Source organism: Janibacter melonis, assembly GCF_003721155.3.
GTDB lineage: Bacteria > Actinomycetota > Actinomycetes > Actinomycetales > Dermatophilaceae > Marihabitans > Marihabitans melonis.
Genome location: NZ_CP044548.2, coordinates 2,535,056 through 2,590,846 on the forward strand (window position 1 = coordinate 2,535,056; position 55,791 = coordinate 2,590,846).

A 55,791-nucleotide genomic window follows, 5' to 3' on the forward strand; every position below is an offset into this window, starting at 1 on the left:
CCCAGGCTACCTCGTCCGCGCTCAGGCGATAGCGCTGGATGTCCTTGATCGACTCGTCTGCGTCGAGGACCCACTCGGTGCGCCAGTCCGTGGCCTTCCAGCCGTCGACCGGGGCGCGGACCACCGTCGGAGCAGGCTGCTGGCCTGCCTCCAGCTCTTCGCGCACGCGCTCAGGTCCGATGTAGGTGCCGAGGATGAAGACCCGGTCGCGCACCTGCGGCGTGCCACCCATCTCCGGCGGCAGGAAGTGCGGGGAGAAGACCGTCGGCGTCTCGGAGACGCGGTACCCGATCTCGCGCAGCGTGCGGATGATCGTCTCCCACTCGTGCCGGTGACGCGGCCCCGCGATGTTCCGCACGTTCTCCAGCAGCACGACCGCGGGCGTGCGGTCCTGCAGGATGCGAGCGATGTTCCAGAAGAGCGTGCCGCGGGCCTCGTCCATCCCGCGCTGGTAACCGGACTTCGAGAAGGGCTGGCATGGAAACCCGGCGGCGAGAACGTCGTGCTCGGGGACCCCGACCTCTTCGTCCTCCGGGGTGTCCAGCGTGATGTCCGTGTTGACCACGGGCCGGCGGTGCTCGGGCAGCGGGTCGATCCAGTTGCGGGCGTACGTGATCCGAGCCTCGCGGTCGATCTCGGAGACGTAGACGCACTCGCCACCGGCGTGGTCGAGCATCGCGTGGAAGCCCCCGATCCCGGCGAACAGGTCTACGTAGCGAAAGGCCGGAGCAGCGCCCGGGGACGCGAGGTCGCTCGGTCGGTCGTGCCGGTTGACGCTGGTGAGCTCGTTCACGTGTACGAGCTTAGCAGCTGAAGCGTCAGCTATTTGGGAACTCCTTCGGGGTGTCCTCAGGTCGAGGTCGAACGATTGTTGCAGCACGCTACCTCCGCAGGTCGGCACCCCCGCTCGACCCTGCAGATGGTGTGATTGATCGTGAGCCGAGATCTCATCATCGAGCGCCGACAACGAAGGGGGACGGGCCGTGGCGACCTTCAACGTCCCCCGTCATCCCGGGGCTTCATCCCCTTCGCTCTCGGCCCGCATGTCCGTCGCGAGGAGACGCGACACCGCTCCTGAGGTGGCTCTTCGCCGCGAGCTGCACGCCCGCGGTCGACGGTTCCGACTCGTCGTCAAGGTGCCTGGCAACAACCGGCGAACGATCGACATCGCCTTCCCTCGGCAGCGGCTGGCGGTCTTCGTCGACGGCTGCTTCTGGCACGGCTGCCCGGAGCACGGGACCAGGCCGGCGGCGAACTCGGCGTGGTGGGAGCAGAAGCTCGCCGCGAACTACGGCCGCGATCGCGACACCGACGGCCTGCTCGAGGCCGCAGGGTGGCGCGTCCTGCGGATCTGGGAGCACGTCGACCCCGCCGCAGCGGCCGACGAGGTCGAGCGACTCCTCGACGAGACCGAGGGCTGAGCAGTCACCGCTGCTCGAGAAGCCCCAGCACGTACCCGATCTGCCCCTGGTGCTGCGTGATGTCCCCGATGACGGAGACGAGCCGGGCCTGGGCGGTGACGTCCTCGCCGTCGAAGGTGTCGACCACCGTCGTGAGGTCCTCGTCGCTCATCGACCCCAGCACCTCCTGAGTCCGCTCGTGCACGGCCGTGAGGTAGCCGAACAGCAGCTCGGCGTCACCCACCGAGAACTCGCCGACCTCCTCGCTGCTCTGCCCGTACCCGATCGAGTCGGAGTCGTACGGCAGCCCGAAGCGCTCCTCCCACTGAGGCCACGCCTCCTCGACGGGGTGACCCACCCCCTTCGCCACCCCCGCGAGGTGGTCGTCCTGGACCCGCGCGAGGTGCCAGACGAGCCACGCGACGGGGTTCGCGTCGGGCGCGGGGCGCCACAGCAGGTCGTCGGCCGAGCGACCGCGGACCTGGTCGGGCAAGCCGTCGCGCACACGCTCGAAGGCCTCGCGGATGACGTCGAGGGCGGGGGTCGGGCGGGTCTGCTCAGTCATCTGACCAGCGTGCCACCGCGGTCCTACGATCGGCCCATGGCCGACTTCGTCATCTCGCGCTCCACCCACGTCGCCGCGGACCCGGAGGTCGTCCGCGCGTGCGTCGACGACTTCCACGAGTGGGTCGCGTGGTCGCCCTGGGAGGGCAGCGACCCCGATCTGCAGCGCACGTACTCCGGTGCCGAGCGCGGGACGGGCGCTCGCTACGAGTGGCGCGGCAACGCCAAGGCCGGTCAGGGCTCGATGACCGTCACGGGCTCGACCCCGCAGCAGGTCGACGTCGACCTCGCCTTCCTCAAGCCCTTCAAGGCGACGAACCAGGTGACCTTCGCGCTCGTCCCCTCCGCCCAGGGCGGCACCGACGTCACGTGGACGATGCGCGGGACGCGAGGCGTCGCGGGCCAGGCCTTCGCGAAGGTGCTGCGTCTCGACGCCAAGCTCGGCGGCGACTTCGAGCGCGGGCTCGTGCAGCTGAAGGCGCTCGCGGAGGAGCGGGCGAAGGGGTGACCGCTCGGGGTGAGGTGGTGGTCTCGAGGCTCGGGCCTGGCGGCCCTCGCACCTCGACCAGCAACAAGCTCGGGCGCTGAGCGCCCTCGCACCTCAACCACCAATGGCGCTCAGACAGGGACAGCGGTGACGACGACGTTGTCGCGGTAGTGCCGCTCCATCCCGTCGGAGATCACCGGGCCGCCGCACGTGACGAGCGCGAGCTGGCGGGTGCTGTCGGTCGCGAAGATCTCGCGGGGGAGCGCGACCTTCGAGTACTGCTGCAGCGAGGACACGACGAAGTCGCTGCGCCGGCCCTGCTCGTCGGTGACGTAGACGCGCGCGCCGACCGGCATCTGGGCCAGCGGTGACAGCGCGCCGGGGGTGCCGCCGAGGTCGACGTGCCCGGCGAGCAGCGTCGTGCCCTCACCGGCGGACAGGCCCGCCGACTCGGTGTCGATGCCGACCCGCCACGGCTGGTCCGGCACCGTGAGCCGACCTCCGCTGAAGCGCACCGGCGCCAGGCTCGCGTAGATCCGCAGAGCCGGCACGTAGAGCCGGTCCGGCCCCATGTCGTCGGGGTCCATCTGCCCGACCGGGTCTGCCGGCGCGCTCGAGGACGAGTCGTCCGGGATCGGCTCGACCGGCGCCGCGGTCACCGGGTCGGGCGTCGGCTCGGCGACGACGTACGTCTCGCTCGGCCTCAGCGCGGCGACCGGCGGCTCGGTGCGCAGGGACATCCAGATGACGAGCCCGCCGATGCTCACGAGCGCGACGGCGAGGGTGAGCAGGGTGGCCCGCTTCGCGTCCGGGCTCACGCTGGTGCCGTCACGAGCGGTCGAAGGGGGTCAGCGGCGGGTCAGGCGACGCGGCGGATCCGCAGGGCACAGCCGACACCGGCGGCGACGAGGAGGCTGCCGCCGAGCAGACCGAGGAGGTCGGCCTGATCGCCGAAGCCGCTGTCGATGAGCATCGCTCCGCTGCGGTCAGTGGAGCCGTAGTCCCATGTCTCGCACGCGACAGCATCACGGTCCGCGTCGAGACCATCCGGGTCCATGGTCGGGCCGCCCTTGCTGACGTAGTACGCCTGAGCCTCGGCCTGCGAGCTGAAGTCGCGGCAGTCCTTGTCGTTCGGACCGACCGCCGGCACGGCGACCTTCGGTGCTGCGGCGGCGGGCTTGGCGGGCGCAGCCTTGGCCGCGGGGACCGCCTTGGGCGCGGCGGCCCTCGGCGCGACTGCCTTCGGAGCAGCAGCCTCCTTCGGCGCAACCTGGGGAGCGGCCGCCTTCGGGGCTGCCGCCTGCGGTGCCGCGGCGGGAGCCTGCTGCTGCGCGGCCACCGGAGCCTCCGCAGGAACGGCCGCGGGCGCCGCGGCGGGAGCAGCCTGGGGAGCAGCAACAGGCGCCTGCGCCGGCGTCTCGACCGCCGGCACCTCGAGCTCCCCGCACGCCTGCGTGAGCAGCGACTCGGTCGCAGCCCCGCCACCGGCGAGACCGATGGGTGCCCAGTCCGTGCCCTCGACGGCCGCGGCCGGGTCGAGCCCGCCGGCGTGGAGCGCGACGGCCATGACCGAGGGCGACCCCCCGTCGACGACCGCGTCGGCCGGAGCGAGGGTCGCGGTGATTGCGCCTCCCGACGCGGCCGGGGCCAGCCCCCGGGCGACGAGGGCGTCGCGCACGGCGTCGGTCGTCGCGGCGTCGGCGGCGCTGGTGATCGTCACGGTCGTACCGGGCTCGCACAGCGCACCTCCGCCCGCGGCGAGGGCCGGGCTCGCGAGCACGGGCGTGGCGAGCCCGAGCGAGACAGCGGCGATGGCGAGAGCGGTGCGGTGGGCAGCGCGCATCGGGTGGTACCTCCCCTGCAGGCACCGGACGTGGCGTCGCCGGTGCGAGATGGCAGCAGTATGCCCAGGTCACCGCCCCGCCGCCTCACGACACCGCCCGCCCGGCGCGACTGTGCGCCGGGCGGTCGGTCTCACACGCGGGCGACCGACGCCGCCAGGACCCGCGCCTCCGCCCGCTCGAAGGCTTCGCGGTCGAGCACGACGTAGCGGGCGTCCTTGTCGTGCACGCGGATCCGCTCGCCGATGTCTGCCCCGGCCTGCGCCAGCCGGCGCATCATCGCGACATTCCGCTCGTCGGGCTCGGCGACCACCCGCCGCACCCCGTCACGCCCGAAGGCGAGCCGCATCGCGGCGATCATCGCCGTCTCGGTCCGGTCGAGACCGGCGACGCCGACCGCCCCCGGCCCGACGAAGAGGTGGAGGCCGAGGTCCCCTTCGCGCACCTCGACGACCTCGCCGAGGGGGTCCTGCGCCGGGTCGTAGAGCTGCACGAGCGCGCACGGCCGGTCGTCGACGTGCACGAGGTACGCGTCGTGGGCGGGCAGCGACGCCACGTACTCGTAGGTCTGCGCGACCTCCTCGACGCTCTGGTCGCCCATGCCCCAGAAACGTCCTCGCGGCTGCGTCACCCACCGGTGCACGAGCGCGGCGTCAGCGCGCGGGTCGAGCAGCCGGGCGGTCGCCTCGGCACCGCCGGGCAGCGGGATGGTCACGGTCATCGGGTCTCCTGTCGGGACGGGGAGGGTGGTGCCGGCTGCCCACAGCGGCGCCTGGTCGAGGGCGTGGGGCGCGTCGAGCACCCCGTCGGCGCCGAAGGGGACGACCCACCGGCTGCGCGAGCGGTCGCCGAGGTCCCACAGCACCCGAGCGGCGGGTCCGCGGACGACGTCGTACCCGGTGCCGGTGTGGGTGCTCGTCGCGCAGACCGCGTCGTCAGCCCCGCTCACCGGGGTCCGCAGCCGCGGGGTCGCCGAGCCCGGCGGCACGAGCGGGAGCACCCGGTGCAGCTCGCCCCACGTCGCCGGCCGACCCTCCGCGGCCACCGCGTGCAGGGCCGCCCGCGTCGCCGGCTCGAGCGCGAGGCCCAGCCCCTCGCCGCGCTCGACGACCCGCTCCAGGCTCGTCGTCACCCGGGCGAGGGGGTCGGTCCACGGCGCGTAGAGGGCGGGCAGCCCCGTCCCGGGGCGAAGGGGGAGCAGCGCCGGGTCGTCGAGGACGGCCTGCGCGAGGTGCAGGCGGAAGCGGGCGGCGAGCGCCGCCCCTTCGCTCGCCGCGACCATCGCGCCGTCGAAGCCGAGCAGCTCCTCCCGGACCTGCGCCGCCTCCGGGTCGAGGCCGCGCCCGACGACCGGGCGGGCCAGCAGCCCGCGCAGGACGGGCCACGACCCGCTCACCGCGTCCCGCTGGATCTGCGCGCAGTCGTCGAGGGTGACCTGGTCGTGCGGCTCGAGGAGGCTCTCGACCCGTCGCGCCCGGTGGTGGGGTGCGAAGGCCCGCCCCCACGGGGCGGTGAGCGCGCTCGCGTGGTTCGCGTGCACGGCGACCGACCCGTCGGACACGACGCGGGTGGTCCTCGTCGTCGGCCCCGCGGCGGTCAGCCCGGCGACCCGCTCGAGCACCCGCCCCGTGCTGTCGGCGACGAGCACCGCGTTGACCGGCTCGACCCAGTGCTCCAGCGCGGCGTCGACGTCCTCGACGTCGTGGGCGACCAGCAGGTCACGCCAGGCCCGCACGCCGACCCGCGAACCCACCCACGCGGGAGTCCGGAGCCGACGTGCGGGCCGCCCGGCCACGGGGTCGAGCACGACCGGCCCGTCCGTGGCCTCGTCCGCCAGGGGCCCGTCGTCGACGAGCTCCTGGTAGTGCGCCATCGCGTTGGTGATGACCCACGCGACGTCACCCGCGTGCCCGAAGTGGGGCACGCCGGGCACGCCGGGGAAGGCGAGGCCGAGCACGTCGACCCCGTCCTCCTCGGCGACGAGATGCACCTGCTGGTAGATGCCCGGGCACTCCAGCAGCCGGTGCGGGTCGGCCGCGAGCAGCGGCGCCCCGGTCGCGCTGCGCGACGGCGTCACAGCCCACGCGTTGCTGCCCGACAGCGCCGGGTGGCCGTGCGCCGGCGCGAGGACGTCGGCCCACTGCTCGCCGAGCGTGTCCTCGACGTGCTCGCGCCACAGCTCGTGCGGATAGCTGCCGAAGAGCACGTGGTTGACGAGGAAGACCCCGATCGGCGACCACGGCGCCCACCGCCCGGGCTGCACCCGGGCGGCGGCCATCTCGGGGGAGCGGGCGGCGCCGACCTGCATGCCGTCGTTGACGCCGTCGACGTAGGCCTGCAGCCAGGCCGCGACCTCCGGCTTCTCCTCGAGCAGCCGCGCCCAGCACCGCAGCGCGAGCGCGTCGAGCCGGGCCCGAGAAGCCAGCTCGTCGACGCCTCGGCAGGACTCGTCGCCCAGCCAGTCGGCGAGCCCGCCGGTGCTGCGGCGTCGGTCGGTCTCGACCTGCCAGGCCCGGTCGTGCGCGCACGCCCAGCCCTGGGCGTACGCGAGGTCGTCCAGCCCGCGCCCGACGCACCGGGCGACGCCGTGCTCGTCGCGCTCGACCCGCCACCGCGCGCCGGAGGCGACGACCTCAGGCATCGGCGATCGGGTTGACGAGCTCGCCGACGTAGGTGAGCGACGAGGCCTGGTCGGCGAGGTCGACCATCTGCAGGGTGTTGCGCAGCTGGAGCCGGTTGAGGCACGAGTGGGCGAAGGTCGCCCGGTCCAGCGCGAGGTCGGCGGCCACCGGGCCGCCGTCGCGCACCGTCTCGGCGACGCACGCGCGCACGAGCGCCCAGAAGTCCTCGCCGTCGAGCAGCCCGTCGTCGGCGAGGATCTCGGCGACGTAGCGCAGCACGCCGTCCATGACGTCGGTGAAGAAGGACTGCGCGGTGAGCTCGACGTCGTCGGCCATCCGCACGCGCTCGACCTCCTCGGGCAGCGGCCCGGAGCCGAGGTAGGCGACCTCCTCGCCGATGTCCTTCATGATCGCGCGCGCCGGCACGTGGTCCGGCCCGAGGACGAGCACGAGGTTCTCGCTGTGCGGCATGAAGGCCATCCGGTGCACCCGCAGGCAGTGCACGACCGGGCGCACGTACGCGCGCAGCAGCGCCCGCACCCACTGCTCCGGGCCTACCGCGCTCGCGCGGATCCACTCCCCGAGCAGCGACACCCCGTCGCGGTCACGGTGGAGCGTGCCGGCGAGGGTCGCCAGGCGTTCGCCGGGGGCGAGCAGGGGAGCCGGGTGGTCGCGCCACAGCGCGGCCACCATCTTCGTGTGCGCGGTGCGGGTGCCGAGCTGGTGGTAGGCGTCGCCGGTGTAGCCGATCGAGGCCACCTCGGGCAGCACGGTGAAGCCGCACGACGCGAGCACCGGGTCGCCGTCGAGGGTGTCGAGGACCCACTCGTTGATCGCCGGGGTGACGCGCATGTACGCCGGCGAGAGCCCCCGCAAGAAGCCCATGTTCTGGATGGCGCAGGCGGTCTTCACGTACCGGCTCTCGCGCTGCATCGGGTAGAAGGTGCGGATCGACTGCTGCGCCCGGTAGTGCTGCTCGCCGGCCCCGAGGTGCACGAGGTCGCGCCGGGCGAGGTCGGGCGCGAAGGTCACCGCGATCTTGTGCTCCATCTGCCACGGGTGCACCGGCAGCCAGACGTAGTCGTCGGGGTCCTCCCCGAGCGCCGTGAGGTGCACGCGGAAGCCGTCGATCACCCCTTCGCCCAGCTCCTCGCGGTAGAGCCGCTCCTCGGTGAGCTCGCCGCCGAGCGCGAGGTGGGTCAGCGAGCGGCGGGCCGCGAGCCACTCCAGGCGCACGGGCGCACCGGACTCCGGGGCGTAGCGGGCGTGGTCGAGCACGCCGAAGCCGATCCGGCCGTTGTTCGCGACGAAGGCCGGGTGCCCCTCGCTCATCGCCTGCTCGACGTCCTGGAAGTCGGCGTCGACGAGCTCGGTGCTCGTACAGCGCTGGTGGGTCCACTTGTGGCACAAGGAGGCGATCGTCGAGGCGATCTCCTCGAGGTAGACCGAGCGCAGGTGCTCGGGGATGCCGAGGACGGGGGCGAGCTGGCTGAGGAGCAGCTGCGCGTCGACCGGGCCGGAGTCGTGCTCGACCGAGGCCGGGTCGACCCGCCAGTGCTCGAGCGCGTGCCGCGTCGCGGCGAAGCTCCACCGCGCTCCGCTCGGGGTCGTGACGACGTACCGCTGGTCGCTGGTCGAGGTGCGACGGGCGCCCTGCGCCCGAGCCTCGAGACCACCGACCTCCTCGACCACCTCAGGCGTGATGAGGTGCTCGTGCGTCAGCTCGCCCAGCGCCTTCGCGGCGACGTGGCGGTGGGCCCGCTCCGCGACGTCCGGCCGCAGGTGGGCCAGCAGTGTGCGTCGCCCGAGCTCGCTCGTGCGGTACTCGTGCGCGGTGACGACCCCGAGCAGCGCCGTCTTGCCCGCGAGCGGCACCGCCCGCTGCACGCGGATGCCGGCGAGCGCGTTCTTCGCGTGGATCGCGTCGTTGCGCACGTCCGGCTCGACGACGACGCGCAGCGCGCCGAGCGGCCCGACGCACAGCTCCATCACCGCGCGCATCACCTCGGTCGTCGTGCCGGGCACGGGGTGCTCGGCGCGCGCGACGAGGACGTGCATCCCGAGGTCGCCGCGGGCGATCTCGGGCAGGTCGGCGAGCTCGCTGCCCGCCGGGTCGTAGGTCTCGACGAGGAAGGTCGGGCGGCCGTCGACCTCGCCGAGCCAAGCGTCGTGGTCGTCGCGGGCGTCGATCTGGGCGTAGGCCTCGCGCACCTGCTCGGCGCTCCAGCCCTCCATCTGCCAGTAGCGCGCCCGCGGCGTCGTCACCCAGGCGTGCAGCCGGTCGGCGTCGAGCCCGAGGTCGAGCGGGCGGATGGTGATCTCGCCGATCGGCGAGGGCAGGCGCAGGCGGGGCGAAGGGGTGACCGTCGCCCCCTTCGTCGTCGTGGTCTCGAGGGTGGCGGTCATCGGGTCACCTCCAGGTGGCGGGCCGGGCGGGCGGGCGCGGGGGCGCCCGCCCCGGCGGGGACGCCGAAGTCCTGGAAGGCGATCCGGCGCTCGACGGGGTAGATCTCCTCGCCGAGCAGGTCGGCGAGGATGACGGAGTTGCGCCACGCGCCCATGCCGAGGTCGGGGGCGATGAGCGAGTGGACGTGCTCGTCGCCGTTCTGCATGTAGACGCGGCCGTGGGGGGCGTCGGGCTCGGCGAGGTCGACGCGGAAGGCGGCGTCGGTGACGAGACGGCCGCGCTCGTCGCAGCGCAGGTGCCCGAGCACGGGGTCGAGCATCGCGGGGACCCGCGGGGTGTACCCGGTGGAGAGGACGACGGCGTCGGTCGTCAGCGTGTAGCCGCGGTCCTGCTCGAGGTGGTGCAGGTCGAGCACGGTACGCCCGTCCTCGTCGCGCCCGCCGCGCAGCTCGCTCGAGGTGGCGAGCGTCGTCGCGACGCCGCCCTGCTCGACCTCGATCCGGTAGAGGGTGTCGTAGATGGCGTCGACGAGCTCGCTGCTGATGCCCTTGTAGAGGTGGCGCTGGCTGCGGGCCAGCCCCGCGCGGACCGGCTCGGGCAGCTCGCGGTGGTAGCGCGCGTAGTCCGGCGAGGTCATCTCGAGCGTGAGCTTCGTGTACTCCATGGGGAAGAAGCGGGGGCTGCGCGTCACCCAGGCGACGTGCCGGCCCGTGCCCTCGGCCCGCTGGAGGAGGTCGTGGTAGATCTCGGCGGCCGACTGGCCCGAGCCGACGACCGTGACGTGGTCGAGCGCGGCGAGGTCGTCGCGTCGCTGGAGGTAGTGCCCGCTGTGCACGACGGTGCCGGTGATGCCGGCCGCGGCGGCGGGGTAGCTGGGCTCGGTGCCGATGCCCAGCGCCAGGTGCCGGGTGAGCCGCTCGACGGGGGCGCCGCCGTCGCGCTCGCTCGTCACGACGAAGCCCTCGTTGTCGCGCTCGACGGCGACCACCCGCTCGCCGTAGTGGAGGGTCTGCAGCTGGTCGCTCACCCAGCGGCAGTAGCGCTCGTACTCGGCGCGAAGGGGGTTGAGGTCCTCGCGGATGTAGAAGGAGTAGAGCCGCCCGCACGCCTTGAGGTAGGCGAGGAAGGAGTACGGCGAGGTCGGGTCGGCGAGCGTCACGAGATCGGCCATGAAGGGCAGCTGGATCGTCGAGCCCTCGATGAGCATCCCCGGGTGCCAGCGGAAGTCGGCGTCGGCCTCGACGAAGGCCGTGCTCGGGGCGCCGAGCGGCTCGGTGAGGGCGGCCAGCCCGAGGTTGAAGGGGCCGAGCCCCACCCCGAGCAGGTCGACCCGCTCCGGGGTGCGAGAGTCGGTGCGGTCGCGCACGTCAGTCCTCCTACGGTTGGTTAGGTGAGGCAAACCTAAGTCACGTGCAGGACCGGCGCACCTCGACACCGAGACGTGGACCGTCGGTGGGCGGTGCGAAGGTGGTCTCGTGACCCCTCCTCACCACGACGTCGACCGGCTGCTCGCCGACATCCGCACCGGGAGCCTGCGCGTCACCCGGCGCACGAGCGCGATCGCGCTGCTGCTCCACGGCGGTCGCTCGGTGCAGACGCAGCCCGACCGCTTCCGCGACATCTCCTACCTGCGGATGCTCCCCTTCGGGATGGCCGTGATGCGCGCCTCCCGCGGCCGGGTCGCGCCCTACCTCGTGCACAACACCCACGGCGGGTGGATCGCCTCGTCCGGCAGCGGGCTCGTCCAGGCGAGGGCCCTCGTGCGCGGGCTGAGCGAGACCCACGGGCTGCCGGTCGTGCTCCTCGGGCACTCCAGCGGCGGATGGGCGGCCCTGCGCATCGCCGACGAGCCCGGTGTCGCCGGGGCCGTCGCCCTCGCCCCGTGGGTCGACGAGGGCGAAGGGGTCGACCACCTCGTCCGCTCCGACGCCCACGTGCGCGTCATCCATGGCGAGGCCGACACCGTGTGCAGCCCCGTGCGCTCGCGGGCCTACGTCGAACGGGCCGTGCGGGCCGGCGTCGACGCGACCTTCGAGGGCGTGCCGGGCGGCAACCACGCGATGCTCGACCGGCCGTGGCGCTGGCACCGCCGGGCCGGCGAGGCCGTCACCGGTCTCGTCCCCGGCGTCTGACGCCGACCTCCGCGGCGGAGCACACTGGCCTCATGGCCGACGTCGTGACGCTCACCGGCAGCTGCTCCTTCCGCCTCATGCCCGATGACCCCCTCGTCGAGGCGACGTCGAGCGCGACCCTGACGACCCTGCCCGACGGCGCGGTCGTCCTCGGCTACCGCTGGACCCACCCGACCGACGGCGACCAGCACGGAAGCCTGCTCGTCGGACGCGCGGAGGAGGGCGCGGTCGAGGCCGCCTGGTACGACACGTGGCACCAGCACCCGGGCCTGATGACGCTCACCGGGCGCCGCGAGGGCGCGCACCTGCGTCTCGAGGCGACGTACGGGCAGGAGTGGGGCTGGCAGGTCGAGCTCGACCTCGGCGAGGGCTCGACGGCGATGACGATGCGCAACGTCGTCCCCGCCTCGGCGGCGAGCGAGACGACCCCCGCCGGCCCCTACGACGTCATGGTGGCGCGCTGGTCCTAGGCGCACGGGGTCCTTGCCGCACCGGGTCCCAGGCGCACGGCGAAGGGGGCGGGCCCCGTCGTCCTGGACCCGCCCCCTTCGTCGTCCTGCCCGCCCCCGGCTACAAAACCCTGCCAGCAGCCTTTCGACGTGCCAGGACCCTGTCGAGACCCTGCTGGCTCATCAAGACCCAGCCAGCAGGGTTTTGTACGGGGGGTGGCTGGTCCTAGCCCATGGCGAAGGGGGCGGGTCCCGTCGTGCTGGACCCGCCCCCTTCGTCGTCCTGCCCGCCCCCGGCTACAAAACCCTGCCAGCAGCCTTTCGACGTGCCAGGACCCTGTCGAGACCCTGCTGGCTCATCAAGACCCAGCCAGCAGGGTTTTGTACGGGGGGTGGCTGGTCCTAGCCCATGGCGAAGGGGGCCGGCCCAGTCGTGCTGGGCCCGCCCCCTTCGCCGTCGTGGCTCGGTCAGCCGACGATCTCGGCCGTCGTCGCAGAGCTCGTCGCCCAGCGCTCGTAGTGGTCGAGGACGTCGTGACAGATCTCGTCCTGGCTTCGGTCCATGAGGCTGTAGCGACCACCGGTCGGCAGGACGACCTCGAGGACGGTCGTCATGTCGTCGGCCTCGCGCACGCCCGCGCCGTAGCTCGGCGCCGGGGAGCGCCGGACCTCGACGGGGTAGCGGAAGTCGGTGACCTCGCCGGGCACGACGAGCGTGGCGGAGCGCACGAGCCGGCCCTCGCCCTCGACCTCCTCGACGACGGCGTCGAGACCCTCGCCGGACAGGCCGTCACGCACGTCCTGCAGCGCGGGGAGCACGACGCGGTCGAGCCGGCGTGCGGCCTGCTCGGGTGACACCCGGCCGAAGCCCTCGGACAGCCGACGACGCCACGACCCGGCTCCGCGCGAGCGGCCGGCCAGCGAGCTCGCGAGCGAGGTGCGGATCGCGTCGGTCATGACGCGCTCCTCCTCGAGCGCCCGGTGCAGGCCCCACATGACGAGGACCATGACGACGGCGAAGGGCAGCCCCATGATGATCGTCGCGTTCTGCAGCGCCGGGATCCCGCCGACGACGAGCATCGCGATGGTGAGCACCGCCGTCGCGACCGCCCAGAGAATGCGCAGCCACGGGGCGGCGTCGGTGTCGGGGTCCTCGAGCTCGGCCGAGAGGTTGGCCATGACGAGCGCGCCGGAGTCGGCCGAGGTGACGTAGAAGAGCAGCCCGACGAAGGTCGCGAGCGCGACGAGGACGAGCGCGCCCGGGGTGTCCTGGAGCAGGGCGAAGAAGCCGGCCTCGGGCGTGTTGACCGCTGCCTCGCCGAAGCCGGTGTCGCCCTCCATGATCTTCTGCACCGCGCTGTTGCCGAAGACCGTGACCCACATGACGATGTAGCAGAAGGGGATCGTCAGCGTGCCGACGACGAACTGGCCGATGGTGCGCCCCTTGCTGATCCGGGCGAGGAACATCCCGACGAAGGACGCCCAGGCGATCCACCACGCCCAGAAGAAGAGCGTCCAGCCGCCCATCCACTCGGCGTCGTAGTCGAAGGCCATCGTGTCCATCGTCATGCCCGGGAAGAGCGAGACGAAGTCGCCGACGTTCATCACCGCGGCGCGCAGCAGGAAGGCCGTGTCGCGGGTGACGAGCACCCACGCGGCGAGGAGCAGCGCGAGCAGCACGTTGAGCTGCGAGAGCACGCGGATGCCGCGGTCGACGCCGGTGACCGCCGAGACCGTCGCGACGCCGACGGCGAGGACGACGAGCCCGATCTGGGCGGGCACGCCCTGCGGGATGCCGAAGAGGATGTCTAGGCCGACGTTGAGCATGACGACGCCGATGCCCAGCGAGGTCGCGATGCCGAAGATCGTGCCGAGCATCGTCGCGATGTCGACGGCCGCGCCGGCCGCCCCCTTCGTGCGCCGACCGAGGATCGGCGAGAGGGCGGAGCGCACGGCGAGCGGCAGGCCCTTGCGGTGGGCGAAGAAGCCGAGCGCGATGCCCATGAGGGCGTACATGCCCCACCCGGTGATGCCGTAGTGGAAGAGCGTCCACACGGTCGACTCGCGGGCCGCCTCGAGCGTGCCGCCCTCGCCCTGCGGCGGGGCGAGGTACTGGCTCGCGGGCTCGGCGACGGCGAAGAACATCACGTCGGTGCCGATGCCGGCGGCGAAGAGCATCGAGGCCCAGGCGAAGGTGGAGAACTCGGGCCGGTCGTCGTCACGGCCGAGGCGGACCTTGCCGTAGCGCAGCCCGACGTAGACGACGAAGACGAGGATGACGGTGGCCAGGAGGATGTAGAACCACCCGAACCACTCGCTCGTCCACCCGACGACGGAGCCGAGGACCTCCTCGGAGCGCTCGGGGGCGATGAGCGCCCATAGCGCGACGACGGCGGTGACGGCGCCGACGGCGAGGACGACGGGCCACTTCGTGCGGGTGGTGCTCGGACCTGGCGGCGTGCTCGTGGTGGTCGTGCTCATCGGGTCTCCTCCGTCGCGCGGGCCATGGCGGTCAGGGCGCTCGGCTGCTCGGCCGCGGCGTCCCAGGCGTCGTTGCGCGGGTCACCCTGCGGGTAGAGCGGCATGCCCTGGCCGGCGCGGTAGACCGGCACGTCCTGGGGGGCCAGCGGGGTGTTGCCGGCGATGAGGTCGGCGGCCTTCTCGGCGACCATCATCACGGGCGCGTAGATGTTGCCGTTGGTGATGCTCGGGAAGACCGAGGCGTCGACGACGCGCAGCCCCTGCGTGCCGTGGACGCGCATGCTCGTCGGGTCGACGACGGACATCTCGTCGACGCCCATCTTCGCCGAGCAGCTCGGGTGCAGCGCGGTCTCGGCGTCGCGGCGGACCCAGTCGAGGATCTCCTCGTCGCTCTGCACGCCGGGGCCGGGGCTGATCTCGCCGCCGTCGAAGGGGGAGAACGCCGGCTGGGAGAGGATGTGGCGCGCGGCACGCACGACCTCGACCCACTCGCGGCGGTCGCGCTCGGTCGAGAGGTAGTTGAAGAGGATCGACGGGCGCACCGACGGGTCGTCGCTCGTGATGTGCAGCCGACCGCGCACGTCGGAGTTCATCGGTCCGATGTGCACCTGGTAGCCGTGCTTGCCCTCCGCCGCGGTGCCGTCGTAGCGCACGGCGATCGGCAGGAAGTGGAACATGAGGTTGGGGTACTCGACCTCGTCGTTCGTGCGGATGAAGCCGCCCCCTTCGAAGTGGTTGCTCGCCCCGACGCCGCGGTTGCGGAAGAGCCACTCGGCACCGATGTAGGGCGCCTTCCACTTCTTGAGCCACGGCGCGATCGAGACCGGCTGCAGCGAGGTGTGCTGGAGGTAGACCTCGAGGTGGTCCTGGAGGTTCTCGCCGACGCCCGGCAGGGCGACGCGCGTCTGCACGCCGGCCGCCGAGAGGACGTCGGGGTTGCCGACGCCGGAGACCTGGAGCAGGTGCGGCGAGGCGAAGGCGCCGCCGCACAGGATGACCTCGCCGGCGTCGACGCTGTGCTGGGTGCGCATCCGACGGTAGTCGACACCGGTGACACGGGTGCCCTCCCAGCGCAGCCCGGTGGCGGTCGACAGGGTGGAGATGTCGAGGTTCTTGCGGTCGCGGACCGGGCGCAGGTAGGCGCGCGAGGCCGACATCCGGCTGCCCTGGTATACGTTGCGGTCGAAGGGGGCGAAGCCCTCCTGGCGGTAGCCGTTGACGTCGTCGGTCGGCGCGTAGCCCGCCTCGCGGGTGGCCTCGAAGAAGGCCTGGAAGAGCGGGCTCGACGCCGGGCCGCGCTCGAGCTTGAGCGGGCCGGCGGAGCCGCGCCACGCGTCGGCGCCCTCGGTGCACGTCTCCATCCGGCGGAAGTAGGGCAGGCAGTGGGCGAAGTCCCACTGCTCCATGCCCTCGTTGCGGGCCCACGCGTCGTAGTCGCCGGGGTTGCCGCGCTGGAAGATCATGCCGTTGATCGAGGAGCTGCCGCCGAGGACCTTGCCGCGGGCGTGGGGGATGCGCCGGCCGTCCATGTGCGGCTCGGGGTCGGACTCGTAGGCCCAGTCGTAGAGGGGGTTGCCGGCGGGGAACATCAGCGCCGCGGGCATGTGGATGAGCGGGTCGGCCAGGACGTCGGAGCGGCCGGCCTCGAGGACGAGCACGGTCGTGCTCTCGTCGGCGGAGAGCCGGTTGGCCAGGGCGGAGCCGGCGGATCCTCCGCCGACGATGACGTAGTCGTACCGGGTGCGCATAGGTATCTCTCGTTCCGTAGGTGGTCCCGCTACCACGCAGTACTGGTCGTGATCACGACCAGTACTGCGTGGTAGGTCGCGGGGTAGGTGGCGTCGTGCGTCGGTGGTGCGGTGGGTGGGTGGCGTCGTGCGTCGGTGGTGCGGTGGGTGGGTGGTGTGTAGCGGGGGGCGAAGGGGTGGTCAGCCGCGGTCGGCGAACCAGTCGGCCTTCGCGGGACGGGTGTTGTGCCAGACGTGCTTGGTCTCGACGTACTCGTGCAGACCGGCGCGGCCGAGCTCGCGCCCGACACCGGACTGCTTCATGCCGCCCCACTCGGCCTGGGGCACGTAGGGGTGGAAGTCGTTGATCCAGATCGTCCCGTGGCGCAGCCGGCGGGCCACCCGCTCGGCGCGGCCGGCGTCCTGGGTCCACACGGCCCCGGCGAGGCCGTAGATCGTGTCGTTGGCGATGGCGACCGCGGCGTCCTCGGCGGCGTCGCGGTCGGCGCCGGAGAAGGTCTCGACGGTGAGCACCGGGCCGAAGGACTCGTCGTGCACGCAGCCCATCTCCTGAGTGCAGCCGTCGAGGATCGTCGGCGGGTAGTACCAGCCACCGGCGAGGTCGCCACCGGGGATCTCGCCGCCGGTGAGCAGCTGAGCACCCTCGGCGACGGCCGCCTCGACGTAGGCGTGCACCTTCGCGCGGTGCGCCTCGCTGATGAGCGGGCCGGTCTCGGCGTCCTCGTCGAAGGGTCCGCCGAGGCGGATCCCCTTCGCCCGCCGGACGAGCTCGGTGACGACCTCGTCGTGGATGCTCTCCTCGACGACGAGACGGGTGCCGGCCGAGCAGACCTGACCGGAGTCGAGGAAGACGGCGGTGAGGGCGTTGTCGATCGCGGCAGGCAGGTCGGCGTCGGCGAAGACGACGTTGGGGTTCTTGCCGCCGAGCTCGAGGGCGACCCGCTTCACGGTGGGGGCCGCGGCCGCCATGATCGTGCGGCCGGTCTGCAGCCCGCCTGTGAAGGACACGAGGTCGACGTCGGGGTGCTCGCTGAGCACCGCGCCGACCTCGGCGCCCGTGCCGAGGACGAGGTTGGCGACGCCCGCGGGCAGGCCGGCCCGCTCGAGCGCGCCGAGCAGCCAGATCGCGCTCTGCGGGGTGAGCTCGCTGGGCTTGAGGACGAAGGTGTTGCCGGCGGCCAGGGCCGGGGCGACCTTCCACGAGGTCTGCAGGAGGGGGAAGTTCCAGGGCGTGACGAGCGCGCAGACCCCGACCGGCTCGTGGACGACGCGCGACGCGACGTCGGGCATGCCGGTGTCGACGACCCGGCCGGCCTCGCCCTGGACCAGCGCGGCGAAGTGGCGGAAGACGCCGATGACGTCCTGCATGTCGATCCGCGACTCGACGAGCCGCTTGCCGGTGTCGAGCGACTCGAGCCGGGCGACCTCCTCGAGCTCGGCCTCGAGGAGGTCGGCGACGCGGGTGAGCACCCCGGCCCGCTCCGGGGTGGGGGTGGTCGGCCACGGCCCGTGGTCGAAGGCCCGGCGCGCGGCGGCGACGGCGGCCTGCGCGTCCTGCGACCCCCCTTCGCTCACGGTCGCGACGACCTCCTGGTCGGCCGGGCAGCGGATCTCACGGGTGGCTCCGGACGCTGCGGCCTGCCACTGGCCGTCGACGTAGAGGCTTGACATCGCTCTCCTTCTCGGTCGGGGCGGCCGGTCGGTCGAACGGCCGATAACGCACGTTTCAGTAACGCACGTTATAGACTTTCGGCATGGCTCGTCAAAGCACCCCGGTCCGCCAGCGTCTGCTCGACGCCGGTGACGAGGTCCTCTTCGTCGACGGCTCGGTGCACACGCCCGTCGACGTCATCTGCCGCGCTGCGGGCGCCTCGCCGCCGAGCCTGTACGCCCACTTCGGCAACAAGCACGGCTTCCTCGCGGCGGCGCTGCGCCGACGGCTCGACGTGTGGGCAGGCGTGTGGCAGCGGGCGATCGACGCGACCGACGACCCGGTCGAGCGGGTGCTCGCCGTCTTCCCGGCGCTGCGCGCCTACCAGGAGGAGTACCTGCGCGAGCGGTGGTGCGCCTTCTCCGCGACGACCTCCGCGGTCCCCGACCCGAGCCCCGAGCTCGAGGCGGTGCTCGCCGAGGAGCGCGCGATGCTGCACGACCGGATCTCCGCGACGGTCTCCGACCTGCCGCTGACGCAAGAGGCGGCTGCTGCGCTCGTGCGCCAGGTCGGCATCGCCTACGCCGGCACGATCGTGTCGATGCTGCGCGAGCCGGACGCCCCCTCCATCGCCGCCGGCGAGGAGACGGCGCGTGCCCTCGTCGAGGCGGCGCTCGCCCGGTCCTGAGACGAGGGGGTGCGCACGACGACCTCCCTAGGTTAGGGTCGCCTAACTTCACGAAGGGTGGCGTCATGGATGCAGCACGTCGGGCCAAGACCGTCCTCGCGACGGCGACCTCGGTCGAGGTCGGCTGCGCCGGCCGGCGGGTGCGCCTGTGGCGCCACGCCGTCGAGCAGACCGGGGGCCTGCTCTTCCCCTTCGCGCGGCTCGCGCCCGAGTGCGCGGACCGGGTCGTGCCCGGGGCGAAGGGGCCGCTCGTGCACGCCGTCGCCTCCGACGTCACCTCGGTGCCGCTTGCCGACCGCGTGCGCGGCACGGTCCGGCTCTCCGGGGTCCTCGAGACGGTGACCGACCCCTCCGACGACCTCGTCGAGCGCCTCGGCGCCCGACCCGGCGAGCTCGTCGCCCGGGTCGTGCCGCGCTCGGTGACCCTCGAGTGGCACGTCGAGAGCGGCGCGGGGGCGGGCGGGCCGGTGCCGGTCGAGCCGCACCGCCTCGCCGGCGCCCTCGTCGACCCGCTCGGCGGCTGGCAGGACGAGTGGATGGCGCTCCTCGACGCGTGCCACGGCGAGTCGCTGCGCTGCCTCGCCGGGTCGGTCACCTCGCTCGACGCGGCCGCCCGGGTGCGCCCGGTCCTCGCCGACGAGGGCGGGATCGTCCTGCGCGAGGAGCTGCCCGGCTGCCACCGCGACATCCGGGTCGCCTTCGCCGGCCCGGCCCGCTGCGGGTGCGAGGCCTCCGAGCGGCTCGAGGGGCTCATGCGCTCGCTCTGAGCGGTCCGGACGGACCCTGGACAGCCCAGGGTGCTCCGACCCCGTCGGCCCCTCCGCCTGGCCTACCGTCGAGACGAATCCACCCGTCGACCGTCAGGAGCTGACATGGCTGAGCAGGACCCCCACGAGATCGTCGCCGAGATCATGAAAGAGACCCACATCGCGATCCTCACCTACGTGGACGCGCAGGGTCGACTCGTCTCGACGCCCATGGGCACGCAGGACCTCGACGACCCGGGCCGCGTGCACTTCATCACCGAGGCCGACACCGACAAGATGCACGCCATCGCCGCGAACCCGCAGGTCAACGTCGCCTACTCCTCCGACAAGGGCTGGGTGAGCCTGGCCGGCACGGGGGCGCGCAACGACGACCGCGCGCTCCTCGAGCGGCTGTGGGACTCCTCCGCCAGCGCGTGGATGGAGGGTGGCCCCGAGGACCCGAACAGCACGCTGCTCACGGTCACCGCCGACACCGCCTCGTACTGGGAGTCGCCGGGCAAGGTCGCGATCGCGGTCCAGCTGCTCAAGGGCAAGGTCCAGGGCACCGACGCCGACCCCGAGCCGCAGGACGGCCAGAGCGGCACCATCAGCCTCTAGTCACGACCCAGCAGCACCTCGAGGCGCCGGCCGCAGCACGTGCTGCGGCCGGCGCTTCGAGGTGCTGCATGCAGCAGCTTGTTCGGGGGCGAAGGGGGAGTCAGCCCGCGTGGTCGAAGCCGGCCCGCTCGGCGGAGCGGTCGTCGAGGAACCACACGTGCGGGTCGGCCCCGTCGTAGCCCTCCTCGCCGGGGACGAGGTAGGTGCGGGTGTCCTCCCACGCCTTGACGGTGTGGTCGAGGGGGACGGCGCCGTCGTCGAGGGGCGCGGCCGAGCCGACGCCGTAGCCGCCGTCACGGATCTCCTCGACGGAGGAGACGCGCCGTCCGTCGACCCCGCGCTCCTGCTCGCCGTGCTGGGTGTCCTCGTGCTGGGTGCCGTCGTGCGGGGTGTCGTCGTGCTGCGCGCTGCCCTGGGCCTCGGTGCCGGGGTCGTCCTCGCCAGAGGTCACGTCGTCCTCGGTGAGCTTGCCCGTCTCGGCCGTCCAGTCACCGGCCTGACGGAACTCCTCGCCCGCCGCCACGTCGTGGTCGTCGGGGTCGTGCTCGGCGGCGAAGGCCTCCTCGCGCGCCCGGCGGTCCTCGTCGCTCTCGACCCGCGGGTCGTCGCCGGCGTCGTCATCCGCGTCGTCGTCGCCCGAGGCGCGTGAGGTCGGGGGAGCGGCCGCCCCCTCGGGCCCGCTCGCCGCCTCCGCCTCGGCGTCACCGGCGCCAGACGCGGTCGCCGCCTCGTCGTCGGCACCGCGCTCGTCGACACCGCGACCAGTCACACCGGGCTCGTCGGCGCCCTCGTCCTCGCCCCCGCCGTGCCGGGGCTCGTGGTCGCGCTGCTCGTCCTCGATCTGCTGCAGCCGCTCCTCGACCTGCTCCTGCGGGTCCACCGGGCCGTCGTCGTCGGTGCGCACCCCCGCGTCGAGGGCCGGGTCTGCGGGTGCGGGGGTGCTGCCGGTGCTCTGCTCTCGTGCGTCCTGCTCGCTCATCGTCGCCTCCACGGGCGGGTCGGGCTTGGAAGGGATGCCCACGCTATCGACGTCGGTGCGGCCCGGGGCGGGCGAGCGGCCCCCCTTCGTCCCCCGCCCTCCCACCCGGGACGGAGCCCGATCTCATCCGGTGGTGGGATCCGCCCGCGGCGCGGGTGCAGCACCGTGGAGGGACACGCAGACGACAGCAGGGAGAGAGACGATGCACCGCCGCACGAGCCGACGCCCCAGCACCCGCCCGCGCACGACCGCCGCCCTCGGCGCGGGTCTCGTGCTCGCCATGACGGCCGCGCTGCCCGCGACCGCGAGCCCCGCCGAGCCCGGTCCCTCCGACGGGGTCGCCGAGCGCTCTACCCGGGCCCTCGAGCCGGTCGCGCCCCGCAGCTCGGCGCCCACGAGCCCGTCGGCCGCCGAGCGCCGGGGCACGGGGCAGCGGACCTTCGCCAAGCCGGTGCCGCGCAACGGCCCGGCCCGCGACGCGGTCCTCGACGCCAGCCTCGACCGGCTCGTCGACGACGGGGCCGTCGGCGTCGTCGCCCGTGTCGACCGCCCCGGGCGCGACTACGCCGGGGCCGCCGGCGTGCGTGACCGGACGAAGCCCGCCACGGCCCGCGAGGGCGACCGCTTCCGCGTCGCGAGCAACACGAAGTCGATGGTCGCGGTGCTCGTCATGCGCCAGGTCGAGCGGGGCACGTGGTCGCTCGGCACGACCGTCGACGAGGTGCTGCCGGGCGCGCTGCCCGGGCACGGCGACATCACCGTCGAGGAGCTGCTCAGCCACACCTCGGGGCTGCAGACCGGCACCGACGCCTCGCTCCTGCGCCAGATGGACGACCCGAGCTCCTGGGACGACTTCTTCGCGGCGACGGGGGCGGACTACACCGACGAGCAGCTCGTCGCCGACGCGGCTGCGCTGCCGTGGGGCCCGCGGGGCCAGCACCTGTACTCCAACGCCGGCTACGTCCTGCTCGGGATGATGCTGCGCGAGGAGACCGGTCGTGACGTCGGCCAGCTGCTGCGCACGGAGGTCTTCCGCCCCGCCGGCATGACCCGCTCGAGCTTCGCCACCCGGGTCGGCACCCCCGGCCCGATGCTCGTCGGCGCGTCGAGCACCTCGCAGGGCTGGTACTCCGAGGCCGGCTTCAACCCTGACCTCTTCTCCAGCGCCGGCGCGGTCATCTCGACCACCCGCGACCTCGGCCGCTTCACCAAGGCGGTCAACGACGGCACCCTGCTCAAGAGCTCGACGGTGCGCGAGATGCGCGTCCCGCGCGACGAGATCGGCTGGTACGGCCTGGGCATCTACCGCCTGCCCGACCCGTGCACGCCGAAGGGGGCGGCGCAGCGCTACCTCTACGGCCACGACGGCGGGTCGTACGGCACGACGAGCATGGCCCTGTCGAGCCCCGACGGCCGTCGGCAGGTGACCCTGGGCGTCACGGGCCGCTACTTCAGCGAGACCGACCCGACCCAGGCCCAGCCCTTCGACCTCATCGGGCTCTACGACCAGCTGGCCCGCGCGACCTGCTGACCCCCCTTCGCCCGACGGCTGACGTGCCGGTCGGTGGCGTGCTTGGATCGCTGCCATGAGCGAGATGCACGCCGCCGACCGGCACGACGTCATCCGGGTCCGCGGCGCGCGGGTCAACAACCTCCAGGGGGTCGACGTCGACATCCCCAAGCGGCGGCTCACGGTCTTCACCGGGGTGTCCGGCTCGGGCAAGTCGAGCCTCGTCTTCGGCACGATCGCGGCGGAGTCGCAGCGGCTCATCAACGAGACGTACTCGGCCTTCCTCCAGTCCTTCATGGGGACGCCCCCGCGGCCCGAGGTCGACGAGCTGGCAGGCGTCACGCCGGCGATCGTCGTCGACCAGGAGCGGCTGCAGGCCAACAGCCGCTCGACGGTCGGCACGGTCACCGACGCGTACGCGATGCTGCGCGTCCTGTACTCGCGCCGCTCGCAGCCCCACGTCGGCAGCTCGCAGGCCTTCGCCTTCAACATCGCGAGCGCGAGCGGCAGCGGCATGCTCAAGAAGGCCGACGGGTCGGCCGAGCGCAAGACCTTCGAGGTCGTCGGCGGGATGTGCCCGCGGTGCGAGGGCAAGGGCAAGGTCTCGACGATCGACGAGTCCGCGATCGTCGACACCTCGCTGTCGCTCAACGGGGGAGCGGTCCTCGTGCCGGGCATGCCCACCGGCAGCTGGCAGTGGCGCAGCTATGCCGAGTCCGACAAGCTCGACCCGGACAAGGTGCTCGCCGACTACACGCCCGACGAGTGGCACTGGCTCATGCACCAGGAGACGACGAAGGTCCGCTTCGGGGGGATCAACTACTCCTACCTCGGGCTCGTCGAGCGGGTGCGGCGCGGCTTCATCGACCGCGAGACGGAGAGCAAGCAGGCGCACGTGCGCGAGTACGCGGCGAAGGTGGCGACGTACGACACGTGCCCGGAGTGCCACGGCACGCGCCTGGCCGAGGCGTCCCGCACCGCGACCGTCGCCGGTCGGACCATCCCCGAGTGCTCGGCGATGCAGGTGAGCGACCTCCTCGCCTGGGTCGAGGGGCTTGACGAGCCCGGTGTCGGCCCGCTCGTCGCGAGCCTCGCGGCGATGCTGCGCGGCTTCGTCGACATCGGCCTGGGCTACCTCAGCCTCGACCGCGAGTCCGGGACGCTGTCGGGCGGCGAGGCGCAGCGGGTGAAGATGATCCGCCACCTCGGGTCGGCGCTCACCGACGTCACCTACGTCTTCGACGAGCCGACGATCGGGCTGCACCCCCACGACATCCGCAAGATGAACGACCTGCTCCTCCAGCTGCGCGACAAGGGCAACTCGGTGCTCGTCGTCGAGCACAAGCCCGAGGTCATGGAGATCGCCGACCGCGTCGTCGACCTCGGGCCGGGGGCAGGTCGTGATGGCGGCACGATCACCTTCGAGGGCGACGTCGCGGGGCTGCGCGCCTCGGGCACGCTCACCGGGCGCTATCTCGACCACCGGGTCGGGCTGCGCGAGCCGGTGCGCGAGGCCACCGGGCAGCTCGAGATCCGGGGCGCGTCGACGCACAACCTGCGCGACGTCGACGTCGACGTGCCGACCGGGGTCCTGTGCGTCGTCACCGGTGTCGCCGGGTCCGGCAAGTCCTCGCTCATCCACGGCTCGCTCGGCGGGCGCGACGACGTGCTCGTCGTCGACCAGGGCGCGATCAAGGGCTCGCGCCGCTCCAACCCCGCGACGTACACCGGGCTGCTCGACGGCATCCGGACCGCCTTCGCCAAGGAGAACGGCGTCAAGCCCGCCCTCTTCTCCGCCAACTCCGAGGGCGCCTGCGAGATGTGCAACGGGCAGGGCGTCATCTACACCGACCTGGCGATGATGGCCGGGGTCGCGATCCCGTGCGAGGCGTGCGAGGGGCGACGCTTCAAGCCCGAGGTGCTGCAGTACACGCTGCACGGGCTGACCATCGCCGAGGTCCTCGACCTCTCGCTCGACCAGGCCGCCGAGGTCTTCAGCACCGGCAAGTCGAGGACGATCATCGCCAAGCTGCGCGACGTCGGCCTGGGCTACCTGACCCTCGGCCAGCCGCTCATCACCCTCTCCGGGGGCGAGCGCCAGCGGATCAAGCTCGCCGCCCAGCTCGGCAAGGAGCGCGCGATCATCGTCCTCGACGAGCCGACGGCCGGCCTGCACCTCGCCGACACCGAGCGCCTGCTGACGATGCTCCACGGGCTCGTCGACCAGGGGCACTCGCTCGTCGTCATCGAGCACAACCTCGCCGTCATGGCCCAGGCCGACTGGGTCATCGACATCGGCCCCGGTGCCGGGCACGACGGCGGCCAGGTCGTCTTCACCGGCACCCCCGCCGACATGGTCGCGACGGGGTCGGGCGCCACCGCCGAGGTCCTCGCGGAGTACGTCGGGGGCTGACCCCCCTTCGCCCCGGGCTGACAAAACCCTGCCAGCAGCACTTCGACGAGCCAGGACCCTCTCGAAGGGGTGCTGGCTCGTCAAGACCCAGCCAGCAGCCTTTTGTAGCCGGGGGGGGTAGCGAGGCGCAGGGAACGGCGGGAGGACCGGCGAAGGGGTCAGAGGGGCAGCTTCATCCCCACGTGGGTGGCCTCGTAGCCCAGGCGCGCGTAGAAGCGGTGGGCGTCGACACGGTCGGTGTCGGTCGCGAGCTGCGCGAGAGACGCACCCCGCGCCCGGCCGTGGTCGTGGGCCCAGGCGAGCATCGCCGTCCCGATGCCCCGGCCGCGCCATGGCGAGGCGACACGGACCCCTTCGAGCTCGAGGCGGGTGGCCCCCGCCCGCGACAGCCCGGGCACGACGCTCAGCTGCACCGTCGCGACGACGGTGCCCTCGTCGTCGCGGACGACCGCGAGGTACTGCGCCGGGTCGGCGGCGATGACGTCGTAGGCGGCCTCGTAGCGGGCGAGCTCGGGGCTCTCGCGCACGGCCGCGATCGGGTCGTCGGAGAGCAGCCCGACGACGGCCGGCACGTCGGTGCGCCGGGCCCGTTGCACCCGGTAGCGGCGTCCGCCGACCTCGAGCAGACCGCCGACCGCCTCGCTGGCCTCGGCGCGCAGCTCGGTGACGAGCCGGTCGAGCCACCTCCCGACGTGGTGGCGGGCCTCGTCGGTGTCGGGGTAGCGGCAGCGCAGGTGCAGCCCCGACTCGTCGAGGACGAACCACAGCATGACGCCGTCGGTGCGGATCGCGGCCCCGACGTACTGCGCCTGCAGCCCGCGCGAGTCGACGCGCACGGGCAGCCGGCGCAGGTCGAGCCAGGAGATGGCGAACATGCCCGGCGCGGTCGGCATGTCGTCGCCGAGGACGTCGGCGAGCGAGCAGGACCCGAGCCGCACGGCCTCGCGCACGGCTGCGGCGGCGGCGCGGGGAGAGGGGTCGTCGCTCGTGAGCACCGAGTTCGTGATGAACCACCCGGCGGAGTCGTGCCATCGCGGCTCGTAGCGGCTGTGCACGGGGAAGACCGCGCGCAGCGGCCGGTCGGCGAGCTCGCGCGTCACCCGGGTCATCGCGGCGACGACGAGCGAGAGCGTCGAGACGCCCTCCTCGGCGGCGCGCACCCCGAGGGCCGCGCTGGCGTCGACGTCGAGGACGTCGCGCACCTCGACGCGCTCGGGCTGCGGGGAGTCGCCCGGTCCGAGCGGCAGCGGGAAGCACGGCATGACCCCGCCGGCGCCGCGCATCACCTCGGCCCACCGCGCCCGCAGGTCGTCGTCGACCGGCGGCCGCTCGGCGAGGGCAGCCGTGTGCTCGGCGAAGTCGGGCGGCTCGGGCATTCCGGCGAAGGGGGTCCGCCCGCCGCGCACGGCCTCGAGCGCCGCGAGCAGGTCGCGGGCGAGGACGAGCATCGACCACATGTCGACGTGCGAGTGGTCGGCGGCGACGACGACCGTCGGGCCGTCGGCGGTCTCGAGCAGGCACAGGCGGTGCGACGGCAGGGCGAAGGGGGTGCACGTCGCGTCGAGGACGCGGCGCAGGGCGTCCTCGACGGCCTGGCCCGGGGCGACGGGGTGCTCGACCCAGCGCCCGTCCCCGATCTCGACCTCGCGCAGCACCGGACCGTCCGGCCCGGGCTCGGCGACCGTGCGCAGCGTCCCGTGCCGCTGCACGACGGCGCGCCACGCGGCGGCGAGCTCGTCGGCCGGGGGCGACTGGGGCAGGCGGAAGGACAGCGCCATCCACGACCCGGGGCGCTCGCCCTCGCCGACGTGACGGCGCTGGTCGAAGGAGATCGGCCGCAGCCGGTCGGTCGGCACGACGTCGAGGTCGTACCCGCTGAGGTGCCCGAAGGGCAGTCGCAGCTGCGCGATGTTGGTCAGCCGCATGCGCCGTACCCTATGCCTCACCTCACGCCCGAGGACGACGACAGGAGGCACCGTGCCGCGCTTCGCCCTCCCCGGTGCCGAGCTCGACTGGGAGCTGAGCGACGAGGGCGGCGCCCCGGTCGTCCAGCTCCACGGCCTGACGTCGAGCCGCTACCGCGACCGTCTGCTCAGGGTCGACCTCGGCCTCGGGCTGAGCGGCACCCGGCTGCTGCGCTACGACGCCCGTGGTCACGGACGCTCGACCGGCCGGGCCGTGCCCGAGGACTACCGGTGGGACGCGCTCGCGCACGACCTGCTCGCGCTGCTCGACCACGTCTTCCCCGGCGAGGTGGTCCACGGCGTCGGGCCGTCGATGGGCTGCGGCACTCTCCTGCACGCGATCGCCCTCGACCCCGGGCGCTTCCGCGGGCTCACCCTCGTCGTGCCCGCGACGGCGTGGGAGACCCGGGCCGCCCGGGCCGCCGAGTACCGCGCGAGCGCCGACGTCGTCGAGCAGCAGGGCTTCGAGACCTTCGCCGCCCTCGGGGCGCTCGCGCCGCGACCGCCGGCGACCGTCGGCACGCCGATCACCCAGCCGGACGTGCCCAAGGAGCTGCTGCCGACGCTCTTCCGCGGCGCGGCCCTCACCGACCTGCCGCCACGCGAGGTCGTCGCGCGGGTGGCGGTGCCGACGACGGTCATGGCGTGGGTCGACGACCCGGCCCACCCGGTGAGCTCGGCGGAGGCGATCGCGGGCCTCGTGCCGGGCAGCCGGCTGGTCCTCGCGCGCACCCCGCAGGACGTCGCGCAGTGGCCGGCGATGCTCCACGAGCAGGTCCTCGAGACGCGCTGAGCACTCGCCTCGGCGGGGGTCGTCGAGGTGGGATGGTGACCCCATGAGGTCCTACTGCGCGGTCCACGTCGACGTCGGCTACCTGCTCGCCTCGGCGGCGACGTACGTCACCGGCAGCTCGCTGCGCCGCGGGGTCGTCGTCGACTACCCGACCCTCATCGCCCGACTCGTCGAGCAGGCCGAGACCGACTCCGGTCTGCCGCTGCTCCGGGTCAACTGGTACGACTCCGGTGCCCGCCCCGGCGGGATGCCCGACTACCAGCAGGAGGAGATCGGCCTGCTGCCGCGGGTCAAGCTGCGCCTGGGCCGGCTGTCGTACTCCGGCGACCAGAAGGGCGTCGACATCCGGATCGGGCTCGACCTCGCGATCCAGGGGCGCAACCGCGTCGCCGACGCCGTCTACCTCGTCTCCGGCGACGACGACCTCACCGAGGCCGTCGAGGAGGCGCAGAGCCACGGGGTGCAGGTCGTCCTGCTCGCCGTCGCCGATCGCGCCGGCCGCCCCCACGGCGTCTCGAAGCACCTGCGCCGCGCGGTCGACGGGCTGCTGCTCGTCGGGCCCGAGACGATCGAGGCCACCGTGCGCTCCGTCGCGATCCCGGAGGAGCTGCTCCCCGAGGGGGCGAAGGGGGAGGCCCCCGAGGAGGAGTGCGCGGCCGTCGCGCCCGAGGGCGTCGACGAGGTCATGCCCGCGGCGGTGGACGACGAGGCGCTGGGCGAGCCGGCCGCCGACCCCGTCGAGACGGGGACGGCACCCCCTTGGCCTGCTCCCGTGCCGGCGCCCGCGGCCGAGGCGACGCCCTCGCCCGAGACGGACGGGGCGCCGCGGCCGGGTCTGCCGAGCCCGGCGGTCTTCGCCCGGCGGCGGGCGACCGCGCTCGTGCTGCCCGGGGCGGACATGCACATGGAGGTCGCCGTCGACCCCGAGCTCGGGGTCACCGAGGAGGTCGTCGACGGCGTCGCGAAGCGTCTCGTCGCGTCATGGTGCGCGACCTCGACGCCCGAGCAGCTCGCCGAGCTGCGGCGCGCGGCGCCGACCCTGCCCGCCGAGCTCGACCGGGCCCTGCTCGTCGACCTCGCGAGCCGCACCCAGGACCACCACGTCGACGACGAGGCCCGTCAGCACCTGCGCGACCGCTTCTGGGTGCACGTCGGGCGCGTCCGCATGGAGTGACCCGACGTGGGGTCACCCGGCGGACGCGCCCGGGGTGGTGCGGTGAGGCGTGAGCCTTTAGAGGCGGACGAGCATCTTGCCCGTGTTGGCCCCGCCGAGCAGGTCGATGAAGGCCTGCGGAGCGGCGTCGAGGCCGTCGCGGAAGGTCTCGTCGGCCTGCAGCTGCCCGTCGGCGAGCCACTGCGTCGCGCGCTCGCGGTACTCGGCCGCGAGGTGCTCGTAGTGCCCGACGATGAAGCCGCGCAGGGTGAGGTTGCGGCCGATGGCGATCGCGAGGTTGCGCGGGCCGGGGGTCGGCTCGGTGGAGTTGTACTGCGCGATCGCGCCGCACATGGCCACGCGGCCGAAGAGGTTGAGGCTGCCGATCGCGGCCTCGAGGTGGTCGCCGCCGACGTTGTCGAAGTAGACGTCGATGCCGTCGGGCGCGGCCTCGCGCAGGCTCTCGCGGACCGGCTTGTCGCGGTAGCTGAAGGCCTCGTCGAAGCCGAGCTCGCGCAGACGGGCGACCTTCTCGGCGCTGCCGGCCGAGCCGATGACCTTCGAGGCGCCGAGGGCCTTGGCGACCTGGCCGACGACGGAGCCGACGGCACCGGCGGCGCCGGAGACGAAGACGACGTCGCCCTGCTTCATCTCGGCGACGGCGGTCAGACCCGCGTAGGCGGTCAGACCGGTCATACCGAGGACGCCGAGGTAGGCGGAGGCGGGGGCGGCGTCGGTGTCGACGACGCGGACGCGCGCGGCGGGCAGCACGGCGTGCTCGCGCCAGCCCAGGCCGTGGACGACGTGCTGGCCGACGGAGACGGCGTCCGATCGCGAGGCGATGACCTCGCCGACGGCGCCGCCGTCGAGGGGGCCGTCGACGGCGAAGGGGGCGACGTAGGAGTCGCGGTCGTCCATCCGGCCGCGCATGTACGGGTCGACCGACATGACGGTCGTGCGCACGAGGATCTCGCCGTCGGCGAGCTCGGGCAGGTCCACGGTCTCGACGCGGAAGTCGTCGGGCGTGGGCTCCCCCTTCGGGCGGGAGGCGAGGACGACCTGGCGGGTGCTGGTGGGGGTCGAGGAGGTCACGGGCATCAGTCCTGGGCGACCGTGACGGTCACGTCGATGTTGCCGCGGGTCGCGTTGCTGTAGGGGCAGACCTGGTGCGCGGCGTCGGCGAGCTGCTGGGCGGCCTCGGCGTCGAGGGCCGGGAGGGTCACCTCGAGCTCGACGGCGAGCTGGAAGCCCCCGTCGTCGGTCGGGCCGATGTGGACGCGCGAGCCGACGGAGGAGTTGCTGACGTCGGCCTTCGTGCGGCGGGCCACGGCCTGGAGCGCGGAGTGGAAGCAGGCCGCGTAGCCGAGCGCGAAGAGCTGCTCGGGGTTGGCGCCCCGGCCGCTGCCGCCCATCTCGGTGGGGATGGCCATGTCGAGGTCGAGGCTGCCGTCCGCGGTGCGGGCGTGGCCGTCGCGGCCGGCGCCGGTGGCCAGGGCCTCGGCGGTGTAGAGGGTCTTCATGATGATGCTCCTTCGTCGGACGAGGGGGTGGTGGTCTGGTCGGCGGGGGCGCCGGAGGCCGCGTCGCAGAAGCGGCGGGCGAGGCTGCGCAGCATGCTCAGCTCGTCGGGTGTCATGTCGACGGCCGCGAAGACGCGCCGCTGCAGGGCGGCGATCTCGTGCTCGAGCTCGTGACCGTGCTCGGTGAGGTGCACGGTGACCTGACGGGCGTCGGTGCTCTCGCGACGACGCTCGACGAGGCCGAGCGAGACCATGCGGGTGAGCAGGGGCGAGAGCGTGCCGCTGTCGAGGCGGAGCGCGGTGCCGAGCTCGGAGACGGCCTGGCCGTCGCGCTCCCACAGGGCGAGGAGGGTGACGTACTGCGTGTAGGTCAGCCCGAGGTCGGCGAGCGACTCCCGGTAGGCCGAGGTCGCCGCCCGCGACGCCGAGTACAGGGCGAAGCAGAGCTGCTCGTCGAGGGGGTGGGAGTCGGCCATGGACATAAAGATTGCACACAACTGAGTTGTGCGCAACTCAAGTTGGTGGGGAAGGGGTGGTGGTCTCGAGGCTCGGGCGCAGAGCGCCCTCGCACCTCGACCATCGAGGGGCGCTGCTATGCCTCGGCGAGGAGGGCGCGGACGGCGCGCTCGACGACGGCCTGCTCCTGGGCGGGGGTGCGCGGGCGCCGGGCGCGGGGGACCGTGAGGACCCGGCCCTCCTCGTAGAGGTCGATGACCCGCGGGTCGATGTAGGACTTCCGCGCGATCGTCGGGGTGTTGCCGAGGTAGTCGGCGACCTGCTCGACGGCCTGCTTGATGGCCCGGCGACGTGAGGCCTGGGTCAGGCCGTCCTCGCTCGACTGCGAGAGGGCGACGGCCGCGTGCACCGTCGCGTGCCACGTGCGGAAGTCCTTGGCCGTCACCTCCCCGCGGAAGAGCTCGGCGAGGTAGCCGTTGACCATCGCGGCGTCGAGGTCGCTCCACAGCCGCCCGTCCTTGTAGACGAGCAGGCGGTCGGACCCGCCGCGTCGGCCGCGCATCACCTGCAGCGAGGCGGCGACGTCGACGTCCTCGACGGTGATCGACTGCTGGATACCGCCCTTGCCGACGAAGGTGAAGAGCAGCGCCCCCTTCGCCCGGCGCACGTGCGTGCGCTGCAGCGTCGTCAGCCCGAAGGACCCGTGCTCGTCGGTGTAGCTCTCGCTGCCGATCCGGAAGTAGCCGAGGTCGAGCAGGCGTACCGCGGTCGCCGTCGCCCGCGTGATCGGCATGCCGTCGAGCGCGAGGTCGAGAGCGAGCTGCTTGCGCACACGCGGGAGCCGGGCCGCCGCGGCGAGCACCCGGTCGTGCTTCGCGGCGTCGCGCTTCTCGCGCCAGTGCGGGTGGTAGAGGTACTGCCGCCGCCCGGCCGCGTCGGTGCCGACGGCCTGGATGTGCCCGTTGGCGAAGGGGGAGATCCACACCTGCTCCCACGCGGGCGGGATGGCGAGCGCCCGGATCCGCGCGACCTCCTCGGCCGGCAGCCGCTGCCCGTCCGCGTCGACGTAGGAGAAGCCCCGCCCGGCACGCCGGCGGGTCCACCCCTTCGCGCTCGGCGACACGGTCCGCAGCCTCATCTGCCCGATGATGGCGCGCCGGAGGCCTCAGACGGCTGGCACGAAGGGGGGTCGTCCAGGGTTCGGAGGACGCCGCTGGTGGTCTTCCGGTCGGACCTCGGCGCCGAGGCTCCCTCGCTCAGCCCGTGCGGTGCACCTTGTGCGCCGCGGCCTGCGCGAGCGGGCGCACGGTGAGCTTGTCGACGTTGACGTGGTGGGGGAGCCCGGCGACCCACGACACGCACTCGGCGATGTCCTCCTGGGTCAGCGGCTCCTCGACGCCCGCGTAGACCGCGTCGGCCTTGGCCTGGTCGCCGTCGAAGCGCACGAGCGAGAACTCGTCCGAGCGGACCATCCCCGGGGCGATGTCGCACACCCGCACCGGCTCGCCGTTGAGCTCGAGCCGCAGGGTGTCCGCGACGAAGGCCTCGGCGGCCTTCGCCCCGCAGTACCCGGCGCCGCCCTCGTAGGCGACGAGCGCCGCGACGGAGGTGATCATGACGACCGTCCCGCGGCCGGCACGGAGGGCGGGCAGCAGCGCCTTGGTCACGGCGACCGTCCCGATGACGTTCGTCTCGTACATCGCGCGCCACGCGTCGAGGTCGGCCTCGGCGACCGGCTCGAGCCCGAGGGCACCGCCGGCGTTGTTGACGAGGAGGGTGACCTGCGGCCCCGCAGCCTCGGCGAGCGCCGCGACGTCGTCGGGCTTCGTCACGTCGCACGTCACCGCGCGCCCGCCGATCTCAGCCCCGAGCGCCTCGACGCGCTCGGTGCGGCGGGCCGCGAGGACCACGTCGTACCCGTCGGCGGCGAGGCGCTGCGCGCACGCCTTGCCGATCCCGCTGCTCGCCCCGGTCACCACTGCCACGCCACGTGAGGTCATGGTCGCGAGCCTAGGACCGGTGGGCCGAGACCTCGACGCGGGTCGTGCGGGTGAGGGGCGGGGCGTGTCGGTCGGAGACTAGGTCGCTGCCCCGTACGTACGGGGCAGCGACCTAGTCGCCAGAACGGGGGGTCGGTGCGGCTCAGCCCCAGGCGGCGAGGAGCGCGGCGCCGCTCGCCCAGGTGGCCCCGGCGCAGACGAGCGCGAAGCTGCCCTGCCACACGGCCCCGGGCACGCCCGTGAGCCGGGCCATGGCCGAGGAGTCGCTGCCCGCGTCGCGGGAGCGGACGGTGGCGCCGAGATGACGCCACGCCCCGACGAGCAGGAGCAGGCCGAGGCCGACGAGCACGTGCTGCTGCACCACGTCGTCCCGCCACCACCACAGCGAGCCGCCCGCCGCCAGGGCAGCGAGGACGACGACACCGGTGAGGGCCGAGCGGACGTAGACGAGGGAGACGAGCAGGGCGAGGAGGGTCAGGGTGAGCACCGGCGCGGCCCAGCCGTGGGCGGCGGCGAGCACGAGCACCGCCCCCGCGACGGCGGGCGCGGGGTAGCCGGCCCACGTCGTCGCGGCCAGGCCCGGGCCGCGCGGTCGCCCGACGGTCACGGTGTGCCCGGACATGTCCGGGCGCAGGACGAAGCCCGTGAAGCGGCGCCCCGAGAGGACGCCGACGACGGCATGCCCGAGCTCGTGGACCAGCGTCACGCCGAGCCGCAGCACCCGCCACGCGGGGGACCAGCCGACGGCGACCGCGGTCACCGCGAGGACGACGAGGACCCCCTGGGGCGCGAGCAGCTCGGTGCGCGCCGCAGGGGACCAGCGCTGCGCGAGATCGGCCCACTCCACGGGGTCACCGTAGGGCTGCCCCCTGACCGCTCCCTGGGGCCCCTCGGTGCGAGGATGACGAGATGGCCATCGATCGCTTCGACGGCGCCATCCTCGGCGTCGGCACGACCTCCGGGGTCCGGGTCGTCGTGGGGCGCTGGGAGGGCTCACCGCTCGGCGCCTTCGCCGACGTCATGCTCGCCACCGCCGACGACCAGCGGGTGCTGCTCGCCCCGGACGAGGCGGTCGCCGAGTACGTCTCGCAGACCTACCACTTCGACGAGGTCGTCCACTGCCCGGTGACCGTGCGCGACACCGGCGACGGCGCGAGCCGCAGGTGGCACGTCAGCGCGGGCGAGCTCGTCCTCGACGTCGTCCTCGGCGGGCGCACCGCGACCGGCCGGCTGCTGCGACCGATCCCCACCGCCCTCGCGACAAGCCGTCCTGTCGCCGTCCTCGCCGACCCCTTCGCCCGGCTCCTCCACCCCGGCGTGCGCACGGTGGGCACCGCGGGCGGCGGGCGCCGCGAGTACTACGGCGCGCGCGACCAGCACGCCGTCGAGGCCGTCGCGGGCAGCTGGCGCGGGGTCGACCTCGGCCGCCTCGCTCCGGTGGACCCGCCGCCGCGCTTCGGCTTCAGCAGCACCCCCCGCACCCCGAGCCTGACGAGGGTGCGCACGACGATCGTGCGCAGCTAGGTCGTAGGGTCGTGAGGGACCCGATCCCTGCGGAAGGACCCTCATGGCACACGTGCTCATCATCGGCGGCCACGGCAAGGTCGCCCTGCTGGCCGCCCCTCTCCTCGTCGCGGACGGGCACCGCGTCACCTCGCTCATCCGCAACCCCGACCACGCCGACGAGGTCGCCGCCACCGGCGCCGACCCGAAGGTCGCCGACGTGCAGGAGCTCGACACCGACGCGATGACCGAGCTGCTCGAGGACGTCGAGGTCGTCGTGTGGTCGGCCGGTGCCGGCGGGGGCAGCCCCGAGCGCACCTACGCCGTCGACCGTGACGCCGCCGTGCGCAGCATGGACGCCGCCGCCCGCGCCGGCGTCGGGCACTACGTCATGGTCAGCTACTACGGCGCCGGGCTCGACCACGGCGTCCCCGAGGACGACGGCTTCTACGCGTACGCCCAGTCCAAGGCCGAGGCCGACGAGCACCTGCGCACGAGCCGGCTCACGTGGACGATCCTCGGCCCGAGCGGTCTCACCCTCGACCCCGGCACGGGCCGGATCGACGCCGACGCGACGACGGGCGGTCAGGTCCCGCGGGCCGACGTCGCCGCCGTCATCGCCGGGACCGTCCGCGAGGGCGCGCGCCTGAGCGGCGTCACGGTCGAGTTCAACACCGGCGAGACCCCGGTCGCCGAGGCGCTCGCCGCCCACCGCGCGGGCTGAGGTCCGACGTGCCTGACCTGCACCCCCGACTCCAGACCCAGCTCGACCTCGTCACGGCGCGCAACCCCGGCGAGCCCGAGTTCCTCCAGGCCGTCCAGGAGCTCATGCTCAGCCTGAGCCCCATCGCCGGCCGCCGGCCCGACTACGCCCAGTGGTCGGTGCTCAAGCGGATGTGCGAGCCCGAGCGGCAGATCATCTTCCGCGTCCCGTGGGTCGACGACGCCGGCGAGGTGCAGATCAACCGCGGCTTCCGCGTCGAGTTCAGCTCGGTGCTCGGGCCGTACAAGGGCGGGCTGCGCTTCCACCCCAGCGTCAACATCTCGATCGTCAAGTTCCTCGGCTTCGAGCAGGTCTTCAAGAACGCGCTCACCGGTCTGCCGATCGGCGGCGGCAAGGGCGGCTCGGACTTCGACCCGAAGGGGCGCAGCGACGGCGAGGTCATGCGCTTCTGCCAGTCCTTCATGACCGAGCTGCACCGGCACATCGGCGAGTACACGGACGTCCCGGCCGGTGACATCGGCGTCGGGGCGCGCGAGCTGGGGTACCTCTTCGGGCAGTACAAGCGGATCACCAACCGCTACGAGTCCGGGGTGCTCACCGGCAAGGGGTTGTCGTGGGGCGGCTCCCGGGTGCGCACCGAGGCCACGGGGTACGGCACCGTCTACTTCGCGCAGGAGATGCTCGCGGGCCGCGGCGACTCCTTCGACGGCAAGCGCGTCGTCATCTCCGGCTCGGGCAACGTCGCGACGTACGCCGCGCAGAAGGCCGAGCAGCTCGGTGCGACGGTCGTCGCCGTCTCCGACTCGGGTGGCTACGTCGTCGACGAGTCCGGGATCGACGTCGCCCTGCTGCAGGAGATCAAGGAGCAGCGGCGCGAGCGGCTCACCGAGTACGTCAGCGCGAAGGGGGCCTCGGCCCACCACGTCGCGGACGGGTCGATCTGGGACGTGCCGTGCGACATCGCCCTGCCGTGCGCGACCCAGAACGAGCTCACCGGGCGTGACGCGAAGACGCTCGTCGAGCACGGGGTCGGGCTCGTCGCCGAGGGCGCGAACATGCCGTGCACGACCGACGCCGTCGAGGTGCTGCGCGACGCGGGCGTGCTCTACGCGCCGGGCAAGGCGAGCAACGCCGGCGGGGTCGCGACGAGCGCGCTGGAGATGCAGCAGAACGCCAGCCGCGAGTCATGGGGCTTCGAGGAGACCGAGGACAGGCTGCGCGAGATCATGAGCTCGATCCACGAGCAGTGCGTCGCGACCGCCGACGAGTACGGCGACCCGGGCAACTACGTCATGGGCGCCAACCTCGGCGGGTACCTCCGCGTCGCCGATGCGATGGTCGCCCTCGGGGTGGTCTGAGCCGCTCAGCCGAGGAAGGACTGCACCCGGTCCTTCGGGCGGCCGATGATCGCGCGGTCGCCACGGACGAGGACGGGGCGCTGGAGCAGTCGGGGGTGCTCGACGAGCACGGCGACGACCTGGGCCTCGCTCGCCACGTCGTCCTCGCCCAGGCCCAGCTCCTTGAAGTGGCTGTCGCGCCGCACGAGGTCGGTCACCGGGTCCTCGAGCTTGCCGGCGAGCTCGCGCAGCGCGGCCTCGTCGAGCGGGTCCTTGAGGTACTGGACGACCTCGACGTCGGCGCCGGCCGCCTCGGCGACCTCCACCGCGTGCCGGGAGGTCGAGCAGCGCGGGTTGTGCAGGAGCGTGATCTCAGCCATGACCCCGACGATAGGGCCGTGGGCCCCCTTCGGCGCGGCGGGTCGGCGACCGGCTCAGCCGCGGCGGAAGACAGGGACGTCGCTGGTCGAGACCGACGGCTCGAAGCGGTACCCGCCGCCGTCGAAGTCGCGCAGCGCCCGCACCGAGCGCACCCGGTGCTGCACCATCCACGCAGCCATCTCGCCGCGGGCTCGCTTGGCGGGGAAGGAGATGACGCGCCACCGCCCGGAGCGGTCCTGGTCCTCGAAGCGAGGCGTGACGACCCGCGCGTCGAGCGCGTCGAGGTCGACCGAGCCCGCGTACTCCTGCGAGGCGAGGTTGACGACGACCGCTGGACCGGGAGACTTGGCGAGGTCGGCGGCGACGAGGTCGGTGATCTGCGAGCCCCACCACGCGTACAGCGAGTCGCCCCGCGGCGTCGCCAGGCGCGTGCCCATCTCGAGGCGGTAGGGCTGGACGAGGTCGAGCGGGCGGAGCACCCCGTAGAGCCCGGAGAGGATGCGCACGACCTTCTGCGCCTCGGTGAGGTCCCGGGCGTCGAAGCGCTCGCGCGCGTCCATCCCGCGGTAGACGTCGCCGTCGAAGAGGTAGATCGCCGGTCGGGCGTTCTTCGTCGTGAAGGGCGTCTCGAAGTCCTCGTAGCGCTGCGCGTTGAGCCGCCCGAGCTCGGGCGAGATGTCCATGAGGTCGCTGATCTCCTCCGGCGACTTCGTGCGCATGACCTCGACGAGCTGCTCGGCCTGCTCGATCATCCGCGGCTGCGTGTGCTTGCGCGTCGGCAGCGGCGAGTCGAGGTCGAGGGACTTGGCGGGGGAGAGCAGCGCGAGCACGCCACGACGCTACCCGGCCGGGCCGGCTGTCGGCGACGTCGGTGAGGATGGGGCGGTGAGCTCCTCCCTTCGCGTCGCGTCGTACAACGTCAACGGCATCCGGGCCGCGCACCGCCGCGGCTTCGGCGAGTGGCTGGCCCGCCGCGACCCCGACGTCGTCGCCCTCCAGGAGGTCCGGGCGCCCGCCGCGGCGATCCCCGAGGGCGCCTTCGGCGACCTCCACTGCGTCTACGAGCCCGGGCAGATCCCCGGCCGCAACGGTGTCGCCGTGCTCACCCGCGAGGCCCCGACCGCCGTGCGCACGTGGGACGGCACCGCCGTCGTCATCGCCCCGGGTCAGGAGCAGCACGTCGTCGAGGCGCCGCCCGGCACCCTCGCCCGCGGCATCTCGCGCTACGCGACCGAGGGCCGCTACGTCGAGGTCGACCTCGCCGACCGTCCCCTCACGGTCGCCTCGCTCTACCTGCCGAAGGGGGGTCTGCCGGCCGAGCTGCAGAAGCCGGGCCGGATGCGCGAGGCCCCCGACGGCGGCGCCCGCTACGAGCGCAAGATGCACTTCATGGACGCCTTCACGCGCCAGCTCACCCGCTCGCGCAAGGCGGCGCTCGCCGCCGGGCGCGACTTCCTCCTCATGGGCGACCTCAACGTCGCCCATCTCGAGCACGACGTGCGCAACTGGCGCCGGGCCCGCCAGTCCGAGGGCTTCCTGCCCGAGGAGCGCGAGTGGATCGACGCGCTCATCGGGCCGCGCACCCTCGTCGACGTGCTGCGCACGCACGTCGGTCCGGCCGACGGCCCGTACTCGTGGTGGTCGTGGATGGGTGAGGCCTTCGCCAAGGACGTCGGCTGGCGCATCGACTACCACCTCGCGACGCCGCGGCTGGCGCGGACGGCCGTGGCCGCCGGGGTCGACCGCGAGCCGTCCGCCGACGCGCGTGTGAGCGACCACGCGCCCGTCGTCGTCGACTACGCGACCTGACCTCGGAGCCGGGGCGGGGCGGTCAGTCGCCCGCGATGTCGAACATCCACTTCCCGCCGTCGCTGACGCCGACCCGCCAGCCCATGTAGCCGGTGCCGGCCTCGCGCATCTGCTCCGCCTGGGCGGGGGTCAGCAGACCGGCGTCGACGACCTCCTGCCACGCGGTGTCGCTGTCGGCCCAGTACGGGGTCGCGACGCGGGGCCAGACCCGGTAGGTCGCGTAGGCGGTCTTCTGCGTGCCCCACTGCGTGCCCATGGCGACGGCCGTCCAGCCGTAGCGGTGCTCCGGGTCGTCGGGCAGCGCCCACGCCTGGCGCGGGGTGGTGATCCCGAAGCTCAGCCGCGTCCGGTCACGGGTCGTGCGCCACACGAGGGCGTCCTGGCGGCAGCCGACGGTGTCGGTGCGGATCGCCTCGGCGGTGCGGCGGGCCCGGTCGGGCAGGGCCCAGCCCGAACGCAGCCGTGAGGTGACCTCGCTGCCGCTGCACGTCGGCGCGGTCGCGCCGCTGCCTGCCGACGGGGCCGCTGCTGATGGCGCGGCGGTGGCGGCGGGCGCGGCGAGCGCGAGCAGACCGAGCGCGGCCGTGGCGGTGATGAGGTGGACGCATGGCGTTCCCCTTCCTCTCCGGCGCCCGGGCGGGCGCCGCGAGCCCCCTGCGGGCTCTCCTCCTACGACGTCGCAGGTCGCCGACCGGTTCGGGGTGACCCTGGACGAAGGGGGGCGCTCACCCCCTTCGCCCGCGCCGACGGCGAGAGGATGGCGGCCATGACCTACCGAGTGGACGAGTACCAGGCGGCTGCGGGCCGCTACGCGCACGGCGCCGCCGCGACGAGCGGCACGGGGATGGTCTACCGACGGTGCGGGGCCTCGGGCCTGGACCTGCCGGCGATATCGCTCGGGCTGTGGCACAACTTCGGCGACGACGTGCCGATGGATCGCCAGCGCGACATCCTGCGGCGTGCCTTCGACCGCGGCGTCACCCACTTCGACCTCGCGAACAACTACGGCCCGCTGTACGGCTCGGCCGAGCGCAACTTCGGGGTGCACCTCGAGCGCGACCTCCGCCGCTACCGCGACGAGCTCGTCATCAGCAGCAAGGCCGGCTACGACATGTGGCCCGGTCCGTACGGCCAGGGCGGCGGCTCGCGCAAGTACCTGATCTCCAGCCTCGACCAGTCGCTGCAGCGGATGGGGCTCGACTACGTCGACATCTTCTACAGCCACCGCTTCGACGAGACGACCCCGCTCGAGGAGACGATGGGGGCGCTGGACTCGGTCGTGCGGGCGGGCAAGGCGCTCTACGTCGGCATCTCCAGCTACTCGGGCCCCCGCACCCGCGAGGCCATCGCGATCCTGCGCGACCTGGGCACCCCGCTGCTCATCCACCAGCCGAGCTACTCGATGCTCAACCGCTGGGTCGAGGAGGACCTGCTCGACGTCCTCGGCGTCGAGGGCGTGGGCTGCATCGCCTTCAGCCCGCTCGCCCAGGGGATGCTCACCGACAAGTACCTCGACGGCATCCCAGACGGATCGCGGGCCGCGCAGGGCAAGTCGCTCGACCCCTCGCTGCTCACCGACTCCGCGCTCGCCCACGTGCGGGCGTTGAACTCCATGGCGCAGGACCGCGGCCAGAGCCTGGCCCAGCTCGCGCTGTCGTGGGTGCTGCGCGACCCGCGGGTCACCTCCGCGCTCGTCGGCGCGAGCAGCGTCGAGCAGCTCGACAGCAGCCTCGACGCGCTCGGGTCGCTCGACTTCGAGACCGAGGAGCTCACGGCGATCGACCAGCACGCGGTCGAGGCCGGTATCAACCTCTGGGCACCGTCCAGCGCCCACTGACCGCCCCCAGATCCGAACTTCCCTAGGTTCCTACGATCCGCCCGGGAACGTGCTCGGGCGGATCGTCAGGATCCCGGGTCGCTGTCACCAGAGTCAGCGGACCCGCACGACGCGCACGTCGGTGCGCGGCAGCTCGGCCGGGCCGGTGCTCGCCGCGGTCGCCGTGGCGTACGTCGGGGTCGGCGAGTGCCCCAGCTGGACCACACCGGCTGCTGAGGCCGGGACGGCTGCGGGGCCGACCACGGCCACGGCCGAGGCGGTGAGGACGGCTCCGACGAGTCGGGCGGCGGTGCGGGCGTTGCGGTGGGCCATGACGATCTCCTCATCGGTGCGTCCGCCGGTGGTGGCGGCACGACCGACTCTGGGGCGGGCGCTTGTGGGTCGGCTGTGCGCTTCGTGTGACGCCGCGACGAGGTCGTCGCTAGCCTCACGGCATGACGACTCATCGAGTCCAGGCGCCTGTCATCGGCGAGGGCGAGAAGCCCACCGGCCCCGCCTCGTACTTCCCGGCGATCGAGCGGACGTACGACCGGCCGGTGCAGGACTGGCTCGACATGGCCGCCGACGCGCTCGAGACCCGGACCCACATGGAGGTGGTCGGCATGCTCAAGCAGGAGCACGGTCTCGGGCACGGTCACGCGAACGCCGTCGTCGCCTACGTCCGGGCCGCCCAGGACGGCTGACCGGCCGACCTGCCCGCCCACCCGCTCAGGCGGGGGCGTCGAGCCGCTCGAGCTGCTCCGGGTCGAGCTCGGCCCGCGCGGCGACGAGCGCCGAGTCGAGCTGCTCGGCGGTGCTCACACCGACGATCGGCCGCCACCCGCGCGCGAGCATCCACGCGAGGACGACCTGACCGGCGTCGAGCCCGCTCTCGTCGGCGACCGCGTCGAGGACGGCGAGACGGGCGGTGGTCCCCGGGTGGTCGTAGGCCTCGGGGAAGGGCCGCTCGGTGCGCCGGGTGTAGCTCGCCTGGACGAGCGGGCTGTAGACCCACAGCTCGGTGCCCGGGTGCGCGTCGAGGTAGGACAAGGTGTCGACCCCCACCCAGCCGTAGGGGTTGTCCTTGCCCGGCACGGCGGCACCGGGCCGGGGCGAGACGTAGGACGTGTGCAGCTGGAGCGCGTCGACGGGCTGCAGACCCGCGGCGACGGCCACCGCCCGGGCCCGCTCGACCTGCCACACGGGGAAGTTCGACATCCCGACCCGTCGGGCCGAGCCCTCGGCGACGACCTCGCCGAAGGTCCGCGCGACCTCCTCGACGGGGGTGCGCTCGTCGGGCACGTGGGCCCAGTAGACGTCGACGACGTCGGTGCGCAGCCGGCGCAGCGAGGCCTCGACCGCCGAGCGCACGTGGTCGCGCCCGAGCCCGACGGTCCGGCGGATCTCGCCGTCGAAGGGGTGGTCCGGCTCGGCCCCGACCTTCGTCGCCAGCTCGACCCGGGAGCGCATGCCGGGCCGCGAGGTGAGCCACTCGCCGACGCACTCCTCGGACTGCCCGCCCCGCCCGGACTCGCTCGTCCAGAACGAATAGGCGTCGGCGGTGTCGATCATCCGCCCGCCCGCGTCGACGAAGCGGTCCATGAGGTCGTGGGCCGTGCCCTGCTCCACCCGCGTGCTGAAGTACATGGTCCCGAGGACCAGCTGGTCGATGCTCATACCCGCACCGTAGAGGCCAGCGCCTAGGCTCGTCGCGTGACGACCCCGGCCGAGCAGGAGCCGCCGGCCCCCTCGCGGGACCGGGGCTGGGTCGTCCTCGTCGCCCTCACCGTCATCGGGCTCGTCCTCGCCGTCCTCGCGACCCGCAGCGCCGGTCCGGGGCAGGGAGCGCAGCCGGTCGCCTCGACGTCCCCGTCCTCGTCGTCCAGCTCGGCGGCCGGCTCGACGGCGACCTCGGGCCCGAAGGGGGAGGACGTCCCCCCGGCCACCGCGTCGCCCACCCCCGCCGACCCCCGGGTCGTCGAGAGCGGCAACGGCCGCCTCGCCCCCGTCCCCGTGAGCGGGGCGGACCCCGGCGGCGACGGTCGCGTGGTGCGGTGGAGCCTGCAGGCCGAGCAGGGCCTCGGCGTCGACCTCGACGAGCTCGCCCGGGTCGTGCGCAGCACGCTCGTCGACCGGCGCGGCTGGCGGGGCGCCGACGGCATCCGCTTCGTCCACGTGCCGGCCTGGCGGGTCGCCCGTGGCGAGCCGGTGCAGATCCGGATCACCCTGGCCAGCCCCCGGACCACCGACCGGCTGTGCGCCCCGCTGCAGACCCGCGGCGAGGTGTCGTGCTGGCAGGGCGGCCGGGTCGTGCTCAACAGCCGTCGCTGGCTCACCGGCGCGCCCGCCTACGAGGGTCGTCTGGCCGACTACCGCACCTATCTCGTCAACCACGAGGTCGGCCACGGCCTGGGCTACGGCCACGAGGAGTGCGCGGGCGCCGGGCGCCGCGCCCCGGTGATGATGCAGCAGACCCTCGGCGTCGGTCGCTGCTGGTCGTGGCCCTACCCCGTCGGCGACGGCTCCGTGCTGCGCTGAGCGGCTAGCCTGCCGCGATGGGCGTGCGGGAGAGGCTCGGCTTCGCCGTCGCCGTGGCCGGGCAGAACCTCGTCTACACCTTCCTCGGGCTCTACCTGCTCGTCTACCTCTACGACACGGTCGGGCTCTCCGAGCGCGCTGTCGTCGTGCTCACGGCGACCATCGCCGCGATCCGCGTCTGGGACGCCGTCGACGACCTCCTCGTCGGCCTCGTCGTCGACCGCACCCGCACCCGGTGGGGCACCTACCGGCCCTACGTGCTGCTCACCGCGCTCCCGGTCGCGCTGCTCACGTGGGCCCTCTTCAGCGTGCCCGACGTCGGCGAGGGGGCCCAGGTCGCCCTCGTCGCCGTCGTCTACCTGCTGTGGGGCATCACCTACACCGCGTGCGACGTGCCGCTGTGGTCGCTCACCGCGGTCGTCGCGACCGACGACGAGAGCCGCAGCCGCCTCGTCGCGTGGGCCCGGGCGGCGGCGATGCTCGGTCTCGCGGTCGCGACCCTCGCCGGCGCCCCTCTCGCCCTCGCCCTGAGCGCCGGGCCCGAGGTCACCGCGCAGGGGTGGAGCCGGGCCGCGCTGCTCGTCGCCCTCGTCGGCATGGGCCTGTACTCCTTCGCCTTCTTCGCGACGACCGAGAGGGTCGCGCAGGACCGGGCGCCGGTCCCCCTTCGCACCTCCGCCCGCCGCTACCTGCGCAACCGCCCGCTGCTCCTCGTCCTGCTCTCCGGGGTGCTCGGCTTCGGCCAGCTCGTCGTGCAGGTGGGCGGCGCGGTCGTCGCGAGCGTCGTCTTCGGCGGGGTCGAGGTCTTCACGACGCTCGGCGGGGCGCTCGTCGCCGGTGTCGTCGTCGGCGCCGCGCTCGCCCCCCGCGTGCTGCGGCGCTCGACCCGTCGACGCACCGCCCTGCTCGCCCTCGCGGCGATGTCGGCGACAGGCCTGGTCCTGCTCGCCGTCGGACCGGGCTCGCTGCCGCTCGTCGCCGCGCTCTTCGCGCTCGTCGGGGCGTGCAACGGCGTCCACGCCGTCACCCAGACCCTCCTCGTCGCCGACACCTCTGACCTCGCCGAGGTCCGCACCGGCGAGCGGGTCGACGGCGCCTCCTTCGCCGGGCTGACCTTCGTCTCGAAGCTCGGGGGCGCCCTGGCCACCCTCGTCTTCGGCGTCGCGGTGAGCGCCGTCGGCTACGCGAAGGGGGTCGAGGTCACCCCCTCGATGCGCGAGGAGCTGTGGTGCTGGCTCACGATCGTGCCCGCGCTGAGCAGCGCCGCCGCGATGCTGCCCCTCCTGCGCTACGACGTGCCGGAGGCCGACCTGCCCCGGCTGCTGCGCGCACGGCGTGCGGGCGAGGGGGCTGCGCCCCGGCCGCACGGCGGCGAGGGGGAGCGGACCGGGGGGTCCGCGGAGTACGGTCCGGGACTGTGAGCGAGATGAAGACCGAGACGACGAGCGCCGACGCCCCGCTCGTCGAGCGCGTCGGAGCGGTGCTGCGCACCCTCGACGACCTCCAGGAGTACCTCAGCGGCGTCGTCCACACGGTGCGGGCGGCGATCCCCGGGTGCGATGCCGTCGGCGTGACCGTCGTGTGCGGGGAGCGTCCCTTCACCGCGGCCTACACGACCGCCATGACCCTGCAGATCGACGCGGTGCAGTACTCGCTCGACGAGGGCCCGTGCCTCGAGGCCCACGACACGATGACCTCGGTGCGGGCCGACCTCGACGAGGCCGCCGAGCGCTGGCCGCGCTTCGTCGCCGCGATCGAGCCGACACCGACCCGCGGTCTCGTCGCCTACCCGCTGCTCGTCGACGGTGAGTCCTACGGCGCGCTCAACCTCTACGCCGCGAGCGTGTCGGCCGTGGAGCATGCCGACGACTCCGTGCTGCGCGCGACGGCGGGCCGCATCGCCGAGGTCGTCGCCTCCGGCATCGCGCTGGCCGAGGCCAACGAGCTCGTCGGCCAGCTCGAGCAGGCGGTCGCCTCGCGCGCGGTCATCGAGCAGGCGAAGGGGATCCTCATGGGTCGTCACGGGGTCGACGAGGCCCGGGCCTTCGACCTGCTGCGGGAGCAGTCGTCACGCACGAACGTCAAGCTGCGCCAGATCGCCGCCTCCGTCGTCGCCGGCACGAGCGGCCGGTCCTGACGCCGGTACATCCTTTCGGGTAGTCGCGCGAGGACCCCCGTCCTCCGTATGATCTCCCTGCCCTGAAGCCAACCGGGGATCGCGCGAGCGTCCCCGTCGGCCCTGCCCTCGGCTCCCCCTTCGGCCCTCGCGACGGTCCCGCGAAGGAGAGCCGCACCGGTGTCGATCACCTGGGAGTCGCGACGTGCCCGTCGCGCCGAGCCGACGCTGCTGTGGGTCGTCGACCCGAGCAGCCCGGTCACCCGTGCCGACCTCGGGGTCGTGCGCGACATCGCCCACGCCGTCCAGGGCCAGCTGCCCGTCGAGGTCGTCGTCACCGGCGAGGACGAGCGCGCCGCCGCGGCGAGCACCGCCGTCCTCGCCCTCCTCGCGACGAGCCCCGAGCACCCCGTGCGCGTCGTCGAGGACGTCTGCCGCGCGCACGTCGACGACGCCCTCGACCTCGCCGACCACGGCGTCGTCGCCCAGCTCGCAGACCGCCGCGGTCTCGACGCCGAGGCCGTGCGCGTCCTCGTCGGCTCGGACGCCGTCGCGGGCATGGCCGCCGAGGACCGCGACATCGCCCGCTGCCTCGGCGACCCGGCCGACCACGCCCTGTACTACCTCGCCGGCCGTGACATCCATCGACTCCCCGGTCCGGGCAGCTCGGCACGCGAGCTGTACGCAGCCCTGCGACAGGTGCACCCGGTGGGCTGACCCCCTTCGCCGCCCGCGGCTAGGGTGACGCCATGGCGCGCCCGCACACCGCCGCCCTCCTCGAGGACGCGTGGCACCGACAGCTCGCCGGCGTCATGCGCCGCCGCGGCTGGGGCACCCGGGTGCTCGCCTTCACCGGGTACGGGTCGACCTCGTCGGTGCGCATCCTCGGGCGTGTCCTCATGACCCGTCGCCCCTACGCGCCGGCGGCCGCCGACGCAGGCGCGACCTGGCTCGAGCTGCGCAACGCCGACGTCGAACGACGCGGGTGGCGCGCCTTCTTCACCACCCCGGCGATCGGCGAGCCGGTCACGGTGCACGTCGGCGACCGCGAGGTGCGCGCCCGGGCCGACCGCTCGGGCCTGCTCGACCTCACCGTCACCGGGCACGGTCTCGAGCCGGGCTGGCACGAGGTGCGCCTGGAGTCGCCGCGGGCGGCCGAGACGACCGCCTCGGTCTTCGTCGTCGCGCCCGAGACGACGATGGGGCTCGTCAGCGACATCGACGACACGATCATCACGACGACGATGCCCCGGCCCTTCATCGCCGCGTACAACACCTTCTTCCGGCACGAGGGCTCGCGCCGACCGGTGCGCGGCATGGCGACGATGTACCGCTCGCTGCTCGAGGAGCACCCCGGTGCCCCGGTCGTCTACGTCTCGACGGGGGCGTGGAACGCCGTGCCCCAGCTCACCCGCTTCATGCGCCGCGGCGGCTTCCCGCCCGGGCCGCTGCTCATGACCGACTGGGGCCCGACGAACACCGGCTGGTTCCGCTCCGGGCAGGACCACAAGCGGGCCTGCCTGCACCGCCTGGCCCGGGACCTGCCGCAGGTGCGGTGGGTGCTCGTCGGCGACGACGGGCAGCACGACCCGAGCATCTACGGCGCCTTCGCCGAGCAGCGCCCCGACCGCGTCCGGGCGATCTGCATCCGGGTGCTCACCGCGACCGAGCAGATGCTCTCGCACTTCACCCCCGTGGCGACCGACGACTTCGAGCAGCACGTCGGCGTCGACCTGCCCGTCGTGCGCGCGCCCGACGGCTTCGCGATGGCGCCGGTGCTGCGACGCGCCATCGCCGCCGGCCAGGAGAGGACCGCTGATGCCTGAGCTGCCCGAGGTCACCGGCCTCGTCGACTTCCTCGCCCACCGCCTCGACGGCCTGGCCGTCGACAGCCTCGAGCTGGCCTCGATCACCGTGCTCAAGACCTACGACCCGCCGCCCCAGGCGCTCGCCGGGCTGCCGGTCGACGCCGTGCGACGGCACGGCAAGTTCGTCGACCTCGACTGCGACGGCACGCATCTCGTCTTCCACCTCGCCAAGGCGGGCTGGTTGCGCTGGTACGAGGAGGCACCCGCCGCGACGGCCCGCCCGGGCAAGGGGCCGATCGCGCTGCGCGTGCGCTTCTCCGACGGGTCGGGCTTCGACCTCACCGAGGCCGGCACCCGCAAGTCGCTCGCCGCCTACGTCGTGAGCGACCCGGCGCAGGTGCCGGGCGTCGCCGCGCTCGGGCCCGACCCGATGACCGACGACTTCACCCGTGAGCGCTTCGGCGAGGTCGTCCGGGCGCAGAAGGGCCAGATCAAGGGCGTGCTGCGCGACCAGCGGGTCATCGCGGGCATCGGCAACGCCTACTCCGACGAGATCCTCCACGCGGCGCGGCTCTCCCCCTTCGCCCTCGTCTCCTCGCTCGACGACGACGACCTCGACCTGCTCTACGACGCGATGCGCCACGTCCTCGCCGAGGCCGTCGAGGCGGCGTCGGGCAAGCCGGCCGCCGAGCTCAAGGACGCGAAGCGGGCCGGGATGCGCGTGCACGGCCGGACCGGTGAGACCTGCCCGGTGTGCGGCGACGTGGTGCGCGAGGTGAGCTTCGCCGACCGCTCGCTGCAGTACTGCGCGACCTGCCAGACCGGCGGCAAGCCGCTCGCCGACCGCCGCAGCAGCAAGTTCCTCAAGTAGTCAGCAGCGCCTGCGCGAGCGCGCGGTCGCACACGAGCGCCTCGGGGAAGCCGCCCGCGACGGCGGCGCGCACGACCTGCGCCTTCTCCGCGCCCGCCGCGAGCAGGACGACGTGGGGGATGCGCTCGAGGTCGCGCAGCGAGAGGGTGACGAGCCGGTCGTAGGTCGCGCTCGCGACGGCGCGGCCCTGCGCGTCGAGGAGCACGCCGGCGACCTCGCCGACGACGCCCTGCCTGGCGGCCTGGCGCCGGGCGGTCGGCGAGATCGCGTCGTGGACCGTCGAGGAGCCCTCCTGCCAGGCCCCGGCGGCGACGAGCGCGTGGGTGACGCGGCGCAGCTGCGCGCGCGCCGCCCGGACCTCGGGCTGGCGGGCGAAGGTCGCCGCGGCCTCGGCGTCCTCGGCGACGAAGGGGGCGAAGAAGAGCGTCGAGCTCCCGCCGCTCACCCGGGCGACGGCGCGCGCGATGGCGACCGCGCTCGTGTCGATCCCGGGCGACTGGTGGGCGCCGGTGAGCTGGACGACGTCGACGACCGGCAGGTCGTGGACCTGCTCGACCATGCGGGCGATGGTCCGCGACCACGGCAGCCCGAGGACGTCGCCGTCGGAGAGCAGCTGGGGGAGCAGGTCGGCCGCGGCGAGCGCGACGTCGCCGGTCGCGACGACGGCGCGCTGCAGGCCGAGCTCGGAGCGCAGCCGCTCGGAGAGCTCGAGGTCGACGCACGAGTCGTCGTCGATCTGGATGCGCACGATCCCGTGCTGCCGGGCGAGCTCGATGAGCCGGGCGACCTTGAAGCGCGAGACGCCGAGCGTCTCGGCGATGTCGGTCTTGCTGCGGTCCTCGAGGTAGTGCATCCGAGCAGCGGCGACGCACGAGGCCCGCTCCGCGGGGCTCAGCGGCTCCAGCGCGCTTCCGGTTGACACGGATGCACGGTACTTCAATACTCATCTGAGCACCACGGCTGCTCAGATGAGCGTCCCGCGCTCGACGGAGAGCGCCACGAGGGGCCATCGGGCCGGACCCGCCACGACGGAGGACTGACGTGTCGCACAAGAGATCTCGGACGATCGGGGCCACGCTCTCGGTCCTCCTCGTCGGTGGCTGCACCGCCGGATGGGGAGGTGGGGCCGGCGAGGGCGGGCAGGACAGCATCAACGTCCTCATGGTCAACAACCCCCAGATGGTCGACCTGCAGAACCTCACCGAGGAGTACTTCACCAAGGAGACGGGGATCAAGGTCAACTACACCGTCCTGCCGGAGAACGACGTCCGCGGCAAGATCAGCCAGGAGTTCTCCAGCCAGGCCGGGCAGTACGACGTCGCCTCGCTGAGCAACTTCGAGGTGCCGATCTACGCCAAGGCCGGGTGGATCGCCCCGCTCGACGAGTACATCGACGCCGACCCCGACTTCGACCAGGACGACATCCTCGAGTCGATGGCGACGTCGTTGTCCTCCGACGGGTCGATCTACGCCGAGCCCTTCTACGGCGAGAGCTCCTTCCTCATGTACCGCAAGGACGTGCTCTCCAAGCACGGGGTGTCGATGCCGGCCAACCCCACGTGGGACGAGGTCGCCGAGGCGGCCGCGGCGGTCGACGACAAGGAGCCGGGCATGGACGGCATCTGCCTGCGCGGCCTGCCCGGGTGGGGCCAGGTCTTCGCGCCCCTGACGACCGTCGTCAACACCTACGGCGGCACGTGGTTCGAGGAGGACTGGACGGCGAAGGTCAACTCCCCGGAGTTCACCGCGGCCGTGCAGTTCTACGTGGACCTCGTGCGCGATCACGGGCAGACCGGCGCCGCGCAGTCCGGCTTCGCCGAGTGCCTCAACAGCCTCGTCCAGGGGCAGACCGCGATGTGGTACGACGCCACCTCCGCCGCCGGCTCGATCGAGGCCGAGGACTCGCCGAACAAGGGCAAGTTCGGCTACGCCGCCGCGCCGGTCAAGGAGACGAAGAGCTCGGGCTGGCTCTACACGTGGGCCTGGTCGATGCAGTCGGCGAGCACGCGCAAGGACGCCGCGTGGGAGTTCATCTCCTGGGCGAGCAGCAAGGAGTTCGAGGAGACGGTCGGCACGGAGATCGGCTGGGCCAACGTGCCCTCCGGCAAGCGCCGCTCGACCTACGAGAACAAGGACTACCTCGAGGTCGCGGGAGCCTTCGCCGAGCCGACCCTCAAGGCCATCGAGTCTGCCGACCCGGAGAACCCCGGGCTCCAGCCCCGGCCCGCACCGGGCATCCAGTTCGTCGACATCCCCGAGTTCCCCATCCTCGGGACCCAGGTGAGCCAGGAGATCAGCTCGGCGATCGCCGGCAAGCAGACCGTGCCCGAGGCTCTCGCCAACGGGCAGGTCCTCGCGGAGGACGTCAGCACGAAGTACCAGAGACGCGAGGAGGAGCAGTGAGCGCGACGACGCAGGAGCGCCGGGTGGACCGTGAAGGACCCGCCACGGACGACAGGCGGCTCGACAAGGCCGGTCGGTGGGCACGGCGGGCCCCGCTGCTGCCCGCGCTGATCTTCACGATCATCCTCACCCAGCTCCCCTTCGTGGTGGCCCTGGGGATCTCCTTCATGAACTGGAACTCCTACTACCCCGACGACCGCGGCTTCGCCGGGGTGCAGAACTTCGTCGACATCTTCACCGACACCAACGCGCGCAACGCGGTCGTCGTGACGATCATCCTCACGGCGAGCGTCGTCATCCTCAGCCTGCTGCTCGGCCTGGGCATCGCGCTGCTGCTCGACCGGCCCTTCCGGGGTCGCGGCTTCGTGCGCACGATGATGATCACGCCCTTCCTCGTCGTGCCGGTCGCGGCCGCGCTGCTGTGGAAGCACGCGCTCTACAACCCCGAGTACGGCCTGCTCAACGGCATGCTGACGACGATCTTCGGCGACGACGCACCGCAGCCGGACTGGATCACGAACAACCCGCTCATCTCGATCATCGTCGCGCTCGTGTGGCAGTGGACGCCCTTCATGATGCTCATCCTGCTGGCCGGGCTGCAGAGCCGACCGCTCGACGTCGTCGAGGCGGCGCGCATCGACGGCGCGAGCTCGTGGCAGATCTTCACGAACATGACGCTGCCCCACCTGCGCCGCTACATCGAGCTCGCCGGGCTGCTCGGCGCGATCTACGTCGTGCAGAACTTCGACCACGTCTTCACGATCACCGGCGGCGGGCTCGGCACCGCGAACCTGCCGTACTACATCTACGAGACCTTCTACATCGGGCAGGACTACGGCCGGGCGTCGGCCGCCGGCGTCATCACCGTCATCGGCACGCTCATCGTCGCCTCTCTCGCCCTGCGCACGGCCCTGTCGATCTTCCAGGAGGACAAGTGAGCACCGCGACCGCCACCCCCGGAGCACGGACGAAGAAGCCGCGGAGCGGGCCCAGCCGCAAGGGCGTCCTGCTGAGCGTCGCCGCCTGGGTCATCGCCCTGCTCTTCGTCGCCCCCGTGCTGTGGATGATCCTCACGTCCTTCCACAGCGAGGCCGACGCGGCGACGAACCCGCCGAGCTTCTTCGCGCCGATCTCGACGGAGGGCTACCAGACCTTCCTCGACGCGGGGCCGTGGCCGCCGCTGCTCAACTCGATGACGGCGAGCGTCGTGAGCACGGTCCTGTGCATCGTCCTCGCGCTGCCGGCCGCGTACGCGCTGTCGATCAAGCCGGTGGAGAAGTGGACCGACGTCCTCTTCTTCTTCCTCTCGACGAAGATGCTGCCGATCGTCGCGGCGATCATGCCGATCTACCTCTTCGCCAGCAAGCTGCAGGTGCTCGACAACATCTGGGCGCTGACGATCCTCTACACGGCGATGAACCTGCCGATCGCGGTGTGGATGCTGCGCTCCTTCCTCGCGGAGGTGCCGGTCGAGATGCTCGAGGCCGCGCAGATCGACGGCGCCGGGCTCATCCGGACGCTCACGCGGATCATCGCGCCGGTCGTCATGCCGGGCATCGCCGCCGCCTCGCTCATCTGCTTCATCTTCAGCTGGAACGAGCTGCTCCTCGCCCGGGTGCTCACGAGCACGGTCGCCCAGACCGCCCCGGTCTTCCTCACCGGCTTCGTCACGAGCCAGGGCCTCTTCCTCGCCAAGGTGTGCGCCGCCTCCTTCGTCGTCTCGCTGCCGGTGCTCATCGCCGGCTTCGCCGCGCAGGACAAGCTCGTCCAGGGCCTGTCGATGGGTGCGGTGCGCTGATGGCGGTGGCTCTCACGCAGTCCGCGCTGCCGCAGCTGGGCCGGGTCTCGGTGCCGACGTACGACCGGTCCGCGCTGCGGACCGGGGTGGTGCACGTCGGGATCGGCGGCTTCCACCGGGCGCACCTCGCGATGTACCTCGACCGGCTGCTCGAAGGGGGAGTCGACGGCGCGCAGGAGTGGGCGGTCACCGGTGTCGGCCTGCTCGACCACGACCGCCGGGTCGTCGAGACCCTCACGGCGCAGGACGGCCTGTACACGCTCGTCGTCAAGCACCCGGACGGGCAGCTCGAGGGGAGGGTGGTCGGCTCGATCCGTGAGGCGCTGCTCGCCCCCGACGACCCCGAGGTGGTCCTCGACCGGCTCACCGCGCCGACGACCCGCGTGGTCTCGCTGACGATCACCGAGGGCGGCTACCTCATCAACCAGGTGACCGGCCGCTTCGACCCGGCGCACCCGAGCCTGGCCTCCGACCTCGCCGGCGACGGCCCGCCGCGGACGGCCTTCGGGTACCTCGTCGAGGCCCTGCGCCGACGACGTGACGCCGGCACCGCGCCCTTCACCGTCATGTCGTGCGACAACCTGCCCGGCAACGGCGACGTCGCCCGGCACGCCGTGACGACCTTCGCCGCCCAGCGCGACCCCGAGCTCGCCGGCTGGATCGAGGAGGAGGTCGCCTTCCCCAACGCGATGGTCGACCGGATCACCCCGGTGACCACCGACGAGGACCGCGCGACGGTGCGCGAGCAGCTCGGCGTCGACGACGGCTGGCCCGTCGTGTGCGAGCCCTTCACCCAGTGGGTGCTCGAGGACCACTTCGTCGACGGGCGACCGCCGGTCGAGGAGGTCGGCGCCCAGCTCGTCGACGACGTCGAGCCCTACGAGCTGATGAAGCTGCGGCTGCTCAACGCCAGCCACCAGGCGCTGTGCTACCTCGGCTACCTCGCCGGGCACCGGTACGCGCACGAGGTGTGCAGCGACGAGGACTTCGTCACCTTCCTCCAGGGGTACATGCGCGACGAGGGCCGCCCGACGCTGCCGGAGGTGCCCGGGGTCGACCTGCAGGAGTACTCCGACACGCTCGTCGAGCGCTTCGCCAACCCGCAGATCCGCGACACCCTCGCCCGGCTGTGCGCGGAGTCCTCCGACCGGATCCCGAAGTGGCTGCTCCCCGTCGTCCGGCACAACCTCGAGCACGGCGGCGAGATCTCGCGCAGCGCGCTCGTCGTCGCCGCCTGGGCCCGGTACGCCGAGGGTGTCGACGAGCAGGGTCAGCCGATCGAGGTCGTCGACCACCGCCGCGACCGCGTGCTCGCGGCGGCCCAGGCCCAGCTCGGCGACGACCCGCTCGCCTTCCTGCGCGACGACGAGCTCTTCGGCGACCTCGCGCAGGACGAGCGCTTCACGTCGGTCTACCTCGAGCACCTCGAGGTCCTCCACCGCGACGGCGCCCGCGAGGCGGTCCGCCGCGTCAACACCCAGCAGTGACCCCCATTGCTGGTCGAGGTGCGAGCGTCAGCGAGCCTCGAGACCACCTGCCGCCGCCGCTCCGGCGCAGCAGGGCCCGCGGAGCCTTGGTCCTCCCTTCGCCTGGGGCGCTGCGCGCCCTCGGCTCCGGTCCGGTCCGCTTGATGCTCCGCGAACCCTCCCGCCCCTGCGCTCACATTCGCCCTCTTCGCTGGACGAGGTGCGAGTCGCCCGCCAGGGCGCGAGCCTCGAGACCACCGACCCCCAGGACCACTCCCCACCCGCCGAGCACGAGAGCATGACTGAGATGAGCACCACGACGATCCCGACGAGCATGCCCGGCGTGCGTCTGCCCGGGGACTCCACCGTCGAGCACGTGACCCTGCCCGTCCCCGAGCCGGGGCCGGGCCAGGTCCTGCTCCGGATGCGGGCGTCCTCGATCTGCGGCAGCGACATCCGGGCGATCTACCGCGAGCACCTCGGGCACGGTGCCGAGGCCTACCAGGGTGTCGTCGGTGGCCACGAGCCGTGCGGCGACGTCGCCCTCCTCGGGCCGGGCGTCGTCGACCTCGCCGTCGGCGACCGCGTCGTCGTCTACCACATCGCCGGCTGCCAGCGCTGCGACGAGTGCCGCCGCGGGTACCCCATCGGGTGCACCTCCGCGCAGCGCGCCGCCCACGGCTGGCAGCGCGACGGCGGCCACGCCGACTACATGCTCGCCGACGCCGTCTCGTGCCTGCCGCTGCCGGACTCGCTCACCCACGTCGACGGTGCGCTCGTCTCGTGCGGCTTCGGCACCGCCTACGAGGGCCTGCTGCGCGGTCGGGTGAGCGGTCGCGACCGGTTGCTCGTCACCGGGCTCGGCCCGGTCGGCCTCGCCGCGGCGATGCTCGGTCGCCACCTCGGCACGACGACCGTCATCGGCTCCGACCCCTCGCCCGAGCGGGCCGCCCTCGCCCTCGAGCTCGGTCTCGTCGACGCGGCGATCACCGACGCGAGCACCCTCGACGACGTCGTCGCCGAGCACACCGGCGGCCACGGCGTCGAGGTGAGCATCGACTGCTCCGGGCACCCCGACGCCCGGCATGCCGCCCTGCGCAGCACGGCGGTGCGGGGACGCTGCGTCTTCGTCGGCGAGGGCGGCACGGTCGACTTCGCCGTCTCCGACCTCATGATCCACAAGCAGCTCGAGGTCCACGGCTCGTGGGTGACCTCTCTGCACCACATGGCCGAGCTGCTCACCCTGCTCGACCGATGGGGCGAGCACCCCGAGCGGGTGGTCACCGACCGGCTGCCGCTCGCGCAGGCCGACCGGGCCTACGAGCTCGCCGCGGCCGGCGCCGCCGGCAAGGTCGTCATCACGTGGGACGAGCGATGAGCGCCGCGGTGCCGGAGACGATGCGCGCGGCGGTGCTGCGAGGTGTCGGCGACATCGTCGTCGAGGAGCGCCGCGTGCCCACCCCCGGGCTCGGCGAGGTCCTCGTCGAGATCGCCGCCGTCGGGGTGTGCGGCTCCGACACCCACTACCTCCTGCACGGCCGCATCGGTCCGCACGTCGTGCGCGAGCCCCTCGTCCTCGGCCACGAGGCGAGCGGTCGCGTCATCGCGGTGGGCGAAGGGGTGGACCCGGCCCGCGTCGGCGAGCGCGTCTCCCTCGAGCCGGGCGTGCCCTGCGGCACCTGCCCCACCTGCCGGTCGGGCCGCTACAACCTCTGCCCGCAGATGGTCTTCCACGCCACCCCGCCCGTCGACGGCTCGATGCAGCAGCACGTCGCGATCCACGCCTCGATGGCCCACCCGGTGCCCGACGAGGTGAGCGACGTCGCCGCGGCGATGCTCGAGCCGCTGTCGGTCGGCATCTGGGCCTGCCGCCGAGCCGAGGTCGCCCTCGGCGACCGCGTGCTCGTCACCGGCGCGGGGCCGGTCGGGCTGCTCGCCGCCCAGGTCGCCCGTGCGTCCGGTGCCGACGTCATCGTCAGCGACGTCGCCCCCCAGCGCCGGGCCGTCGCCGCTGCGCTCGGCCTGAGGGTCCACGACCCCGCCGAGGAGACCGCGGGCGCGGGTCCCGGCCCGGTCGAGGTGCTCCTCGAGTGCTCCGGTCACCCCTCGGCCGTCGCCTCCGGGCTCGAGGCGCTCGCGCCCGCCGGCCGCGCCGTGCTCGTCGGCATGGGCGGCGACGAGGTGAGCATCCCGCTCGCGATCCTGCAGGACCGCGAGGTGAGCATCACCGGCACCTTCCGCTACGCCGGGACGTGGCCGACCGCCGTCGCGCTCGCGGCATCCGGCGCCGTCGTCCTCGACGCGATGCCGGTGCGCACCTTCGCCCTCGACGACGCCGCGGCCGCGCTCACCGCCGGTCGCGACGACCCCGGCCTCGTCAAGGCGCTCGTCGTGCCGGGGCAGGCCCGCACGTCGCCCGACGCCCCGTCGCCCGGCACTCCGTCGCCCGCCACTCCGTCGCCCGCCACCCCGTCGCCCGGCACCCCGTCGACCGGCACCTCGTCGTCCACGCCTGGGCAGACCCCTTCGCCCGACACCTCGACGTCCAGGCCCGGGCAGCCCCCTTCGCCCGGCTCCCGCACCACCCCCGACACGGAGGA

Annotated in this window: 53 protein-coding genes (2 of these 53 only partly in view); 29 read left to right on the plus strand and 24 right to left on the minus strand. The window is 73.4% G+C overall.

The genetic code is table 11. The features are described 5' to 3' along the window. Window positions 1-793, minus strand: the 5' portion of a protein-coding gene (locus tag EEW87_RS12110; RefSeq protein ID WP_240341595.1) for a DNA cytosine methyltransferase. The gene continues 686 nt to the left of window position 1, outside the view; only the first 793 of its 1,479 coding nucleotides appear in the window; its start codon is at window positions 791-793; its stop codon lies beyond the left edge, outside the window. Between the two features lie 250 nt (window positions 794-1,043). Here EEW87_RS12110 and EEW87_RS12115 point away from each other — a divergent pair, with 250 nt between their 5' ends. Then, a complete protein-coding gene (locus EEW87_RS12115; protein ID WP_068271074.1) occupies window positions 1,044-1,421 on the plus strand; it encodes a very short patch repair endonuclease in 378 nt (125 codons plus the stop codon). A 4-nt stretch (window positions 1,422-1,425) separates the two neighbouring features. On the opposite strand, the gene EEW87_RS12120 is transcribed toward EEW87_RS12115, so the two are convergent. Then, window positions 1,426-1,965: a mycothiol transferase gene (locus EEW87_RS12120; protein WP_123093191.1), complete on the minus strand. Its 540-nt coding sequence runs from the start codon at window positions 1,963-1,965 to the stop codon at window positions 1,426-1,428. Between the two features lie 36 nt (window positions 1,966-2,001). Between EEW87_RS12120 and EEW87_RS12125 the strand changes: the two genes are divergently transcribed. Next, window positions 2,002-2,472: an SRPBCC family protein gene (locus EEW87_RS12125; RefSeq protein ID WP_123093190.1), complete on the plus strand. Its 471-nt coding sequence runs from the start codon at window positions 2,002-2,004 to the stop codon at window positions 2,470-2,472. Between the two features lie 110 nt (window positions 2,473-2,582). Here the strand turns inward: EEW87_RS12125 and EEW87_RS12130 are convergent, their stop codons facing one another. From EEW87_RS12130 to EEW87_RS12150, 5 genes are all read right to left on the minus strand, one after another. Further along, the gene (locus EEW87_RS12130) at window positions 2,583-3,269 is read right to left on the minus strand and encodes a class F sortase (protein WP_123093189.1); all 687 of its coding nucleotides are present in this window, start codon (window positions 3,267-3,269) and stop codon (window positions 2,583-2,585) included. A 41-nt stretch (window positions 3,270-3,310) separates the two neighbouring features. After that, on the minus strand, window positions 3,311-4,294 hold the full coding sequence (locus tag EEW87_RS17175) for an excalibur calcium-binding domain-containing protein (protein WP_123093188.1): 984 nt from the start codon (window positions 4,292-4,294) through the stop codon (window positions 3,311-3,313). Window positions 4,295-4,425: 131 nt separating this feature from the next. Then, window positions 4,426-6,933 (minus strand): GNAT family N-acetyltransferase, encoded by a 2,508-nt coding sequence (locus tag EEW87_RS12140; protein WP_123093187.1) that lies wholly within the window; start codon window positions 6,931-6,933, stop codon window positions 4,426-4,428. After that, window positions 6,926-9,319: a GNAT family N-acetyltransferase gene (locus EEW87_RS12145; protein WP_123093186.1), complete on the minus strand. Its 2,394-nt coding sequence runs from the start codon at window positions 9,317-9,319 to the stop codon at window positions 6,926-6,928. Before EEW87_RS12145 ends, EEW87_RS12140 begins: the two co-directional genes overlap by 8 nt. After that, on the minus strand, window positions 9,316-10,686 hold the full coding sequence (locus EEW87_RS12150; protein ID WP_123093185.1) for a lysine N(6)-hydroxylase/L-ornithine N(5)-oxygenase family protein: 1,371 nt from the start codon (window positions 10,684-10,686) through the stop codon (window positions 9,316-9,318). The genes EEW87_RS12145 and EEW87_RS12150 overlap by 4 nt, the downstream gene beginning before the upstream one ends. 109 nt (window positions 10,687-10,795) lie before the next feature. Here EEW87_RS12150 and EEW87_RS12155 point away from each other — a divergent pair, with 109 nt between their 5' ends. Both EEW87_RS12155 and EEW87_RS12160 read left to right on the plus strand, forming a co-directional pair. Further along, a complete protein-coding gene (locus EEW87_RS12155; protein WP_123093184.1) occupies window positions 10,796-11,452 on the plus strand; it encodes a dienelactone hydrolase family protein in 657 nt (218 codons plus the stop codon). 32 nt (window positions 11,453-11,484) lie between these two features. Next, complete coding sequence (locus EEW87_RS12160) at window positions 11,485-11,922, plus strand: hypothetical protein (protein ID WP_123093183.1); 438 nt, start codon at window positions 11,485-11,487, stop codon at window positions 11,920-11,922. Between the two features lie 447 nt (window positions 11,923-12,369). On the opposite strand, the gene betT is transcribed toward EEW87_RS12160, so the two are convergent. From betT to EEW87_RS12175, 3 genes are all read right to left on the minus strand, one after another. Continuing rightward, window positions 12,370-14,382, minus strand: a complete 2,013-nt coding sequence (gene betT / locus EEW87_RS12165; protein ID WP_123093182.1) for a choline BCCT transporter BetT — start codon at window positions 14,380-14,382, stop codon at window positions 12,370-12,372. Further along, window positions 14,379-16,130 carry a choline dehydrogenase gene (gene betA, locus EEW87_RS12170; RefSeq protein WP_123093181.1) on the minus strand — a complete coding sequence of 584 codons (1,752 nt, stop codon included), beginning with the start codon at window positions 16,128-16,130 and terminating at the stop codon, window positions 14,379-14,381. The genes betT and betA overlap by 4 nt, the downstream gene beginning before the upstream one ends. Window positions 16,131-16,310: 180 nt before the next feature. Further along, the gene (locus EEW87_RS12175; protein WP_123093180.1) at window positions 16,311-17,801 is read right to left on the minus strand and encodes an aldehyde dehydrogenase family protein; all 1,491 of its coding nucleotides are present in this window, start codon (window positions 17,799-17,801) and stop codon (window positions 16,311-16,313) included. Between the two features lie 83 nt (window positions 17,802-17,884). Between EEW87_RS12175 and EEW87_RS12180 the strand changes: the two genes are divergently transcribed. The 3 genes from EEW87_RS12180 to EEW87_RS12190 all read left to right on the plus strand — a co-directional run bounded on the left by EEW87_RS12180 (window position 17,885) and on the right by EEW87_RS12190 (window position 19,833). Beyond that, entirely contained in the window at window positions 17,885-18,469 is a 585-nt protein-coding gene (locus EEW87_RS12180) for a TetR/AcrR family transcriptional regulator (RefSeq protein WP_123093179.1), read from the plus strand. Between the two features lie 65 nt (window positions 18,470-18,534). Continuing rightward, window positions 18,535-19,236, plus strand: coding sequence for a hypothetical protein (locus EEW87_RS12185; protein WP_123093178.1), 702 nt, complete (start codon window positions 18,535-18,537; stop codon window positions 19,234-19,236). Window positions 19,237-19,341: 105 nt separating this feature from the next. After that, the gene (locus EEW87_RS12190) at window positions 19,342-19,833 is read left to right on the plus strand and encodes a pyridoxamine 5'-phosphate oxidase family protein (RefSeq protein ID WP_123093177.1); all 492 of its coding nucleotides are present in this window, start codon (window positions 19,342-19,344) and stop codon (window positions 19,831-19,833) included. 100 nt (window positions 19,834-19,933) lie between these two features. Here the strand turns inward: EEW87_RS12190 and EEW87_RS12195 are convergent, their stop codons facing one another. Then, complete coding sequence (locus tag EEW87_RS12195) at window positions 19,934-20,812, minus strand: sunset domain-containing protein (RefSeq protein WP_148041613.1); 879 nt, start codon at window positions 20,810-20,812, stop codon at window positions 19,934-19,936. 202 nt (window positions 20,813-21,014) lie between these two features. Here EEW87_RS12195 and EEW87_RS12200 point away from each other — a divergent pair, with 202 nt between their 5' ends. Both EEW87_RS12200 and EEW87_RS12205 read left to right on the plus strand, forming a co-directional pair. Beyond that, window positions 21,015-22,343: a serine hydrolase domain-containing protein gene (locus tag EEW87_RS12200; protein ID WP_163562447.1), complete on the plus strand. Its 1,329-nt coding sequence runs from the start codon at window positions 21,015-21,017 to the stop codon at window positions 22,341-22,343. 64 nt (window positions 22,344-22,407) lie between these two features. Continuing rightward, window positions 22,408-24,735 (plus strand): ATP-binding cassette domain-containing protein, encoded by a 2,328-nt coding sequence (locus EEW87_RS12205; RefSeq protein ID WP_123093245.1) that lies wholly within the window; start codon window positions 22,408-22,410, stop codon window positions 24,733-24,735. Window positions 24,736-24,893: 158 nt separating this feature from the next. On the opposite strand, the gene EEW87_RS12210 is transcribed toward EEW87_RS12205, so the two are convergent. After that, window positions 24,894-26,660, minus strand: coding sequence for a GNAT family N-acetyltransferase (locus tag EEW87_RS12210; RefSeq protein ID WP_123093174.1), 1,767 nt, complete (start codon window positions 26,658-26,660; stop codon window positions 24,894-24,896). 52 nt (window positions 26,661-26,712) lie between these two features. On the opposite strand from EEW87_RS12210, the gene EEW87_RS12215 reads away from it, so the two are divergent. Together EEW87_RS12215 and EEW87_RS12220 are read left to right on the plus strand one after the other, a co-directional pair. Then, complete coding sequence (locus EEW87_RS12215; protein WP_123093173.1) at window positions 26,713-27,492, plus strand: alpha/beta fold hydrolase; 780 nt, start codon at window positions 26,713-26,715, stop codon at window positions 27,490-27,492. A gap of 43 nt (window positions 27,493-27,535) precedes the next feature. Then, window positions 27,536-28,666, plus strand: a complete 1,131-nt coding sequence (locus tag EEW87_RS12220; RefSeq protein ID WP_123093172.1) for an NYN domain-containing protein — start codon at window positions 27,536-27,538, stop codon at window positions 28,664-28,666. A gap of 57 nt (window positions 28,667-28,723) precedes the next feature. On the opposite strand, the gene EEW87_RS12225 is transcribed toward EEW87_RS12220, so the two are convergent. The 6 genes from EEW87_RS12225 to EEW87_RS12250 form a co-directional block, all read right to left on the minus strand. Continuing rightward, a complete protein-coding gene (locus EEW87_RS12225) occupies window positions 28,724-29,743 on the minus strand; it encodes an NADP-dependent oxidoreductase (RefSeq protein ID WP_198150291.1) in 1,020 nt (339 codons plus the stop codon). After that, window positions 29,743-30,165, minus strand: a complete 423-nt coding sequence (locus EEW87_RS12230; RefSeq protein ID WP_123093171.1) for an organic hydroperoxide resistance protein — start codon at window positions 30,163-30,165, stop codon at window positions 29,743-29,745. Before EEW87_RS12230 ends, EEW87_RS12225 begins: the two co-directional genes overlap by 1 nt. After that, entirely contained in the window at window positions 30,162-30,641 is a 480-nt protein-coding gene (locus EEW87_RS12235; protein ID WP_123093170.1) for a MarR family winged helix-turn-helix transcriptional regulator, read from the minus strand. Before EEW87_RS12235 ends, EEW87_RS12230 begins: the two co-directional genes overlap by 4 nt. 116 nt (window positions 30,642-30,757) lie before the next feature. Beyond that, the gene (locus tag EEW87_RS12240) at window positions 30,758-31,759 is read right to left on the minus strand and encodes a DNA topoisomerase IB (RefSeq protein ID WP_123093169.1); all 1,002 of its coding nucleotides are present in this window, start codon (window positions 31,757-31,759) and stop codon (window positions 30,758-30,760) included. A gap of 118 nt (window positions 31,760-31,877) precedes the next feature. Further along, window positions 31,878-32,621, minus strand: coding sequence for an SDR family oxidoreductase (locus EEW87_RS12245; protein WP_123093168.1), 744 nt, complete (start codon window positions 32,619-32,621; stop codon window positions 31,878-31,880). 142 nt (window positions 32,622-32,763) lie between these two features. After that, complete coding sequence (locus EEW87_RS12250) at window positions 32,764-33,468, minus strand: M50 family metallopeptidase (protein WP_123093167.1); 705 nt, start codon at window positions 33,466-33,468, stop codon at window positions 32,764-32,766. 62 nt (window positions 33,469-33,530) lie between these two features. Here EEW87_RS12250 and EEW87_RS12255 point away from each other — a divergent pair, with 62 nt between their 5' ends. Genes EEW87_RS12255 through gdhA form a run of 3 tightly spaced genes read left to right on the plus strand, consistent with a single transcriptional unit; the run spans window position 33,531 to window position 36,206 of the window. Continuing rightward, a complete protein-coding gene (locus EEW87_RS12255) occupies window positions 33,531-34,145 on the plus strand; it encodes a hypothetical protein (protein WP_123093166.1) in 615 nt (204 codons plus the stop codon). Between the two features lie 43 nt (window positions 34,146-34,188). After that, window positions 34,189-34,848 carry an NAD(P)H-binding protein gene (locus EEW87_RS12260; protein WP_123093165.1) on the plus strand — a complete coding sequence of 220 codons (660 nt, stop codon included), beginning with the start codon at window positions 34,189-34,191 and terminating at the stop codon, window positions 34,846-34,848. Window positions 34,849-34,865: 17 nt separating this feature from the next. Then, window positions 34,866-36,206, plus strand: coding sequence for an NADP-specific glutamate dehydrogenase (gene gdhA, locus EEW87_RS12265; RefSeq protein ID WP_163562502.1), 1,341 nt, complete (start codon window positions 34,866-34,868; stop codon window positions 36,204-36,206). Between the two features lie 5 nt (window positions 36,207-36,211). Here the strand turns inward: gdhA and arsC are convergent, their stop codons facing one another. Then, window positions 36,212-36,565: an arsenate reductase (glutaredoxin) gene (gene arsC / locus EEW87_RS12270; RefSeq protein ID WP_123093163.1), complete on the minus strand. Its 354-nt coding sequence runs from the start codon at window positions 36,563-36,565 to the stop codon at window positions 36,212-36,214. A 54-nt stretch (window positions 36,566-36,619) separates the two neighbouring features. After that, the gene (gene yaaA / locus EEW87_RS12275) at window positions 36,620-37,396 is read right to left on the minus strand and encodes a peroxide stress protein YaaA (protein WP_123093244.1); all 777 of its coding nucleotides are present in this window, start codon (window positions 37,394-37,396) and stop codon (window positions 36,620-36,622) included. A 55-nt stretch (window positions 37,397-37,451) separates the two neighbouring features. On the opposite strand from yaaA, the gene EEW87_RS12280 reads away from it, so the two are divergent. Next, window positions 37,452-38,375: an exodeoxyribonuclease III gene (locus EEW87_RS12280; RefSeq protein WP_240341596.1), complete on the plus strand. Its 924-nt coding sequence runs from the start codon at window positions 37,452-37,454 to the stop codon at window positions 38,373-38,375. A gap of 22 nt (window positions 38,376-38,397) precedes the next feature. Here the strand turns inward: EEW87_RS12280 and EEW87_RS12285 are convergent, their stop codons facing one another. Next, a complete protein-coding gene (locus EEW87_RS12285) occupies window positions 38,398-38,745 on the minus strand; it encodes a hypothetical protein (protein WP_163562448.1) in 348 nt (115 codons plus the stop codon). A 396-nt stretch (window positions 38,746-39,141) separates the two neighbouring features. Here EEW87_RS12285 and mgrA point away from each other — a divergent pair, with 396 nt between their 5' ends. Then, complete coding sequence (gene mgrA / locus EEW87_RS12290) at window positions 39,142-40,212, plus strand: L-glyceraldehyde 3-phosphate reductase (RefSeq protein ID WP_123093162.1); 1,071 nt, start codon at window positions 39,142-39,144, stop codon at window positions 40,210-40,212. Between the two features lie 93 nt (window positions 40,213-40,305). Here mgrA and EEW87_RS12295 read toward each other — a convergent pair whose 3' ends face one another. Next, complete coding sequence (locus EEW87_RS12295; protein ID WP_123093161.1) at window positions 40,306-40,524, minus strand: hypothetical protein; 219 nt, start codon at window positions 40,522-40,524, stop codon at window positions 40,306-40,308. Between the two features lie 122 nt (window positions 40,525-40,646). On the opposite strand from EEW87_RS12295, the gene EEW87_RS12300 reads away from it, so the two are divergent. Beyond that, window positions 40,647-40,895, plus strand: a complete 249-nt coding sequence (locus EEW87_RS12300; RefSeq protein WP_123093160.1) for a DUF4287 domain-containing protein — start codon at window positions 40,647-40,649, stop codon at window positions 40,893-40,895. Window positions 40,896-40,920: 25 nt separating this feature from the next. Here the strand turns inward: EEW87_RS12300 and EEW87_RS12305 are convergent, their stop codons facing one another. Continuing rightward, window positions 40,921-41,868: an aldo/keto reductase gene (locus EEW87_RS12305; protein WP_123093159.1), complete on the minus strand. Its 948-nt coding sequence runs from the start codon at window positions 41,866-41,868 to the stop codon at window positions 40,921-40,923. A gap of 36 nt (window positions 41,869-41,904) precedes the next feature. Here EEW87_RS12305 and EEW87_RS12310 point away from each other — a divergent pair, with 36 nt between their 5' ends. The 6 genes from EEW87_RS12310 (at window position 41,905) to EEW87_RS12335 (ending at window position 47,524) form a co-directional block, all read left to right on the plus strand. Next, complete coding sequence (locus tag EEW87_RS12310) at window positions 41,905-42,729, plus strand: DUF3152 domain-containing protein (protein WP_123093158.1); 825 nt, start codon at window positions 41,905-41,907, stop codon at window positions 42,727-42,729. 17 nt (window positions 42,730-42,746) lie between these two features. Then, the gene (locus EEW87_RS12315; RefSeq protein ID WP_123093157.1) at window positions 42,747-44,150 is read left to right on the plus strand and encodes an MFS transporter; all 1,404 of its coding nucleotides are present in this window, start codon (window positions 42,747-42,749) and stop codon (window positions 44,148-44,150) included. A gap of 5 nt (window positions 44,151-44,155) precedes the next feature. Further along, a complete protein-coding gene (locus EEW87_RS12320) occupies window positions 44,156-44,866 on the plus strand; it encodes a GAF and ANTAR domain-containing protein (RefSeq protein ID WP_225985634.1) in 711 nt (236 codons plus the stop codon). 159 nt (window positions 44,867-45,025) lie between these two features. Then, window positions 45,026-45,562: a thioredoxin domain-containing protein gene (locus EEW87_RS12325; protein ID WP_123093155.1), complete on the plus strand. Its 537-nt coding sequence runs from the start codon at window positions 45,026-45,028 to the stop codon at window positions 45,560-45,562. Between the two features lie 32 nt (window positions 45,563-45,594). Further along, entirely contained in the window at window positions 45,595-46,671 is a 1,077-nt protein-coding gene (locus EEW87_RS12330; protein WP_123093154.1) for an App1 family protein, read from the plus strand. Beyond that, window positions 46,664-47,524, plus strand: coding sequence for an Fpg/Nei family DNA glycosylase (locus EEW87_RS12335; protein WP_123093153.1), 861 nt, complete (start codon window positions 46,664-46,666; stop codon window positions 47,522-47,524). Before EEW87_RS12330 ends, EEW87_RS12335 begins: the two co-directional genes overlap by 8 nt. On the opposite strand, the gene EEW87_RS12340 is transcribed toward EEW87_RS12335, so the two are convergent. Continuing rightward, the gene (locus EEW87_RS12340) at window positions 47,517-48,446 is read right to left on the minus strand and encodes a sugar-binding transcriptional regulator (protein WP_148041612.1); all 930 of its coding nucleotides are present in this window, start codon (window positions 48,444-48,446) and stop codon (window positions 47,517-47,519) included. The genes EEW87_RS12335 and EEW87_RS12340 overlap by 8 nt on opposite strands. Window positions 48,447-48,565: 119 nt before the next feature. Between EEW87_RS12340 and EEW87_RS12345 the strand changes: the two genes are divergently transcribed. The 6 genes from EEW87_RS12345 to EEW87_RS12370 form a co-directional block, all read left to right on the plus strand. Beyond that, complete coding sequence (locus tag EEW87_RS12345; RefSeq protein ID WP_404812147.1) at window positions 48,566-49,927, plus strand: ABC transporter substrate-binding protein; 1,362 nt, start codon at window positions 48,566-48,568, stop codon at window positions 49,925-49,927. Further along, complete coding sequence (locus tag EEW87_RS12350; RefSeq protein ID WP_083968307.1) at window positions 49,924-50,865, plus strand: carbohydrate ABC transporter permease; 942 nt, start codon at window positions 49,924-49,926, stop codon at window positions 50,863-50,865. The genes EEW87_RS12345 and EEW87_RS12350 overlap by 4 nt, the downstream gene beginning before the upstream one ends. Further along, window positions 50,862-51,725, plus strand: coding sequence for a carbohydrate ABC transporter permease (locus tag EEW87_RS12355; RefSeq protein WP_123093151.1), 864 nt, complete (start codon window positions 50,862-50,864; stop codon window positions 51,723-51,725). Before EEW87_RS12350 ends, EEW87_RS12355 begins: the two co-directional genes overlap by 4 nt. Continuing rightward, window positions 51,725-53,212: a mannitol dehydrogenase family protein gene (locus EEW87_RS12360; protein WP_123093150.1), complete on the plus strand. Its 1,488-nt coding sequence runs from the start codon at window positions 51,725-51,727 to the stop codon at window positions 53,210-53,212. The genes EEW87_RS12355 and EEW87_RS12360 overlap by 1 nt, the downstream gene beginning before the upstream one ends. A gap of 286 nt (window positions 53,213-53,498) precedes the next feature. Then, window positions 53,499-54,569, plus strand: a complete 1,071-nt coding sequence (locus tag EEW87_RS12365) for a zinc-dependent alcohol dehydrogenase family protein (protein ID WP_205473722.1) — start codon at window positions 53,499-53,501, stop codon at window positions 54,567-54,569. Next, window positions 54,566-55,791, plus strand: partial view of an NAD(P)-dependent alcohol dehydrogenase gene (locus EEW87_RS12370; protein WP_318825916.1) — the 5' portion only. The gene runs 10 nt beyond the window's last position; only the first 1,226 of its 1,236 coding nucleotides appear in the window; it begins with the start codon at window positions 54,566-54,568; the stop codon falls past the right edge of the window. The genes EEW87_RS12365 and EEW87_RS12370 overlap by 4 nt, the downstream gene beginning before the upstream one ends.

Coding starts and splice junctions, on each gene's coding strand:
- EEW87_RS12115 (WP_068271074.1), top strand. CDS start 1,044: ATGTCCGTCGCGAGGAGACGCGACACCGCTCCTGAGGTGGCTCTTCGC.
- EEW87_RS12120 (WP_123093191.1), bottom strand. CDS start 1,965: ATGACTGAGCAGACCCGCCCGACCCCCGCCCTCGACGTCATCCGCGAG.
- EEW87_RS12125 (WP_123093190.1), top strand. CDS start 2,002: ATGGCCGACTTCGTCATCTCGCGCTCCACCCACGTCGCCGCGGACCCG.
- EEW87_RS17175 (WP_123093188.1), bottom strand. CDS start 4,294: ATGCGCGCTGCCCACCGCACCGCTCTCGCCATCGCCGCTGTCTCGCTC.
- EEW87_RS12140 (WP_123093187.1), bottom strand. CDS start 6,933: ATGCCTGAGGTCGTCGCCTCCGGCGCGCGGTGGCGGGTCGAGCGCGAC.
- EEW87_RS12145 (WP_123093186.1), bottom strand. CDS start 9,319: ATGACCGCCACCCTCGAGACCACGACGACGAAGGGGGCGACGGTCACC.
- EEW87_RS12160 (WP_123093183.1), top strand. CDS start 11,485: ATGGCCGACGTCGTGACGCTCACCGGCAGCTGCTCCTTCCGCCTCATG.
- betT (WP_123093182.1), bottom strand. CDS start 14,382: ATGAGCACGACCACCACGAGCACGCCGCCAGGTCCGAGCACCACCCGC.
- betA (WP_123093181.1), bottom strand. CDS start 16,130: ATGCGCACCCGGTACGACTACGTCATCGTCGGCGGAGGATCCGCCGGC.
- EEW87_RS12175 (WP_123093180.1), bottom strand. CDS start 17,801: ATGTCAAGCCTCTACGTCGACGGCCAGTGGCAGGCCGCAGCGTCCGGA.
- EEW87_RS12180 (WP_123093179.1), top strand. CDS start 17,885: ATGGCTCGTCAAAGCACCCCGGTCCGCCAGCGTCTGCTCGACGCCGGT.
- EEW87_RS12185 (WP_123093178.1), top strand. CDS start 18,535: ATGGATGCAGCACGTCGGGCCAAGACCGTCCTCGCGACGGCGACCTCG.
- EEW87_RS12190 (WP_123093177.1), top strand. CDS start 19,342: ATGGCTGAGCAGGACCCCCACGAGATCGTCGCCGAGATCATGAAAGAG.
- EEW87_RS12195 (WP_148041613.1), bottom strand. CDS start 20,812: ATGAGCGAGCAGGACGCACGAGAGCAGAGCACCGGCAGCACCCCCGCA.
- EEW87_RS12200 (WP_163562447.1), top strand. CDS start 21,015: ATGCACCGCCGCACGAGCCGACGCCCCAGCACCCGCCCGCGCACGACC.
- EEW87_RS12205 (WP_123093245.1), top strand. CDS start 22,408: ATGCACGCCGCCGACCGGCACGACGTCATCCGGGTCCGCGGCGCGCGG.
- EEW87_RS12210 (WP_123093174.1), bottom strand. CDS start 26,660: ATGCGGCTGACCAACATCGCGCAGCTGCGACTGCCCTTCGGGCACCTC.
- EEW87_RS12220 (WP_123093172.1), top strand. CDS start 27,536: ATGAGGTCCTACTGCGCGGTCCACGTCGACGTCGGCTACCTGCTCGCC.
- EEW87_RS12225 (WP_198150291.1), bottom strand. CDS start 29,743: ATGCCCGTGACCTCCTCGACCCCCACCAGCACCCGCCAGGTCGTCCTC.
- EEW87_RS12230 (WP_123093171.1), bottom strand. CDS start 30,165: ATGAAGACCCTCTACACCGCCGAGGCCCTGGCCACCGGCGCCGGCCGC.
- EEW87_RS12235 (WP_123093170.1), bottom strand. CDS start 30,641: ATGGCCGACTCCCACCCCCTCGACGAGCAGCTCTGCTTCGCCCTGTAC.
- EEW87_RS12240 (WP_123093169.1), bottom strand. CDS start 31,759: ATGAGGCTGCGGACCGTGTCGCCGAGCGCGAAGGGGTGGACCCGCCGG.
- EEW87_RS12245 (WP_123093168.1), bottom strand. CDS start 32,621: ATGACCTCACGTGGCGTGGCAGTGGTGACCGGGGCGAGCAGCGGGATC.
- EEW87_RS12255 (WP_123093166.1), top strand. CDS start 33,531: ATGGCCATCGATCGCTTCGACGGCGCCATCCTCGGCGTCGGCACGACC.
- EEW87_RS12260 (WP_123093165.1), top strand. CDS start 34,189: ATGGCACACGTGCTCATCATCGGCGGCCACGGCAAGGTCGCCCTGCTG.
- arsC (WP_123093163.1), bottom strand. CDS start 36,565: ATGGCTGAGATCACGCTCCTGCACAACCCGCGCTGCTCGACCTCCCGG.
- mgrA (WP_123093162.1), top strand. CDS start 39,142: ATGACCTACCGAGTGGACGAGTACCAGGCGGCTGCGGGCCGCTACGCG.
- EEW87_RS12295 (WP_123093161.1), bottom strand. CDS start 40,524: ATGGCCCACCGCAACGCCCGCACCGCCGCCCGACTCGTCGGAGCCGTC.
- EEW87_RS12300 (WP_123093160.1), top strand. CDS start 40,647: ATGACGACTCATCGAGTCCAGGCGCCTGTCATCGGCGAGGGCGAGAAG.
- EEW87_RS12305 (WP_123093159.1), bottom strand. CDS start 41,868: ATGAGCATCGACCAGCTGGTCCTCGGGACCATGTACTTCAGCACGCGG.
- EEW87_RS12315 (WP_123093157.1), top strand. CDS start 42,747: ATGGGCGTGCGGGAGAGGCTCGGCTTCGCCGTCGCCGTGGCCGGGCAG.
- EEW87_RS12320 (WP_225985634.1), top strand. CDS start 44,156: ATGAAGACCGAGACGACGAGCGCCGACGCCCCGCTCGTCGAGCGCGTC.
- EEW87_RS12330 (WP_123093154.1), top strand. CDS start 45,595: ATGGCGCGCCCGCACACCGCCGCCCTCCTCGAGGACGCGTGGCACCGA.
- EEW87_RS12335 (WP_123093153.1), top strand. CDS start 46,664: ATGCCTGAGCTGCCCGAGGTCACCGGCCTCGTCGACTTCCTCGCCCAC.
- EEW87_RS12360 (WP_123093150.1), top strand. CDS start 51,725: ATGGCGGTGGCTCTCACGCAGTCCGCGCTGCCGCAGCTGGGCCGGGTC.
- EEW87_RS12365 (WP_205473722.1), top strand. CDS start 53,499: ATGAGCACCACGACGATCCCGACGAGCATGCCCGGCGTGCGTCTGCCC.